Raw genomic sequence first — 57,671 nt, 5'->3', positions numbered from 1 at the left:
GGAAGGAATTTGCCGTTTGACCGGTCGCGGTCAGATTGACAAAGCACCTGTCTCATCGCGAAAGCGCGATGCCCAATTCCGGTTTTCGAAATCGCTCATCTTTTTTGTTCCGGGTTCAATTGCCTCAGTCACCGCCGTATCGAGGTTCAGGGCAGACAACACCGTCTTCAAAGCGTCCCGTGGGTCCATGGAGAGCATCTCATAGGTCAGGCGTATCGGCGCGATGCCGTTTTGCTCAAACCATTGGTTCCAGGAAAGATCGTGTTCCGCCAGTTCTTCGACGTACTTGGCAATTTCGTCCCGATCGTAGACCAAGCTCCTGGCCGGGCCGGTTCGCTCCAGTTCCTTCCCGTCGGAGGCAACATGCCACAAGCCCGTCTGCATCGCCTTGACGCGCGAGACCGCCTGCAACACTTTGTCGGCTCTGGACAGATGAATGTAGAGCATCTGTCCGAATGCGGTTTCGAAGCGAGCCCGGTCGTTTTCGAGATCTGGGAAAAGGCCTTCGAGCCGCATCGCCAGCGACGGGACGCTTTCCCACATGAGCCGTAGACCGAAGATGTCGGATTCACCTTTGCCCTGTTTGACCACGGCATCTAGATAGCTACGATCATAGACCGATTCCCCTGCGTCTTCCGTCACAGGAACGTTCAGGCGTTCACCCCATCGCAGTATCGACTGTTGGCGAAAGTACGAGGCAGGTCGACCCGCGATACCAGCACTTCCCAAGAGATCGCAGAGCAAAGTGCTGCCGCTTCTCGGTGTCCCGCATATGACGTAAGACTTGACTGGCGGCATGCCCACTGGCCCGTTATCGCGATAAAGGGTTCGACCTATCGGCGTTCGGTGATAGGCGTGTGACAGACCGCGGACAATACCGATTCAGAGCCGTGCCACCCGCTCCGTCAGCAGGTCGAAGAATCCCTGTGCGTCGATGTCCTTCAGCACCAGCGCATTCGGTGCTTTCTTGGTCACCCGCCACCAGTCGATCACGGTCATGCCGAGCGTCAGTTCGGAGTTCAGCTCGACCTCGACATTGCAGTCACGTCCGGCGAAAAGCTCCGGCTTGATGAGGTAGGCGACCGTCGTCGGGTCGTGTAGCGGCCCACCGTCGGAGCCGTATTTCTCGATATCGAAGCGCTCGAAGAAATCCAGCATTTCGGCAAGTGCCACGGCCGGTCGTGTGCCGAGTGCGCGGATCTTCTCGACGCGGGCTTTCAGCGTCAGCACCTTGTGGGTCAGGTCGAGAGTGATCAGCACCAGCTTGATGCCCGACTTGACGACGATGTCGGCGGCTTCCGGGTCGACATAAATGTTGAACTCGGCTGCCGGCGTAATGTTGCCGACTTCGAAATAGGCGCCGCCCATGGCCACGATTTCCTGGATGCGGCCGGCAATATCGGGCGCCTTGATCAGCGCTGCCGCAATGTTGGTGAGCGGCCCCAGTGTGCAGAGCGTCACGGTGCCGACCGGCTCGCGGCGCAGCGTCTCGATGATGAAGTCGACGCCGTTCTGCTCCTGCAGCGGCATCGTCGGTTCAAAGAGTTCGGGGCCATTGAGGCCGGTTTCGCCATGCACGTGCTCGGCCGAGATCGGCTTGCGCTTCAACGGGCGCTCCGAACCGGCATAGACCTTGACGTCGGGACGGTTGGCGAATTCACAAACGATCCGCGCATTCTTGGACGTCCGGGCGAGCGACACATTGCCGGCAACGGTCGTAATCCCGAGCACCTCGATCTCCTCTGGTGAGCCGAGCGCCAGCATGATGGCGGCTGCATCGTCCTGTCCGGGGTCGGTATCGATGATGATTTTACGCGGATTTCCCATATGCACGAATCCCTATCTCCTTGTTTGCGCGCGACTATGGTCCGACAAATCTGGCGATGCAAGTGTCTTGCAAGTGCAGGATTAACACACCATATGTTGTCTGTCGGGCGCTTCATGAAGGCCCGGAAATTGTCGCTTGCAGCCAAGGACATGGAATGAGATGACGAGAGTGACCCCCTTTGCGAGCCCCCTGCTTCTGGGCTTCGATGCTATGGAAAAGACGCTTGAGCGCCTTGCCAAGAGCAACGATGGCTACCCACCCTACAATATCGAGAGACTGAAAGCTGACCCTGAACAAGGCGAACCCGAGCGCTTGCGGATCACGCTGGCGGTTGCCGGTTTTGCCGATGAAGACCTTGATGTCACCACGGAAGAAAACCAGCTCCTTATTCGCGGGCGCCAGAGCGATCAGGGCGAGAAGGAGTATCTTCACCGTGGCATTGCCTCACGCCAGTTCCAACGCTGCTTCATGCTTGCGGACGGAATGATGGTCATCGGTGCAGTCCTGAAAAACGGACTCCTGTCGGTGGACCTCGTTCGGCCGGAGCCGGCGAGAATGGTGCGAAAAATTAACATCTCTGTTTCAGAATGACATTGAGGGGCATACCCCTCGCGTCTTCCGGAACCAGTAGGAGGCAAGACATGGCTACCAGAGCTACCCTGGACAGACTGACCAAGAACGAGTTTGCCCATCTCGGCGCAGGCAAACTCGGCTATATCAGAAAAATGCGGTCGGAAGACGTTTCGCGCGTGTTCCCCGAAGCACCGGACCTCAATCCGGGCCTCGACCTGTGGGCGCTGTTCGGCGCCGATGGCACGCCGATCCTGTTGACCGACAATCGTTCGTCGACCTTCTACAAGGCCGCCGAAGACGAGTTGACGACAGTCAGCCTGCACTAACGCAGGTCTAAGGACCAAGCGGTTCTCCTGCCGATCTTGTCGGCAGGCCGGTTGCAGGCATATGACTGTGCCCATCGGGCATCGCGCGGATAGTAGACACGGTCCTATCTGCGCCGGAACTGCATAATCAACGGCCCAGCTTGAATTTCGCGTCGCTCTATTAGGCGTCTAGCTCTTTCTGAACGTCAGATACGCCGACGACCGGCCCTCTCTCCGCGCCTTGGCTTCGTAGCGTGTGCTCGGCCAGTCCTTGTAGGGCGTCAGCCAGTCCGCGGCATTGCTGGCCAGCCATTCAAAGCCGCCGTGGCGGCTGACATGCTGCAGCGTCCAGTTGACATAGGTGTCGATGTCGGAGGCAAAGCAGAACAATCCGCCCGGCTTCAGCACGCGGTGAAAGCGCTTGAGATTGACATCCGAGACGAACCTGCGCTTCCAGTGGCGCGTCTTCGGCCATGGATCGGGGTAGAGCAGGTCGATCTGGTCGATCGAGCCTTCCGGTAGCCAGTCCAGCACCACGGTGGCGTCATCATCATGCAGGCGGATATTCTTGAGGTCGCGGGCCTCGACCTGGCTCAACAGCTTCGCCATCGAGTTGACGAAGGGTTCGACGCCGATGAAGCCGCAGTCGGGCTCGTTGACGGCGCGATGCACGAGGTGCTCGCCGCCGCCAAAACCGATTTCCAGGCGGATCTTGCTGATCGGAATGCTGTAAAGCAAAGCCAGATCGCCGGGTGCTGGACTGTTCAGGTCCAGGCGAAGTGCGGCCAGCTCTTCCTCGAACAGCCGCACCTGGTTTGTGCGCAAGGGCTTACCCTTGCGCCGGCCGAAGAACGCTTCCGTCGAGCGCGCCTTGCGCTCGTGGTTGTCGTCTTCCGGTGTCACGAAGCGATGGCTTCCTTAAGCGGCTTGACGAGATCAAGCTTTTCCCACGAGAACGAGCCGTCGCGGCCTGCCTTGCGGCCGAAATGGCCATAGGACGAGGTCTTTGCATAGATCGGCTTGTTGAGGTTGAGGTGCCGGCGGATGCCCGACGGCGACAGGTCGATCACCTTGCGGATTGCGGCTTCCACCTGGTCCTCGGTTACCTTCTTGCCGGTGCCGTGCAGGTCGACATAGACCGACAGCGGCTGGGCAACGCCGATGGCGTAGGAGAGCTGGATCGTGCAGCTATCGGCAAGGCCGGCAGCCACGACATTCTTGGCGAGGTAGCGGGCAACGTAGGCTGCCGAACGGTCGACCTTGGTCGTGTCCTTGCCGGAGAACGCACCGCCGCCATGCGGAGCCGCGCCGCCGTAGGTGTCGACGATAATCTTGCGGCCGGTCAGGCCAGCATCGCCGTCCGGGCCGCCGATGACGAACTTGCCCGTGGGGTTGATGTACCAGTTGGCATCCCTAGCGATCGGCAGCGTGCCGAGCGCTTCGCGGATGTAAGGCTCGACAACTTGACGGACCTTGGCCGAATCCCAGCCGGCATCGAGATGCTGGGTGGAAAGCACGATCGAGGTCGCTTCCGCGGGCTTGCCGTCGTTGTAGCGAACGGTGACCTGGCTCTTGGCGTCCGGGCCGAGCTTGCCGGCGTCGCCTTCACCCTTGCGGCGCGCTTCGGAAAGCAGCTGCAGGATGCGGTGCGAGTAGTAGATCGGCGCCGGCATCAGGTCCGGCGTCTCGATGCAGGCATAACCGAACATGATGCCCTGGTCGCCCGCACCTTCTTCGCCCTGCTGATCCGACGAGTTGTCGACGCCCTGGGCGATGTCGGCGGATTGTGCATGCAGCAGCACGTCGATCTTGACCTTTTTCCAATGGAAGCGGTCCTGCTCGTAGCCGATGTCCTTGATGGCCTTGCGCGCTGCGGCCTTGAACTTCGCCGGGTTGACCGCGGGATCGCCATAGGCGTCCTTGACGATCTTGCCGTCCTTGTCCTTCTTCATCAGGCTGTCCGGGACGCGCACTTCACCGGCAATAACGACTCGGTTGGTGGTTGCCAGCGTCTCGCAGGCAATGCGCACGGTCCAGGGATCGACGCCGGTTTTCAGGGCTTCGCGGTAAACGAGATCGACGATTTCGTCGGAAATACGGTCGCAAACCTTGTCCGGGTGACCTTCGGAGACGGATTCGCTGGTGAAGAGATAGGAAGAGCGCATTCGGGATTTTCCCTCAATGAAAAATAACGACGCATCTGTAGTCAGTTCACGGTCGAAAAACAAGCGCACAAGGACATAAATATATCTTTATGTGACTGCTTTGCCATATCAGCTCAAGTCTTGGGCAAGCCTGAAAATCAGTCGCTTTGGCGCGTCCGATTGCGAGTTGTGCCGCATGGCTCCAGACACTTGAATTGATAACGACGCCTCTCGGCCCAACATCGGCCATCTTGCGTTCATAGCGGATATCGGACGCAAGGGGAGAGATATTGGAATGGATTTGCAAACGAGGAAAACCGCTTTATCGAAATCGATCAACATCCTTGCGCTTGCCGCGCTGGTAAGCTCGCTGGCTTTTTCGCCGGCCTCGGCCAGGGACGAGACGGTAGAATGCACCGTGATACTCGACGCGGCGACGGACAAGCCCGTGTATCGCGAAGGCACCTGCGACCAGCGGTTCACGCCAATGTCATCGTTTAAGTTGCCGCTCGCGCTGATGGGCTACGATAGCGGAGTTCTTGCCGACGAGCATGCGCCGCTCTGGCCCTACAAGGCGGAATTCAAAGGTCGCAAACGTGAGCAAAAGTCCGTCGACCCGACAATCTGGGAAACGGATTCGATTGTCTGGTATTCGCAGGAAGTCACGCGTCGCTTGGGCGAGGGGAAGTTCGCCGATTATGTTTCGAAATTCGACTATGGCAACAAGGATGTCTCGGGAGCGCCTGGCAATCAGGGTCTGACCCATGCCTGGCTGATGAAATCGCTGAAAATCTCACCGGACGAGCAGGCCAAATTTGTTTCGCGCATGCTTGCGGGCAAACTACCCGTCAGCGCCAAGGCGCTCGAAATGACACAGAAGATCATTCCGATGTTCCAAAGTGGCGACGGCTGGGTGGTTCATGGCAAGACAGGCAGCGGCTGGATGAGGAACAGCAAGGGTGAGATCGACCGGAATCGCCCAATCGGCTGGTTCGTTGGCTGGGCCGAAAAGGATGGTCGGCAGCTTGTTTTCGCACGGATGAAGATATCACCGAAAGCGGTCAAATCACCATTCGGGCCGATGCTGCGCGCAGCCTTCGTGAAGGATCTGCCTGGTCTGATAAAGGGAAATTGAGGAACTGGGCGAGATCTGCCATCCGCTTGGAAGGTAACCGCCCGACTGATGCGCCTGCCTCACGGGGCAGGGCCTCTGTTCCGGTTGTGGCCTCGTGGCGCCCCGGCACTTTGAGGGCCACAACGGGAAACAGACGAGGTACTATTCCGCTTCGGCTTCAGCAGCCAGAGCTTTGACGAGATCGACGAGCTTGCGGCGGACCTTCTGGTCGTTGATCTTCACGAAGGCGCGGTTAAGCTGCAGACCTTCAGAAGACGACAGGAAATCAACAACATAGTTCGACGAGGAGGCTTCCGCCATGCCAGAAGGCGTATTGGCGGGATTGCCGTCAGGTGCATCCTCAAAGAAGAACGATACTGGTACGTTGAGTATGCCGGAGATAGCCTGCAGACGGCTTGCGCCGACCCGGTTTGTTCCCTTTTCATATTTCTGGATCTGCTGGAAGGTAATCCCGAGGGCTTCGCCCAGCTTTTCCTGGCTCATTCCGAGCATGGTACGACGGAGGCGAATGCGGCTTCCGACGTGAATATCGATAGGGTTTGGCTTTTTCTTGTTTTCGATCATTTTTTTATCCTGACGAGAGTATGGCGTCTTTTCTCTCCGGAAAAGGTGTTTGCGCTAACGCTGCGTTGCAAATCCTCATCGCGGACATTCCGCCATTGCGGGGACATACCCGCTGAAAGTACTATGCCTTTATAGGGGTTTTTGGTCAATTCCGTTTGAAAATAAAACTCAAGCGCGTGATCGCTGCAATCAAAAATATAATTAATTCAAGCAACCCGAAGTTTACGCACTTCGCCATTGTTGTCAGCATTGGAGTTTGTTTAGACGGCAGAATTGTGTCCACGTAACCTTTCGCTCCAAAATCGAGTCCGGAAAGTACATTTCCTCGGGAATCGATGACCGCCGAAATTCCGGTATTCGAATTGCGAATGACCGGCAATCCGGTCTCGATAGCCCGGAGCCGTGCCTGGAAGAAATGCTGCCAGGGGCCGGGCGTATAGCCGAACCAGCCATCGTTGGTCAGGTTGACGATCGCATCCGCGCCGGGGGCGACCTCCGCCACCTCGTCGGGAAAGACAATTTCGTAGCAAATCAGCGGCAAAAGCTTCAGCCCATCCGGCAAGGTCAGCATCTGGTGGCTGCGTGCGGCGCTGAATCCCCCAGGCATTGCGGCGACCGCCACCAGGCCCGTCTTGTCGAGAAACGACTCGAAGGGAAGATATTCGCCGAAGGGCACGAGATGCACCTTGTCGGCGGCACCGATGATCTGCCCCTGCGAGTCGATGACATAGACCGAGTTGTAATAGCGAGGCGGCTGATCGGTGCCATCGTTTTCGGTGCGCACGGCGCCGGCGATCAGGATCTGCCCATCTTCCAGCGTGTCGGCGATCTGCACCAGCGCGTCGGGATTTTGCGTCAGGATGAAGGGGATCGAGGTTTCCGGCCATATCACGTAATCCGGCCGCTTGGCGCCATCCTTGGTGGGTGCCTTTGTCAGCGCCAGATGTTCGTCGAATATCCGTCCGCGTTCCTTGTCGTCGATTTTGGCGGCCTGGTCGATCACCGGCTGCACCAGGCGGACAGTGCGTGTACTGTCGGCGGGCGCCTTTGCGACATTGAGCTGGTAATAGCCGAAGCCGAGATGGGCCACGAGCAGCAGCGCGGCAAGCGCGATCGCCGGCTTCGCACCCCGTCCCGTTGCGATCAGTGCCGGCGATGCGAAGATCAGCACGGCCGCCACATTCATCGCATCTGATCCGGCAACCGAAACCGATTGCATCATCAACGGAAACGGCATGATCGCCTGGCCGATCGCGTTCCATGGGAATCCGGTGAAGACGAAGCTGCGCAGCCACTCGGCAAGCCCGAATGCCCCGGCAAGCGCCAGCAGCCGCACAAAACCGTCCGTCCAGAACAGCCGGGCAAGTGCGGTGGCCAGCCCATAGAACAAGGCGAGATAGGCGGGCAGCCCCACGACAGCTAGCGGCAGGGCCCAGGCAAATTCATCCGCCTCGACCAGCAGTGCATTGCCGATCCACCAGAGGCCTGCAACGAAATAGCCAAGCCCGAACGCCCAGCCGATCAGGAAGGCCGGAAACAGCCGGACGATCAAATTGCGGTCGGGATTGCCGGCGGCACCGTCGAGAAGCCAGACGAGCAGCGGAAAAGAGATAAAACAGACCAGGAAAATGCTGGCCGGAGGTAGCGCCAATGCGGCAAAGGCGCCGGCAATCAGGGCGATGAAGAAGCGTTTCGCCCCTGAACTGAGCGTGACGAAAGCTGCAAGCCGCTCCATGCACAAATCCCATAATGCCGAATCACCCGTGGCGTGCAGTTTTGCAGCAATTTTTAATGACTGTCGCGAAAGGACCGCAAGAATCCTCTTTCTTCGCGCAAGAAAAACGGTGGTCATGCCGTGAGATTAGCCGAAATCATGGCGGATAGAGGTGGCGGGGGGTTAATTAAACATATCGGATGGTTAAGGATAATTCGAAGACAGTGTCGGTGATAAACGTTCGCGAAACGCTTGCGCGTTATGCATGCCGCTGAAATTTTGATGTGGTGCAATGCAGCAAATTGTGCAATGCAATGGCAAAAACCATTCCGATGAAGGTGGACCGGTGGTCCCCGAAACTTTGTGGAGAGAATGAACGATGGCTAGCAATTTGATTGTGCCGGTGATCCTGGCGGGCGGCAAGGGAACAAGGCTTTGGCCGATGTCGCGCTCGCAGCGCCCCAAGCAGTTCCTGGCGCTGACCGGCGATCTCAGCCTTTTCCAGATGACGTTGAAGCGACTCGACGATCCCAGCCGGTATGACAAGCCGATTGTCGTGACCAATGCCGAATACCGTTTTCTTGTCGCCGAGCAGGCTCAGGAGGCCGGCATCGAGCTCGCTGCCGTCGTGCTCGAGCCAGTTGCCCGCAACACGGCTGCGGCGATTGCCGCCGCCGCGCTGATCGCTGCCAAGGGTGGCTCGCGGTTGGTTCATATCCTTGCGTCTGATCATAACATCAAGCTCGACCAGGCCTATCTCACCGCCATCGATACCGCGGCAGCCGCTGCCAAGGCTGGCCGGCTGGTCACATTCGGCATCACGCCGACGTCACCGGCCACAGGCTTCGGCTATGTCGAAGCCGGTCCGGAAGAGAAGACCGGCGCGCATACCGTCAAGCGTTTCGTGGAAAAGCCGAACGAGGACAAGGCGCGCGAAATGATCGCCAGCGGCAATTTCTATTGGAACTCGGGCATGTTCATGTTCGATTCCGCCGTGTTCCTGTCCGAATGCAAGTCGCTGGCATCTGATGTCTACAAGGCCGCCGACGCTTCGGTGAAGGTGGCGCGTGCCGACCTCGATTTCATCCGCCTTGGCGAGAACGAATTTGCTGCCTCGCCGGACATTTCGGTCGACTACGCAATCTTCGAGAAGACCAGGCTTGCCTCCGTCGTGCCGTCGCCGATTCAATGGTCCGATCTCGGCGCTTGGGATGCGGTCTGGAAGGAAAGCCCGGCGGATGCCGATGGCAACGTCACCCGTGGCCCGGTCAATCTCTACAATTCGAAGAATTCGTTTGTGCTGTCCGAAGGCGCGCACATTGCCGTCAACGGGGTCGAGGATGCCGTGGTCATCGCCTCTGAAGATGCCGTCTATGTCGGCCGCCTGTCGGATGCCCAGGATGTGGGCCGCGTCGTCAAGGAGCTGATGAAGAGCCCGAAGACCGCCAAGCTGACGGAAGAACACCGCACCAGCTACCGTCCTTGGGGTGGGTACTCCTCGATCCTGCAGGGCGAGCGCTTCCAGGTGAAGCGGCTGTTCGTCAAGCCGGGCAAGCAACTGTCGCTGCAGAAGCATCATCATCGTTCCGAGCATTGGATCGTCGTGCGCGGTACGGCTGAGGTGCAGATCGGCGACACCGTGCAGATGCTGCGCGAAAACCAGTCCGTCTATATCCCGCAGGGCGACGTCCACCGCCTGACCAATCCGGGCAAGATCTTGCTCGAACTGATCGAGGTGCAAACCGGCTCCTATCTCGGCGAAGACGATATCATTCGGCTTGAGGATACGTTTGGAAGAAGTTAAGCTGCCTAGGAGCATGACGCGCGATTGGCTTGCGCAGTGGCAAGACGGGGTTACGAGACGTGGCAGAGGTCGAGGTGGTATTCTCGTCAGGCAGGATCAAGGCCGAATACCATCTTGTGCCCGACGCAACCTCGGTCGTTGTCTTCTGGCACAATCTGGTTCCGCGACGTGATGGCTTCCTGGAAAGGACCGATCGCAATGATCGGTTCTTTCGCAATCTGGGCATGAGTGCCGTTTGTGTTTATCCCAAGAAGAATGACTGGTATTTGAACGACAGTCTCGACGAACTGGTGAAAACTGTCGCAGTTATTCTTAAGTCATACGATGAGATCATAAACTACGGCTTCAGCATGGGAGGGTATGCTGCAATACTCACATCCGCTGCTTTGGCAGTGGACCGCGTTGTTGCGATCTCCCCCCAATTCTCGGTCGATTCGGAGAAGGTGCCGTTTGAGCACCGATGGCGGCGATACCTGCCGGACGTTGATTTCCAATTCGATCGCTTGCCGGCAGGCGTTCAAGGTATGAAAAATAGTGTCCTGGTGGTTGATCCGACGCACAGGCTCGACCGGATGCACACGGATCAAATTCTGCAAAAGTTCCCAGACTGGCAAGTGATCTACCTTCCGCTCGGAGAGCATCCCGCAACAATGTGTTTGGCAGACACCGGTAGGATCGGCGATTTTTGCGGCGCTTTGTTGCGAGGCGGCTTTAACGCGGCCGAGTTGATTGCGACTCATAGAGCCTCGCGCAGCGCATCCTTTACTTACTGGCAAACTTTCGCACGTCGCGCAGCCGCAAGGCATCCTAAATGGGCACGTCGCGCGATTGAAAAGGCTCTTGAGCTTCCGCCTCGTACGCCGGACGCACTTTTCAGCCTCGGCAACTTCGCGGCTGAAAATCGTATACCAGGCGGCGTTAGAATAATGAGACAGGCCAACAACCTGCATCCGTCGCCGCCGAAATTCTGGCGGCGAAGAATCCAGGAGCTCGTGAATGGAAAGACTGAGGAGTGATCGTGCTCGCCATTCCTCGGGGTTCGATTTCGCATGCGCTCAGCCGCTTTGCGTCGCACCTGTTGGTGTTGGCAAACGGAGGCTTGGTCAAGCGCAACATATATCCGTCATCTCTCTGTCACTTGCGTGATGAATATTCCGCTAGACCAAGTGCGCCGGATAGCTCACAACACTGTAAACTGGCCGCCGTAAATATGCCTTCGTGGCATGAGAGTTAGGGCGATAAACATTGATCGAAGGCAGATCAGCATGAAATTCGTGTCATGGAAGCGTGCAGGTCTCGGAACCGCCTTGTTGGTATTGGCATGCGGCGCCTATTTTGGCGCTATCCAGCTTACCGGCAATTTTGCCGAGGTTATTCCTGGACAGTTCTATCGTTCGGCTCAGCCATCGCCATCAGATATTGCCAATTATGCCAAGCGCTACGGCATCAAGACGATCGTCAATCTGCGTGGCCCCAACAAGGCTTCCTGGTACGCCGACGAAGTCGCCGCTGCCAGCAAGGCCAATATCAAGCTGATTAACTTCAGAATGTCCGCCAGCAAGGCTTTGACGATCGAACAGACCACCAAGCTGATCGCGTTGCTAAAGGATGCTCCAAAACCCATCCTTATCCACTGCAAGTCCGGCTCCGATCGCACAGGCCTGGTCTCGGTGATCTACCTGCAGCAGATCGCCGGCGTCGATGAGGAGACGGCGGAAGGCCAGCTGTCGATTCGCTTCGGCCATATCGGCATTCCGCTTCTGTCGTCGACCTATGCGATGGATCAGACCTGGGAAGACCTGGAGAAGCATTTCGGCCTGCCGGGCTGATCTCGCGTCTCGCTTCAGCTAGCTTCCGCGCCTTTGGCGTTCTTTGGAATATAGGGGCCTCCTGTCTCACCCCAGCCCCATTTCGGCATCGGAGCATTTTCAAACACCTTGGCTCCCGGCTGGGAATTGATGACGGCAAGTCGCGTTCCCCATTCGAGATAACTCACCAGCGCCGAGGCGAATTCTGGATCCGCCGGCAGGCCGAGATCGGTGTAGGTATCGAGCAGCAGGTTGATCCATCGCCTGCGCATCGGCTCGGTCAGGTGCTTGCCGAGATGATGGCGCACCATTTCCGGATGGCCGCCCCGTTGCTCCGAGTAGAGCGGTGGCCCACCAAGCACCTCAGCAAGAAACATTGCGACATGCTCGGGATGGCCCTTGTCCATTCCCGCAAACACCGGGCCGAGCAGCTCGTCCAGCGGAACGCGGCGATAAAACTCATCGGTGAGCTTGTTGAGCGCGGCAATGCCGCCGATCCAGTCATAAAGTGTTGGTACAATCATCCTGCTCTCCCTTGCCGAATTGAATATGTGCAGCGGTCACAGCCTGTACAAGGGACTTGCATCTGTTCGGCAATGCAAGAACACACGCTCCTTCCCGATAAAATGAGAAGAATATTCGCATTTGCCTAATTCCGGCGCAGTTTTCTACGCAACCCTCCATGCACTTGTTTGTTAATGATGGGGTCATCCGCCAATCAGCAAGCTGGAGAAACAAATGAACTGGTTGAAAATCGTCGCAGGTGCCGTCGTCGTTCAGGCCGCCGTGCTGCTGTCCGCCCATGCCGGCGAAAACCTCACCGCTATTAAATCCGCCGGCGTGCTGAAAATCGGCACCGAAGGCACCTATCCTCCTTTCACCTTTCATGATCCGGCGGGCAAGCTGGTCGGCTTCGATGTCGAGATCGGCGAGGCGGTTGCCGCCAAGCTCGGCGTCAAGCCTGAATTCCTGGAAGGCAAGTGGGACGGCCTGATCGCCGGGCTCGACGCCAACCGTTATGACACGGTCATCAACCAGGTCGGCATCACCGATGCCCGCAAGCAGAAATACGATTTCTCCGAACCCTATATCGCCTCCAAGGCCGTGCTGATCGCTCGCGCCGACGATGACAGCATCAAGACCTTTGCCGACCTGAAGGGCAAGAAATCCGCCCAGTCGCTCACATCAAACTTCGGCAAGCTGGCCCAAGACGCCGGCGCAGAACTCGTCGGTACCGATGGCTTCGACCAGTCGATCCAGCTGGTGCTCACCGGCCGTGCTGATGCGACGATCAACGACAGCCTGTCCTTCCTCGACTTCAAGAAGCACAAGCCTGACGCCAATGTGAAGATCGCCGCCGAACAGGCCAATGCCGACTATTCCGGCATCATCATCCGCAAGGGCGAGCCTGAGCTTCTGGCCGAGATCAACAAGGCGCTCGAAGCCATCAAGGCCGACGGCACCTACCAGAATATCTCCGACAAGTATTTCGGCCAGGACGTGTCGAAGTAATTTAGGACCCCGCCCCAAACCCCTCCCCACAAGGGGAGGGGCTTAACCTGCCGAACCGTCCCCCTCCATTTTCAGCACTGCCATGTCTGGCAAGGATCGTTCGGGCACCTCGAGCGCTGCGGATTGGCCCCTGCCCCTTGTGGGGAGGGGTAGGGGAGGGTTATCTCTAGAGATCGAACGCCCCTCTTTTCGAAAGAACGCCCTTGCCGCCTTGGCTTCAACTGATGCTGGATTCGCTTGCGCCACTGCTGTGGGCCGGCCTGATCTTCACCATTCCGCTGACATTGCTGTCCTTCGTGCTGGGGCTTTCCCTCGGCTTGCTCACCGCGGTCACGCGGCTGTTTGCTGCCAAACCGCTGGTCATGATCGCCCGCTTCTACGTCTGGATCATTCGCGGCACGCCGCTCCTGGTGCAGCTCTTCGTGATCTTCTACGGGCTGCCGAGCCTCGGCATCCTGCTGGACGCCTTTCCGGCAGCGCTGATCGGCTTTACGCTCAATGTCGGCGCCTACACGTCGGAAATCATCCGCGCCGCCATCCAGTCTGTGCCGCGCGGCCAATGGGAAGCCGGATATTCCATCGGCATGAGCTGGTCGCAGGTCATGCGCCGCACGATCCTGCCGCAGGCGACGCGCGTCGCCATCCCGCCGCTGTCCAATACCTTCATCTCGCTGGTCAAGGACACGTCGCTGGCCGCCGCGATCACAGTCCCTGAACTTTTCCAGACCGCGCAGCGCATCGTCGCCACCAGCTACGAGCCGCTGATTCTCTACATCGAGGCGGCGATCCTCTATCTGGCCATGAGTTCGGTTCTGTCGGCGCTGCAGGTGCGGCTGGAAGCCCGCTTTGCGCGCTATGGCGGATATCTGGAGGCCCGGACATGATCGAGCTGACCCATATCGAAAAGCGCTTCGGCGACAATCACGTCCTCAGGGATATCAGCCTGACGCTGGCCGAAGGCACGGTCACCGGCCTCGTCGGCCCGTCCGGCGGCGGCAAGAGCACGCTGCTTCGCTGCGTCAACCTGCTGGAGATCCCGACTTCGGGCACGATCCGCATCGGCGAGGCCAGCCTCGAATTTTCGCCCGGCCGCAAGATCGGCTGGCCTGCCATTCAGCGGCTGCGCCGCCAGACCGGCATGGTGTTCCAGAATTTCCAGCTCTTTCCGCACCAGACCGCCATCGGCAATGTCATGGAAGGTCTGGTCACCGTATTGAAGCAGCCGGAGAAGGTGGCGCGTGTGCGCGCGCTCGAACTGCTGGACAAGGTTGGCATGGCCCACAAGGCCGATGCGTGGCCCTCGACCCTGTCGGGCGGCCAGCAGCAGCGCGTTGCCATCGCCCGGGCTCTGGCACCTTCTCCGCGCGTCCTGCTTTGTGACGAGCCGACCTCGGCGCTCGATCCGGAACTGGCCGAAGAGGTGGTGGAAGTGCTTTCCCGGCTTGCCCGTGAGGGCACGACGATGATCATGGCAACCCACGACCTCAGGCTCGCCTCCCGCGTTGCCGACAAGGTGATCTTCCTCGACGGCGGCGTCATCGTCGAAAGCGGCGCGCCGAAGCAGATCTTCTCAGCCCCCGAGCGCGAGCGCACCAAGAAATTCATCGCCTCGCTGAGCGCTACGCATAGTTACGATATTTGAGAGATTAGTAGCTTTGGACCCGCACCGTCGCCATACCAGTGGCGCCGGGACTCGGCAGTGAGCCCTTTTAAGAAATCCGTCGCACCGATCCCGTTGAAGACCCGGCTGACCTGCCACCTGTCGGCTTCGCCAGCCTCATTTCGAGGCGCATTCATAGAGAACCTTACCGCTCGATGCATCCATGCCTGCCAAGCTGACATCGTAGCCCCAGAGCCGGCGTATATGCGCGAGGGTGGCGTCGCGCGTGCTTTCTTCGAGCAGGGTGCCGTTCCTGATTGTGTGCCTTAGCCGCAACTGCCGATCCCCCAGCAGATCGACATCGACCACCTGTATGTCCGGCTTGTTGGCGCCGAGATCATAGCTCCGCGCAAGTGCGGCACGCACGGCCGAATAGCCGCGCTCGTTGTGAATGGACGCGACTTCGCAGAACTTGTCGGTCGCGTGGTCGGACAGCTGAAACAGGCGGAACCTGCGGATCACTTCGGGGCTCAGATATTGCAGGATGAAGGATTCATCGCGATGGTTCGCCCAGGCGTCGATGAGCGTGCCTCGCCAATCGCCGTTGCCTGCGATGTCAGGAAACCATTCCCGATCCTCCTCTGTCGGCTCCTTGCAGATACGTTCGATGTCCTGCATCATTGCAAAACCCAGCGCGTAGGGATTCATGCCCGAGAACCGCGGGTCGTCGAAACCCGGCTGAAAGACCACGTTGGCCTGGCTTGCCAGCAGTTCCAGCATGGCGCCTTCGCTGATCTTGCCCTGGTCGAAGAGCCTGTTGATGATCGTGTAATGGACAAACGTCGCGCATCCCTCGTTCATCACCTGGGTCTGGCGCTGCGGATAGAAATACTGCGCAATCACGCGGACGATTCTCAATATTTCCCGCTGCCAGGGCTCAAGGATGAGGCTGTTCTTCTCAAGGAAGTAGAGCAGGTTTTCTTCGGGGAGATTTAGAGGCCCTTTGCGCTCGGACGCTGCGCGCTCCGCTTCCTCTCTGTTGGAACCGGCTGCAGATGGCAGCGTTCGCCACAGATCGCTGTAATTCTGCTCCTCATATTCCAGCCGTTCGCGGGCCCGCTCCCTTACCTTTTCCGATGAAAGCCGCGGCGGACGGCGATAGTGAAAGACACCGTGATCCATTAAGGCGTGCGCCGAGTCGAGGATTCCCTCCACGGCATTGAGGCCGTGCCGCTCCTCGCACTTGGCAATGTATTTCTTGGCGAAGTCCATATAGCCCAGGATAGAGCCGGCATCCGTCCACTGGCGAAAAAGGTAGTTGTTCTTGAAGAAATGATTGTGGCCGAATGCGGCATGCGCGACAACAAGCGTCTGCATCGGCATGGTATTTTCTTCCATGAGATAGGTGATGCAGGGATTGGAATTGATCACCAGCTCATAGGCCAGTCCGCGATAGCCCTTGCGATAGAGCTGGCTTTCGAACAGGAAACGCTTGCCGAACGACCAATGCTGATACATGAGCGGCATGCCGACGGAGGAATAAGCGTCGAGCATCTGCTCCGAGGAAATGATCTCGATCTGGTTCGGGTAGACATTCAGCCCTATCTCGTCGAGCGCAACCCTTTCGATGGCATCATAGGCGCGCGAAAGCGTCGCAAAACTCCACTCGGAACCATCAAACAGCAGGTTTGATCCCGCACCATTCGCCATTTTGCTCATCCCTTCACTTGCGCGCTTGCATGGGCAGGTGCCGGGCAAAGAGCTTATGAAAGACGGGGTAGATGTCGGCGGGCTTTGAAATGCGCATCATCTGGAAATTCGGTATCGCCCCATCAACTGTTCGGTAGGCGCGCCAGAGCGAGGTGCCGTTGTCCGTTGTTCCGAATATCTCGCTTTCGCGCTCGTCTATGATCTCGACATAGGCATAGTACTGGCACAGGCGCATGAGCGATTCACGAAGAAGCTCGGCGCAGCGCTCCGAATCGCCGTTCGCATTGTCGCCATCCGAGGCCTGGGCCGCATAGATGTTCCATATATTCGAGGGATAGCGATCCGCAATAACGCGCTGCATCTCCTCGAGCGCGGTCGAGACAACCGTGCCGCCGCTTTGCTTGCTGAAGAAGAATGTCTCCTCATCGACTTCCCGCGCTTCGTCGGTGTGGCGAATGAAGACGATGTCGATCCGGTCATAACGGCGCTTGAGGAAGAGGTGCAGCAAAACGAAGAAGCGCTTGGCGAGGTCCTTCTCGCGCTCGCCCATCGAGGCCGACACGTCCATCAGACAGAACATCACCGCGCTCGCATTCGGCACAGGCTGGCGTTCAAAGCGGTTGAAGCGAACGTCGACTGGGTCGACATAGGCGATGCGCCGCCGCCGCCGTTCCAGCAACTCCAGTTCCTCGCGCAAGCTCAAGAGCCTGCTGCGCTGCGGCTGGGAAAGCTTTTGTTCCTTTTCCAGTTCGGCAATCTGGTCGGCGATCGCCTGAAGTTCCCTTTGGCTCGGACGGCGCAAGGCGACGCGCCGACCAAAGCTGTTGCTCATGGTTCGTCCGACGTTGATGTTGGTGGGCGTGCCCGCAGTGGTGAAGCCGACGCGGCGCGGCTTGTAGGTCACGGTCTCCCGGAGGTTCAGCTTTACCATGTCGGGAAGTTCGAGATCTTCGAAGAAAAGATCGAGCACCTCATCGCGAGACAGCACAAAGATGAAGTCGTCATCGCTGCCACCTTGCCCGGGGCGGCCACGACCGCCGCCGCCGGCACCCTTTTCCGGTTTCGGAAGCCGGTCTCCTGGCGAGAACGCCTCGTTGCCGGGCAACACATATTGCCGATCGCCGCTGCTGGTCGAAGGCCGGAAGCTGGGCTCGTCAGCGCCGCGTTTCGGCATGGGCACGCCGTGGGCTGCGTCCACATCGGAAATTCTGTCCGACTTGACCTGATCCCGTATGGCGCGCTTGACCTCTTCATGGACCCGCTTCAGAAACCGTTGCCTGTTGTTGAGGCTCTTGTCCTTCGGATTAAGCCGACGATCGATGAAATTCGGCATATGCCAATCTCCGCTTGGGCGTCGTTAGCCGGCTTTATCCACGCGCATGTACCAATCCACAAGCCGCCGGACCTGGCGCACCGTATATCCGCGCTCCGTCATGCGCTGGACGAATTCGGCATGCTGCTTCTCGGTGGAGCTATCCTTTTTGGAGCCGAAGCTGATGACCGGCAGCAGGTCCTCGACCTGGCCGAACATGCGCTTCTCGATAACTTCTCTCAATTTTTCATAGCTCGTCCATGCGGGGTTCCGCCCGTTGTTCCTGGCCCGAGCGCGCAGGGTGAACTTCACCACCTCGTTGCGGAAATCCTTTGGATTGGCGATGCCGGCGGGTTTCTCTATCTGCGACAGCTCGCTGTCGAGAATCTCGCGATTGAGGATCTGGCCTGTATCGGAATCCTTGAAATCCTGATCTTCGAGCCAGGCATCGGCATAGGCAATATAGCGGTCGAACAGGTTCTGGCCATATTCGCTGTAAGATTCGAGATAGGCCTTCTGGATCTCGTGACCGATAAACTCGGCATAGCGGCTTGCAAGTTCCGATTTGATGAAATCGAGGTAACTTGCTTCGATCTCCTTGGGAAACTGCTCGCGCCGGATCGCCTGCTCGAGGATGTACATCAGATGTACCGGATCGGCCGCGACCTCCTTGGTGTCGTAGTTGAAGGTTTCCGAGAGGACCTTGAAGGCAAAGCGCGTGCTGACGCCCGTCATGCCCTCGTCGACACCTGCAGCATCACGATATTCCTGCAGGGATTTCGCCTTCGGGTCGGTATCCTTCAGGTTCTCACCGTCATACACCCGCATTTTTGTGTAGAGCGGCGAATTCTCATGCGGCGTGAGGCGCGTCGCGACAGTGAACCGGCTGAGATTCTCCAGCACTTCCGGTGCGCAAGCGCTCTTGGACAATTCACTCTCGCGCAGCAGCTTCTCATAGATCAGCCGTTCCTCCGTGACCCGCAGGCAGTAAGGAACCTTGACCACCAGAATTCGGTCAAGAAAGGCCTCGTTGTTCTTGTTGTGTTTGAACTGCAGCCATTCCGACTCGTTGGAATGGGCAAGCACAATGCCCTGATACGGGAAGCCGCCGAAATTCTCCGTGCCGTTATAGCTGCCTTCCTGCGTCGCGGTCAGCAGGGGATGCAAGACCTTGATGGGCGCCTTGAACATCTCAACGAATTCGAGAAGTCCCTGCGTGGTCCTGTTGAGGCCGCCGCTATAGGAATAAGCGTCTGGATCGGCCTGGCTGTAATTTTCGAGTTGCCGGATGTCGACCTTGCCGACCAGCGCCGAGACGTCCTGATTGTTCTCGTCGCCCGGTTCGGTCTTGGCGATGGCGATCTGGCGCAGCCGTGAGGGCATGAGCTTGACGACGCTGAATTTCGAAATGTCGCCGTTAATCTCGTCCAGCCGCTTCGCCGCCCAGGGCGAGATCAATCCGGTAAGCCGTCTCCTCGCAATGCCATATTTGTCTTCGAGCAGGTCGGCCATTCGATCTGGATTGAAAAGGCCAAGCGGCGATTCAAAGATGGGACTCACCTTGCCATCGATGGCAAGAGTGTAGATCGGTTGCTGTTCCATCAGTTTCTTCAGGCGTTCGGCGAGCGAGGATTTGCCACCCCCCACTGGGCCTAGCAGATAGAGAATCTGCTTGCGCTCCTCGAGCCCCTGGGCGGCATATCGGAAATAGCCGACGATCCGCTCGATCGTGTCTTCCATTCCGTAAAAGTCGGCGAAGGTGGGATAGATCTTGATGGTCCGGTTGGCGAAAATCCGCCCGAGACGCTCGTCGGCGCTGGTGTCTATCAGCTTGGGATCGCCGATGGCCTCGACCATCCGCTCCTGCGCCGTCGCATACATTCGTTTGTCCTCGCGGCACGCGAGGAGATATTCCTGTAAACTTAGCTCCTCTTGCGCCCCACTGGTATAAGTTTTTGAAAAGAGGTCAAAAACGTCACTGTTGCTCACTTGCATGGAACTCTCCCGCGGCCAGTGGGAGTCGCGATCGTTCCCTGTTGGCCGCTTTCTAGTAAACGACGCTCAGGGACAAATCGTTCCGTCGCTCTTTGCGCTATTTCCTGATGCTCAGAACTGCCCAGGGCCGCATTGTTGAACGTCTACAGTGTAGGCGGATTCGCAATTATAACCAGCGCCGAAATCAAAATGATGCGGTTTCCAACATGATTATAAATGCGTTTGATTTTGCCGCTCTCTCACGATGTTTACCCCTTGGCCCCGCCGCCGTTCCGGCCCCAATCCGAGTTGCTCGTATTTCGGCCGGTTGATCGCATCCAGAATGTAGCCATCATGTTCTCATTGATTTGCTTTTCCTCCCAGGGATCGTCCAGATGAACACGCATTCCCCTTCGATCGAGATGCTGCCGGTGACGGCACTTCACCTCTGTTCCGGCAATGCCCGCATCCACTCCAAACGGCAGGTGACCCAGATCATGGACAGCATTCGGCGCTTTGGCTGCTCGTTAGTGACGATGGCGAGATCGTCGTGGGCCGCGGACGGGTCATGGCGACCGTCCCGAACACTACCGGTAGCATGCTCGCCGTCTAGCGGCCATCGTCAATGGTGTGAAACACCCAGCCGCCGCAGCCTAGCGCCATATTCCGCCGGATTAACGAAGTAAAAACAATATCTTTCTTTACTAATTCTCTGTATATGAGAAGGACAGGTTCGCAGTTCCTCCATCATGGAATTTGTCATGCGTTCGCCTCGTTCCGCGACCAGCTTTCCGTTGTCGCACATCGCCCTGTACAGCATCACGCTTACATGTGCTGTTGCCTGGATTATGCTCGCAGTCTTCAGAACTTTCATCGTCGCGCCGGACGCGGCAGCACAATCGCTGTGGCTTGCGCTCTTCTCGGCGATTGGCGCAAGCTACAAAGATCTCCTGTTTGTGCTGGTGCTCGGAGTGGTGTTTATTGCGCTCGCCGCCCTTGCGCGAAGGCGCCGCATACTCGTCTGCGTCATCTGGTGCGTGTTTCTGCTCTTTATTGCAACGGCGGTGGCCTGGGGCTTTGCAAATATGCAACTCACCAAAATGCTTGGCGAGCCGTTCACTTATCAATGGCTTCTGTATGCGGATTTCCTTCAGAATTCGGACGCCCAAGCAGCGATGAATAACGCCGTGAATTTGCGGGATGCCGCGTTCCTATGCGGCTCGGTCGTGTTCGTTCTTGTTGGCGGGCATCTCCTGGGATGGATCGCGTATAGATTGTTGCGCGATGTGCGGATAAGCATCTTGACGCCAGTGATTGCGGTGATGGTTGGTGTCCTCGTGCTGGCCACGCGCCACGACGCGGTTGCTTTGCAACTGCCGGCAGCCAAGACTGACAACGCTGTTGTCTATTTCGTTTCGTCCGTGCTCGAGGACATGCGCCCCGTGCTCTTCACCATGTCTGCGAAAACGGGAACAGAGGACTTCGGCACGTCGGCTGAGCGCGCCTCGTCGCCATCCAGCTTTGCAGCGTCGGCAACCCATCCGATCAAGAATGTATTGATCTTTGTGATGGAATCGACACCGTGGGAATATGTGCAGCCCTTTGGCGGCAAGTATCCTGTGACGCCTAACCTCCAGCGATATGCTCCTTCCGCGCAGCTCTTCACGAACGTCTATTCTCACGCACCCGCGACCAACTATTCGCTTTTTTCGCTTTTCACGTCGCTGTACCCGGATATTTCTTACAACAGCATGTCGGCTACCCATCCGAACGTGCCCTTCAAGACAATTGCCAGCGAACTGGTGCAGAAGGGCTTTCGCACAAGTTTCTTCTGGAGCGCTGACCTGCGTTTCCAGTCGTTTGACCGGTTCATAAAGAACAAGGGGTTCGAGGTGACCAAGGATTATCGCGACATCGCTTGCGACCGCCCCACCTACAAGCTCTCTACCGAAAAATGGCAGAACATGGATAATGGGCATGACGTCTGCACCGCGCACGCATTCGGCGACTGGATTGCCGACAGCTCGGACAAGCCGTTTCTCGGCGTCATGATGACCGCGATGAGCCATTATCCTTATGTTACGAATCCCAAACGAGAGCACTATGTCGACGACGAGAAACTAAACGACTACCTCAACGCGCTGAAGATCGGCGATGAGGCCTTCGGCATCGTCATGGATAGGCTCGCCTCCACCGGAAAACTGGATTCGACCTTGGTGGTTGTTCTCGGCGATCATGGCGAGGCGTTCGGACAGCATGGTAGCTACGTGCATGCGAGCGCGCTCTATGAAGAGAACCTGCACATCCCGCTCATGCTGATCAACGGCAAACTGTTCAACGGTGCGAGGTCCGCCACGCTCGGCGGGGTGATCGATGTCGCGCCGACTGTGCTCGACGTTCTGGGATTCCAGGAGCCAAAGGAATGGCAGGGAAGAAGTCTCTACAGCATGGTCAGGCCTGAAAGGACCTACTTCTTCAGTCCTTGGAACGGGTACCAGTTCGGATATCGGCAGGGCAATCTGAAGGTGCTCTATAACGCGACGACGAACAAAACCGAGATGTACGACCTGTCGCGGGATCCACGCGAGCGACAAAACCAGATCGTGGACGGTGCGGATGTAAACGACCGGCTGGATCCAATCGCTGCCTGGGTGCAGTTCCAGCACAAATTGATTGCAAACGCGGTTGCGGCTGCAGAGCCTCTCACGGGGCGCTGCGCGCTTAACAACGTCACTTTCGATGCCGCCGGCACGAGCTTCAAGGGGGCGCCGAAGCTGGACGTGCGGGTCGATGACGAGCCCGTCGGTTCGGTCGAGGTGACTGCGGGCGTTCAGAGCCGGGCGTCGACAAAAGAACAGATTATCGAGGAACTGAATGCTGCCTCCAGGAGCACGGCGCCATTCTCAGTAGCGTTTGCGGACATACCGAAGGCCGAGGCCATAGAGCTGCGCTTCAGCAACGATTTGTGGTCCGCGGACGCCAATGGCGGTGATCGCAATGTCTTCGTGACCAACGTCGCCGTAAACGGCAACTACCTGCCTATGGAACGTTATAAGGTCGTCAAGGAGAGTGCCGGGGTTGTCACGCAGAATGGTGCTGCCCTCTACCAGAACGGTTCGATTGTTATCCGAGGCCCGTTCGTCGATGCGTGCAAATGATATCGTCGCCATCAGGACCGGGCTCGATCGGGCGACTTTGGACACACCTAACTAGATATCGCATGATCGGCAACAAATCTGCCGCTCCCGGCGCTCGTCGTTGCGCCGGGATATCTCGTTGAGAGTGACCCTCAATTGGACGACATCTCCTTCGCCACGCGCCAGTTCGGGCGTCCCAGGCCGAACGGCCATGCATGCACATCCCGGTCGTTGAAGTAGACCACTTCCTTGAGATCGGGGAACTTGGAGTCCTTTGCGGTCACGGTTTTGATCCATGGCGCTACGTATTTGGTGTCGCCGTCATAGCCGAGTTCAGCGACCCAAATGGGTTTCTTGAAATGCTTGACACGATCGTAGCCAGGCTGAAGCGTTTCGGCGAAGGTCTTGGGTGCGCCGTAAACGATCGCATCATATTGCTGCAAGCCGAAGACAGAGAGACCGACGAGGTCGACATAATCATCGCCGGGATAATATTTGTCGAGGCCTTCAAGACCCTTGGGCGACCACATCACCTGGATGTTCGGTCTGTCCTCGCGGAACCGGTCGATCACCCTCTTGTAAGCCTTGATGTAGTCCCGTGGTGGCCAGTTCGACCAGGAGAAGCGGCCGGACTTGTCTTCCATTTCCTGACCCCAGCGGATGATGACGGGGCTTTTCAACGTCTTGACGATGTCAGAGATTGCCTTGACGTTGCCATCATATTCACCCGCCAGCACTTTGCGACGAAGCTGATCGGAGGTCAGCCGCCAGTCCTCGTTCCACGACCAGGGTTCGATGGTGATGAGCAGCTTTCGGCCTCGCTGCAGGGCATATTCGTCCGCGATCCGAAGCGAGTCGAGATCGACGTCCTCCCACGGCAGGAACAGCCCCTCTGTAGCGAGATCGGCCTGCGTGCTGAAATCGCCATGCGGATCGTACGCGCCGAATTTCGTTTCATTGGGATGAATAATCGGCCGTTTGTCGCTCGTAGTGGGCGATTTGGTCGTGTCTTCGGCATAGGCCGGCCATGTTGCCGCCCCCGCCAGCATCGATCCTAAAGGAACGAGAAGGAGAGTGCTTCCCGCCAACGCTCTTACAAGTCTGTGTTTCATGATAGACCTCCTTGGCCATCCGAACTACTTCGTGGATGCCTTGAACTGTTTGATGCTCGGTGAGACTGTGTCGGCTGCGACGAGCTTGTGGAATTCGTCATCAGGCTTGGGTTTAAATGTCCTGAGAATGAACCATTTTCCTTTCGGTTCTCGGCGCTGGTATATGGTTCCGCGATCGCGAACGAGCCGGAAGCAACTCTTGGCGCGCGACTTTCCGTCCTTTGTCTCCCACGTAGCCACCATGCAGAGGCGCCCTTGGTCGTTAACCTCCCAACGACCTTCTGCGATCGCAGGAACACCACCTTCTTCCGAGTAAGCGATGAACTTGCGGTTCTTCGCGATGAACCGCCCGCCGCCGGCATCCCATTTCCAGGTCTTGTCGGAGTAGATTGCCCGTACCTCGTTCGCTGTCAGCGGGACTGTATTCTTCGGAAGCGGTTGCGCATATGCGCTTGCGAGCCAAGAACCTGTCACCAGGGCCGCGATCGAAAGGATGATCGCACTCTTTTGTTTCATCTTATTCATTGCCGAACTCCTCTCTTGAAATGGCATTGTTGGGTTTCGCAAAGTGCGAGATCGATAGATCACGCAAGCCGTTGTGGACGTTGGGACCGCTGAGCGAATTGGCTCTATTGCTCAGGCGGATGGCTTGGCCCTTACCTCTATCGAAGCCCATGCCATGTGATCTTGAAGCGCGTGATCTTGACATGCGATCCTCCTTGGCCCGCACCGGCGACGGCAAAGCGCGTTTCCGTGAATGAGACGACCCGCTGACCGTAGGCGACAGCTTCGAGTCCTGGCACGCCGCGTGAATAAACAGCGCCGCTGGTCACCGAGACGCATATCGCGAGCGTCGCGGCGGTCGCAAAACCCGACCGCGACGTGGTCAGCAAGGAAAGACCATTTTCGCGGGCGTGTCCGATGATGATGACCGCGAGCACAGCGGCGTAGACCGTCGCGTTGACGATCGCGAACAAGTAATAGCCCTTGGCTGAACCGGGATTCTCGACGAGCAGGGCGGTTGCGGCCGAAGAACCCGACAACAGGATGTAGGGGGCCAGCAGCCGCAGCGGCGGAAACGCTGTTACTTTGCCGCCTTTGGGCGTGATGCGAAAATCAACGAAGGAACCGGTGATCTGGTCACGCGCAGCATAGAAGGATCCGGCCAGCGACCAAGGCCAGCGCGCAAGCAGGAAGACGGCCGCTTCCCAGCCCAGAATTTTTGCATTGTGCGGCCGAAAGGTCCCTGTCGAGCGCCAGTAGAATGCCAATGCGACCAGCACCACCGAAAGCGGCAGGAAATGTGCCAGAAAGTCCGGATACACGACGTTAATAAAATTATGCCCCGTTGTCAGCGCAACGATTGGCAGGAGAAACATGGCCGCCATGAACGACGAGAACAGCGGATACCAGAGTTGCGAGAAAATGAACTGGAACTGCAGCTTGCCGGGCAACTTGGGGACATAGATTTTCGAGAAGCGAAGCAGAATCGTTACTAGACTACGCGACCATTGGAACTCCTGAATGGCCAGGTCGGCGAAAGTGCGCGGACCTTCCCCATGCGCAATCGCTGCGACCGCGTGGACGCCTCGCCAGCCCCCTGCATTCATCAAGAGCGTTGTCGAATGATCCTCAGCCAGTTCGGGACCCAGACCGCCGATCTCTTTGAGCGCTGCCGTCCGGACTGCGTAGTGAGATCCAATACACAGGGGGGCCCAGCCATTGTTGTAACCGATCTGCAGACACCCATGCATGCTGGCTTCGGCTTGCAGGCGGCCCCGCGCTGACCAACTTTGTCCGGCATTGGAGTCGCAGAGGCTGGGCGCCGAGACATAGCCGACTGCAGGATCCGCGAAGGGGCGCATGATTTCGCGAAGATACGTCTTCTCGGGCGCGTGATCCGCGTCGAACTGCGCCACAAAGTCATATCGCGCATAGCCATAAAAATCGTAAAAATAGGCCAGATTGCCTTCCTTGCAGCGCGTTCGCCGCGGCCATACCTTGCGATGGTAGTCTTCGACCCCCTGGCGCGTGGAAATGAATACGCCGTGGCGCTCACACCAGGTGATCGTTTCGGCGTCCGGGGCCTCGTCGGCGAGCCAGACGTCGTAGTCGTAATCGACTTGGTTGAGCATCGCATTCAACGTGTTGCGGACGATCTCGAAAGGCTCGGAAGGCGCTTTCGTAACCACCATGGCGATGCGGCCCGGAACACGTTGATACTTGATTGGTCGTGTTTGTTTGCTGCCGGCGAAGAGATAGATGAAGTAGGCTGGAAGCAGGGTTACCCACGCCATGATCAAGGTGAGGACGCAAAAAGATGCGATGGAGATCATATGGCCCGGGCGGAACCACCATTCCCAAAACCAAGCAAGCGCGGCCAGCCAGGTAGTGACGCCCGCCAGATAGACGAAACGACGCTGACCGGAAAAAAGGGGGGAGAGCAATCGCCGCTGGCTGCGCATCCCGGCGGGGGCCGGGGCGCGCTCTGATCGTGCCAGATTCAGCTCATGAGACTGCATCGTGTTCGACCTCCAACCCGAAGGTGGGAGCTGCGGTGCGAATGATCGTCCGGATGTCCGAATAACGCGGCACGAAGCGAAGCTCCAACTTTGCCAAGCTGCCATCGGCCAGGAGTGCAGGCGGATCGCCTTCGCGGCGTGCTTCGACCCGTACCGGCACGCGAGTATGGGTGAGCCGCTCGATCGTGTCGATGATCTCCCTGACGGAGGTGCCGTGCCCTGACCCGAGATTTGCGGCAAGGTTCTTGCCGCCATTCACGAGATGGAGCACGGCGCGCACATGGGCCCTGGCAAGGTCGGTGACGTGGATGTAATCGCGAATGCAGGTTCCGTCTGGCGTGTCGTAGTCGTCGCCGAAAATGGTCAACCTTGCGATTTTGCCGGCTGCTGCCAAAAGAGCACGCGGTATGAGGTGCGTCTCCGGGTTGTGCCGCTCGCGCAACTCTCCGTCGATATCCGCACCTGCGGCATTGAAATAGCGCAACGCGACGTAACGCATGCCAAAAGCAGCCGCATAGTCCTTCAGCATCATCTCGCCCATCAGCTTCGTGCGCCCATAGGGATTGATCGGAACCTGCGGGCTCACTTCGGAAATCGGCAGTTTCGCAGGGATTCCGTAAGTCGCACAGCTGCTTGAGAAAACGACCTTCCGAAGTCTTGCTTCAACGCATGTGTCGAGCAGGGTGCTGATGCCATTGACATTGTTATTGTAGTATTTGCTCGGATCGGCAACGGACTCGCCGACATAGGCGGAGGCCGCGAAATGGATGACGCATACGGGCTGCCAAAGCTTGAGGGCGTGCTTCAAGCGGTCGCGGTCCCGAACGTCGCCGCGGATCAACGGCCCCCATTTCACATTGTCTTCATGTCCGGTCGCAAGATTGTCGTAAGCGATCGGCGTAAAGCCGGCTTTGCTGAGGAGCTTGCATGTATGGCTTCCGATGTAGCCGGCTCCACCAGTGACGAGAACGTTGTCCATCGCCTATCTCCCTCACTTGCCGGAAGCGGACAACCGCAAGACGCGGTCGAAATAGGCTATCGTTGCGGTGAGGCCATCCTCTATGTCGAAATAGGGCCGCCAGCCCAGCAACTCGGCAGCGCGACGGATGTCCGGGCGACGCTGTTTCGGGTCGTCGATTGCGGCGTCGCGATGGATGATCCTCGACTTCGAATTTGTCAGCCGGATGATTCGTTCGGCCAGATCGATCATCGTCAGTTCCGTCGGATTGCCGAGATTGATCGGCCCCGTGACGTCATCGCCTGTGGAAAAAAGGCTCATGAATCCGCTGATAAGATCGTCTACATAGCAAAATGAACGGGTTTGCATACCCGATCCATAAACAGTCATTGGTGCATTCTGCAGCGCCTGGACGATGAAGTTGGAAACCACTCGCCCGTCGTCGGGGCGCATGCGCGGCCCGTAGGTATTGAAAATCCGGGCGACTTTGATCTTGACGCCATACTGACGCGCATAGTCGAAGAACAGTGTTTCGGCGCCACGCTTGCCTTCGTCGTAGCAGGCGCGCGGCCCGGTGGTGCTGACATTGCCCAGATAATCTTCATGTTGCGGCGACACGAGTGGATCACCGTAAACCTCCGAAGTCGACGCCTGCACGATTATTGCATTGCGGCGGCGTGCCAACTCCAGCAAGTTTCTTGATCCGACGATGTTTGTGAGGAAAGTGCCAATGGGATCAGCCTGATAGGCCGGTGGTGACGCCGGACACGCGAAATTGAAAATCGCGTCGACCTTCAGATTGAGCGGCGTACGAATGTCGTGCCGCCGGAACGCAAAATGTGGAAACTCCAGCAGATGTTTGATGTTTTCGAAGCGGCCCGTGGATAGATTATCCACACAGACGACTTCATACTGCGCTGCCAGCAGTCTCTCGCACAAATGCGAGCCTAGAAATCCAGCGCCGCCTGCAACAAGTACTTTATTTATTCTTTGATTATTAATACTTGGAAAATTTATAACGTTTCCAGTAAAGTTGCTTACTGTACTGCTTCCCTTTTTCATGCTTCAACCTCCTGCACAGACCACTAGAAACCGAATGCCGAATGCAATTCTTGCTGAAATTCATAGACGCAACACTTTCTAGTCCGCAAACTCTTGATTGCGTGCGGAGATAGGGGCGATTACGTTCAAATTTATCAGGAAAAATGTCAGATCGGGAACACGATCCGATGAAGTAAATATGGTTACCTATACATTAACTGCACTATGCACTTAAACAAGACAGGAGTCAAAGAAGTTTTAGGTTCTGCTAAAATGTTGAAAAACAAGCGTTTCTGTGTCTCGTTCTGACACATTGGGGTGCCTGAGCGCCCGAATATGAAACAATTATGACACTTTCTACTTCTGATCCATAAGTAATACTTTACGTTAAGTTGCAGCGCGAACTGCGCTCGGATCGCTGTGCCTTCTGGAAATCATCAATCACAAGGCGTGTCCGATAAGGCGGGTTGCGTATATGCGCTTTTCCTGTTTATACGAGGTCCGTCGTGCGGGCTGGCTTCAGGGTGGCCGTTCGACAATAGAATTGGATTTGCGTTGGTTACTGATCTCTTGAATGACGATCTTCTAATGCAGGCGTTTGTTAAGGATCTAGCGACATACTCGGTTCCACGATGGAGCCAGGTTGACGTATGATCATTGAAGGGGCACGGAATGAATTCCACTAACATCAAACCGGACGCAGACGTTGTGTCCGGAGTTCGACATGTTCGCCGCGTGTCTTTCGCGATAGCTGTCGGATTGACTGCATTTCTCGCTTCTTGCTCGCACGATCTGGTCGGAGCTGACGAAGTTTCGCTGGCGCCGAGCGTGCCACAGAAGAAAGCTGTCATCCGCAACACGGCGATGAACGAGCCCGCTACGCAAAACACCAAAGCCGCCTCGGCGAAGAGCCAAGTGTATGAGGTGCGCCTGAAGACGGTCACCGAGGTAGCCGCATATGGCCGCGGACCGTATATCTGTTCTCCGAGTGGCTTCGGGCGCACATCTCACTGCGTACCGCGCACCGATTTCAAATGATTGCTGAATGATGGCAGCCAGTTGGGCTGGGAGCCCGATTGAGCGATCGCGCCATGAGCGCCGGTCTGACATTGCGCCGGGGTGCCAGCGTCAGAGCGTGAGGTCCGCGAAGGTTTCGCCGACTTTGGTCAATCTGCCCTCGTCGTCGATAAGCTCCGTGTTGATCTCCCAGCCGGGGCCGCCGGAATAAGCACCGAACCAGGCGTGCCGTTTGACGAAGCCGAGATCGTCCATCATCTCGGCGGCGTTCTCGGCAAATGCCGCGACTTGTCGAGGCGAGAAATGATCCGGATCGCCCCATTCGACCAGAGCCCATTCGGTCACCCATACCGGCTTATGATATTCGTCCCGCACGTCCTGCAGGAAATGCTTGAAGGCGCTGATACTGGGATCGTCGCTATAGTAGTGGACGGCGACGAAATCGACGTCATAGCCTTTTGCGTCTGCGCGATCCATGAAACGTCCCAACCAGGAATCTTCTCCGAGGGTTCCCGACGTCATTGTCGCTGGTGACCCAAGAAGTTTGTCGGTGGACATCAGCTTTGGCCAGAGCCTAAGCGCTTGGGTCACGGTCATGTCGGATTGTTCGCTGTTGTCGGGTTCGTTGAAGCCGAGCAGATAATTGGACGGGGCGCTCGCCGCGTAGTCAAGGTTCGTTGCTGTGACATCCCCTTTGCCCCAGATCATGGGTACAAAGCCATGCGTGCTTGTCTGGGGGCCGTTAGGGTTCCAAAGGGGACGTACCTGCCAATTGTAGTACCAGCCGAAATCAAATCGGTCGAGGTCGTCCAACGCAGTACCCTGAGCGTCGATATCCCAGGTGCCGATCCCGATCTTGCCGGGGTGATCTATTATCGCGTCAGAAGCGGCGGCGTGGCCGACATGCGGGCTAGCGATCGCGAATTTTGCGCCGCCGTACGCAGCGCTGCGAGCAATCGCGTCATCCACATATCCGGAGTTCTCGCTCGCAAAGCGATTGGCAGTGCTCTCGCCTGAATAACCTGTCGGATGGCTGCTAGCACTGATGAACAGGAAATCGTCAACAACGAGATGGGGTCGAATCTTGTTGCTGCCTTCATGATCGTGTGGTGAGTCAAATGGGTGAATCACAGGATAGTGCGACACATCTCAGTTCCCGTTCAACGCAGAGACCATTCCTAGTCTCAATTGCACAAGCCTTTCGGGTGTCCAAGCCTTTCGGGCGGCTGTCGAGCAGTCTGCCAGGGAAGGGTTGAAATCAGGAGAATCTGTTGTTTAGAATTTTAGATAACGTGCAAATACGGAGATTTTGCGCTGTGTGGGCGCTCCTACGACTGGGCTTTGCTCCCGCCGTTTAATTGGACCCAAGCAAGCGACGTGCAGGTTAGAGACCGAAACTCAGGTTGGTTCAGCGTCGGCTACTGCCGCCGCGCTTGGCCCGATCCTATGTCGAGGATGGGGCCCTTCATGCGCGAGGCCGTCGCACATCTCGATAGCAGCTATCGGGTCGATAGGCATATCGAGGCGATCGAGGCAATCAGACCGAAGGACGCTGCTGCACTCAGGCTCAGGAACCAGCGAGCCATTCTGCTGTTGTCATCACCCTTGCAAAGCCGGCAGCCAGTGTCGCGGCCGTTCCAGCCTTGATTACATCCTGCGTTGCCGTTTCGGATAGATCGGGGCAGCCTGTCGCATCGACCGGGAAGTCGACGAAGAAGTCGAGATCGTGACCGTGCCGTGCCGTAGCCTCACAGCAGAAATTCGTCATGAAGCCGGTGACGACGATCCGGTCGATAGACCTTTCCCGCAGCATGCGGTCCAGGCCTGTGCCTACGAAGCAAGAATAGCGCTGCTTGCTGATCGCCAAGGCGCCCGTTGGCATCTCGAGCCGGGGATCGTCCTCGACCTCCTCGGTGCCCATGACGAAGCCGAGTTCGCCGGCCTCGCCGCTGAAATCGAACATGCGGCCGGCGTCTGACCCGTCCGGGCGATGCACATGACGAACGTGAACTATCAGATCGCCGGCGGCCTCTGCGGCTGAAACGATTGCATTGATATTGGCGATCGCCTCGCCATTTCCGGTGCAATGCAAGGGCGAATCCGGGTCGGTGTAGACTTTCTGGACGTCGATCACGAGAACTGCGCGTGCCATGCTTTTTTCCTCTCCTAGTAGCCTGAGGCCATTCCGTCCTTGCGAGGATCCGAGGCCCCCGTTAGCGTACCCATTTCCCAGTCGATCCAGACGGCCTGTCCGCCCCCGAAAGGTTCAGGCGCTTCCTCCACCTTGTGTCCGAGCGACTGCAATTCCCTTGCAGTGGCGTCGGGAAGGCCTCTTTCTGCCTTGATCCCCCCCTCCGTGTGGAAGACGCGGGGACTATCGAGTGCGGCCTGCACATCCATGCCGAAATCCAGGACGTTGGTCAGGAAGTGAACATGACCCATCGGCTGGTAGTCACCGCCCATCACGCCGAAGGGCATGACGGCGCGGCCATCCCTGGTCAGCATGCCGGGCATGATCGTGTGCATTGGCCGCTTGCCGGGCGCCAGCGCATTGGGGTGGTTCGGGTCCATGCGGAAGCTCGAACCCCTGTTTTGCAGGACAACGCCCGTTGAAGGACAGGTGATTCCGCTGCCGAACGAGTGGTAGGTCGAATTGATGAAGCTGATGGCGTTGCGATCCTCGTCCACTACCGAGATATAGACCGTGTCCGACCGCTTGAGATCGACTTCCGGAAGGTCAGTCATCGCCCTGTCCATGCTGATTTTCTGCCGCAAGCAGGCCGCATGGCCCTTTGACAGAAGGGATTCGATCACGGGGCTTGAACGATCGAGTTCGCCTAGACGATTGTCCCGTTCCCTGTAGGCGAGCCGCGCCGCCTCAACCTCTAGATGGAAGCGCCGGGAGCCATGTGGCTCGAACGACGACAAATCGTCCTGTGCGAGAATATTCAACGCCAGGAGCGCGGTCAGGCCCTGGTTGTTCGGCGGCATCTGGTGCACGCGATAGCCACGATAATCGACGGAAACCGGGCTGACGTAATCACAACGCGTCGCGGCAAAATCATCGACGGAATGCAAACCGCCAAGTTCCTGCAACCGCGCTACGATGGCCTCGGCCGCCGGCCCTTCGTAAAAGCCTTCCCGACCCAATTCAGCCACCCGCCGCAAGGTCGCGGCCAGCGCCGGCTGGACATGTATCTCGCCGGCCTCCAGCGCGCGGCCATCGCGCAGAAAAATGGCCGCCGAATGGACATCCTGTTCCAGCAAGGCCTTGGCGTCCTGCCAGTCGAAGGCCACGCGGTCATGCACCACATAGCCCTTTTCGGCATAGTGAATAGCCGGGGCGAGCGCCTCGCCCAGCGTTTTCCTGCCATGGTCCCGGATCAGCCGGTCCCAGGCGTCAATCGCGCCCGGAATGGAGACGGAATGGGGCCCATAAGTCGGAACTTCCCCCATCCCCATGGCCCGAAAGCGATCGATCGAGGCAGCGGCCGGCGCGCGCCCGGAGCCATTGAGCGCAACCACGCTGTCGGTGCCGTCCGGGCAATAAAGCACGAAGCAATCACCGCCTATGCCAGTCGATTGCGGCTCGACAACCGCTTGCACCGCGCTTGCGCAAACGGCCGCATCCACGGCGTTGCCGCCCGCGCGCAACATCTCGAGAGCTGCCTGGGTAGAGAGCGGATGGGACGTCGCGGCCATTGCGCCGGTTGTTCGAACGGGCGAACGCCCGGGTAGCTGGAAGTCACGCATGTCTGCTAGAGCCTGTGTACAATTGAGTTTTCGGGCGCCCCGGCGGGAGAAAGGACCTCCACCGGGGCACGCACATTACTTCATGAGATCAGTCCAGATGCGGGTATAGAGCTCGTCCACCTCGGCGGGGCAGACTTCCTGCCAGCCACCGGCAGCAATGTATTCCGCCGGAATATTCAGCTCTGGTGCGGCCTTGATGTCGTCACGCATGAACGCGTTCGAACCCTTGATGCCGTTGGCATAGGTTGCGAAGTTCGAAATCAGGGCGGCGTTTTCGGGCGCCATAATGAAGTTCAGGAACTTCTTGGCATTTTCCGGATGCGGCGCGTCGGCGAGGATTGCCGCACTGTCCATGAACAGCGAGTAGCCTTCCTTGGGGAAGCCAAGCTTGATATCTGCGTTGACCTGCCGCGCCCGGAAAGCAGCGCCGTTGTAGTAGAGCTGGGCCAGTGTATCGCGGCTGTCCATCTTCTCGATGCCGTAGTCCATCGAGACCCAGGACTTCTTGGCTTCGAGCAGCTTGTCTCGGACCTTCTTCAGAAGCACCTTGTCGCCCGTGCACCAAGTGCCGCCCATGTAGCGGATGGCCGCGTAGAGGACGTCGTTCTTCTCCGGCACGACGTTGATCTTGCCCTTCAGTTCCTCCGGCGGGTCGAGCCAGATTGCGCTGGTATTGACATCGCCCTTGTAGACGGAGGTGGCAACGACCGGGCCGGTCATCCCCCACTGCCACGGCACCGAGTAGTGACGGCCCGGATCCCAGCTGACATTGACCCAGCGCTCATCCATATTCTTGAAATTCGGCATCTGGTCGGGCCGGGATTCGAGCAGAAGTCCCTCCTTGATCCAGATCGGCACGAAATTGGCCGAAGGCACCACGATGTCAAAGCCCGAGCCGCCCGCCCTGACCTTGGCCAGCGCGGTGTCGTTGGAGTCGTAGTCGGTCACGGTGACCTTGATGCCGGTTTCCTTCTTGAATTTTTCCAGAAGTTCCGGGCTGGTATAATTGCCCCAGTTGTAGAGGCTCAGTTCTTCCTCCGCGAGAGCCGCTGAACTTGCTACCGCAAGCAGCATCGCCGATGTCAGGGTCGTCAATATGGATCGCATGCTTGTTACTCCTCTGTAGGTTGTTTATTTTTTGCGGTTGATCAGATGCACGGCCGTCACCAGGAGGATCGACGGTATCAAGAGCATGGTGGCGGCGGCATTGACTTCGGGGGTCATGTCACGACGGATCTGACCCAGCATGTAGGTCGGCAGGGTTTCCTGTCCGCCGGACTTCACCAGGTCGGTGATGACAACGTCATCCAACGATACGACAAAAGCCAGCATGAAACCCGCCACGATGCCGGGGGCCAGCCTGGGAAGCGTGACATAGACAAAGCTTTTCCACGGATCCGCATAGAGATCGGCTGCCGCGGTTTCGAGGGTCAGATCCATGCCTTCCAGCCGCGCGCGGATGGGCAGATAGGCAAAGGGGATGCAGAAGGCCGTGTGCGCCAGAACCAGATAGCCGGTTCCTGAATAGCCGGTGGCCGACTTGACGGCCGCGAACACGATCAGAAGCGAGATGGCCGTGACGATTTCTGGAACGATCAGAGGCTGGTTGATCAGGGCATAGGATATCATCTGCCCGCGATAGGCGCCGGTCCGGGTCATGGCGATAGCGGCCATGGTCGCCATGACCGTCGCCAAAGTGCCGGCCACAGCGCCAAGAAACAAGGAAAAGAGGGCGGCATTGATGATCAGGTCGTTATGCCACGCCTTGACGAACCAATTGAACGAGAAGCCGCCCCAGACGCCAAGCGAGGACGTCGCGTTGAAGGCGAAGACCACGAGGATGAGGATCGGCAGATAGAGCGCGACGATCGCCAATCGCGCAATGATGCCAAACCCTGGCTGCGCCTTCAGATCGAATGCGTGCTGGCTAGTGGCCATGGGCATTCTCCTTCGCCGAGCTTCCGCGGATGTAGAAGATGAGCGCTACTGTCACGATCAGCAGCAGGCAGATCGACAATGCTGCGCCGAGCGGCCAGTTCCGACCCTGACCGAACTGCAGTTCGATCAGGTTGCCCATCATCATGTTCTTCCCCCCGCCCAGGACGCGCGGCGTCACATAGGCGCCGATTGCGGGGATGAAGACCAGGATCGATCCGGCAATCAGGCCCGGCTTGCAGGAGGGAATGACGATATGCCAAAGCACCTTCAACCGGGTTGCGTAAAGATCATATCCGGCCTCGACCAGATTGAAATCCATCCGCTCAAGGCTCGAATAGATCGGTAGCACCATCAGCGGCAGGTAGACGTAGACGAGCCCCATCAGAACGGCGCCGTCCGTGAAGAGCATCTGGACGGGCTTGTCTATCATCCCGGCCCAGATGAGGAGATTGTTGATCGGCCCCTGATTGGAAAGAAGACCCATGATCGCGAAGGTCCGGATCAGAAGATTGGTCCAGAAAGGGATCGTGATCAGCAGCATCCATTGCGACCGGATGTGTTCGGGCCGGGTCGCGATATAATACGCGGTGGGGAAGCCGATGAGCAGCGTGGCGACCGTCGTTACCAGCGCCAACTCGATGGAACGCCAGAAAATGATCAGGTTGGCATCGGCCAACATAAGCGTGTCGTCAAACGGATCCCGCTCGACAAAGACGTTCATCCAGCCATCGAGGCTGAACTGGCCGAGCATGACGCCCCCAAAGGAGCCCTTTGCCATCACCGAAAAGATGAACATCACGGCAAGCGGGCCGACGGAAGCCAGTATGATGGTCAGCAGGGCCGGCGCCTTGAGCAGCCAGCGGCGCTGGGTTTCGGCGGCCCGGCGCGCGGTTGCCATTTCAGCGATGCTGGACATGTTCGCCTCCCAGAATCCGGGCGCTACCGCGATGAATTCGCAGCCATATCTGCGTGCCGTGCGCCCTTATTTTCTCCAGTTCCGGACTGTTGGGCACGCGCGCCGTGAAGGCGACGCCATCCGTCAGCCTGACCTGGAGACGGGTGTCGGTCCCAACGAAGACTTCGCCTTCGATGACAGCGGGAATGGCTTCTGGTGCAGCTGAGTCGAGCAAATCGACATGTTCCGGACGGACCAGAACCTGAACCGGGCCGGCATCCGGGATTGCCGCGCTGCTGTAAGCAGTGATGACCGTTCCGGCAATGTCGATGCGGTATCCATCCGTTCCCGCCGAGCCGGCGAGCCGGCCTTGCAGAATATTGGATTCGCCGATGAAGTCGGCCACGAACCTGTCGACCGGCGCATTGTAGATTTCCTTCGGGCGGCCGACCTGGAGCACGCGCCCACGATTCATCACGGCGATACGGTCCGACATGGCCAGGGCTTCCTCCTGGTCGTGCGTCACGAAGATGAAGGTGATGCCGGTTTCGGTCTGGAGCCGCTTCAGCTCGACCTGCATCTCCTTTCTCAGCTTGTAGTCCAGCGCGGACAGAGGCTCGTCGAGCAGAAGCACCTGCGGCTGCGGCGCAAGAGCGCGAGCGAGCGCCACGCGCTGCTGCTGGCCCCCTGAGATCTCGCTGGTTCGCCGGCCGGCCAGCGACTCCATGCGCACCAGTTTCAGCATCTCGGCAACGCGCGCTGCAATCCGGGGCTTGGCCCATCCCAGCATCTTCAGACCGAAGCCGATGTTTTCGGCGACCGACATGTGGGTGAACAGCGCATAATTCTGAAAGACCGTGTTGATGGGCCGTTTGAACGGCGGAAGAGGCGCAATATCCTTTCCGTGAAGCAGGATCTGGCCTTCGGTGGGAAAGCTGAATCCGGCGATTAGGCGGAGGAGTGTGGTCTTCCCGCATCCGGAAGGGCCCAGCAGCGTGAAAAACTCGTTTTCGGCAATGTCGATCGACACATCCTCAAGCGCGAGAAAGGCTGCGGCGCCGAAACCATAGGTCTTTTGAAGTCCGATTGCCTGGACAGCCAGGCGGCGGTCCGTGGATTGTTCATGTGCGGGTTGCGGGAATGCCAGCATGTCAGGCCTCGAAGGTCACGCGACCGCCGCAGACGGTCAGCACGGGTGAGAGGCTGTTGATCTCCACGGGTGAAACGGCCTCGATATCGCCGGATAGGAGGACAAAATCGGCGAAGTAGCCGGGCTTGAGTTGGCCCTTACGGTCCTCTGCGTGTTCGGCATAAGCGCCCTCGACGGTATAGGCCTCGATCGCCTCACCCAGGGAGAAGCTCTGGTCGGGCAGGCCCGGCGCCCAGGGCTTGCGGTTCACGGCGGCGTGGATGCCCGCCAAAACATCTATCCGCGCGACCGGCCAATCCGAAGCGAAGACCACATGGGCTCCCGCCTGCTTCAAGGTCCGCCAGGCATAGGCAAGTGGCAAGCGCTCCGGCCCGATGCGGGTCTTGCCCGGCTCAAGTGAGAAATCCATCACCCCGGGAGGATGGGGCGGCTGCATGGACGCGATGGCGCCAAGTTCGGCAAAACGCGGGATGTCGCCGGGCAGTATCACTTCGACATGCTCGACCCGATGGCGCGCGTCCCGCCGGCCGTTGGCCTTGAGGGCGGCTTCATAACCATTCAGGACCGCGTGGACCGCGCCATCGCCGATCGAGTGAACGGCGATCTGCAATCCGCGCCGGTCCGCCTCGATTGCCATCTCGGTGAACTGTTCCTGCGAAAAGAGCGGTTCGCCGGTAAAATCGGGTCGGTCGGCATAGCCGTCGGCGAGAAAGGCCGTGTAGCCTTCGATGACGCCGTCATAGAAAGCCTTGACGAAGCCGGAACTCAGCCAGTCTCCGCGATAGTCTTCATGCATGCGGGTCGCCTTTTCCAGCATGTCGACTGTCATAAAGTTCTTGAAATGGAAGGGAACTTTGACCCGGCAGATCAGGTCGCCCTGTTTCTGGATCTCCTTGAGCAGTTCCAGTGTGTAAAGATTGCCGTCCATATTATGGATCGACGTGATCCCGTGCCTGGCACACCAGGCCAGGCCGGCACTTATGGACGCCCGGTCTAGCGCCCGTTCCTCTGGCGTTGGCAGTTCGGGCGGCTCGCCTCCCGTGGAGAGCCCCAGCGACGAACGGAAGGTGCCGGCATAGACATCGACCGGTCCGAAGGCCTCGACTTCGCGCAGTTCGCCGGTGGCGAGACCGTCCGGACCCATGACCACCTCGTTGCCGGGGCCTAGGACTTTTCCGTGCAGAAGCCCGACTTCCTTGAGCAATATGGTGTTGACCCACATCGTATGATGGTCGAACGCCACGAAGGCCAGCGGCCGGTCGTCAACGATACTGTCCAGGAAATGCCGGTCGATCGGCTTGCCGTCGAGCATGTCATAGTCGGTGCTCTGGCAGAAAAGAACCTTGACCTCAGGGCGGGCGGCGGCGTGCGCGCGCACCTTTTCGCGGACCGAGGCCTCTCCCTTCATGCCCGACAGCGACAGGTCATTGAGGGTGGCGCCACCGCCGAAAACGTGCATGTGCGCTTCGATGAAGCCGGGTAGCAGACTTCGACCGGCAGCGTCGATCCTCCGCGTGGAGGCGCCGGCAAGCGCCTGAATTTCGGCTGCATCACCGATAGCCAGGATCCGCCCGTCTGCCACCGCCATTGCGGAGGCCGCGGGCCTATCCGGATCCATGGTCAGAATCCGGGCGTTGGTGACGATCATGTCCGCGTGCATTCAATTCCCCTTAGCATTATCCCGATCAAATCGACGCTTTTGTCGACATCTTACGGATACTTTTTTGTATACATAATGCACTTGCGGTTGGACGTGTCAACCGGTATGACCGCGTTGCAGCCCACAGAAATTTCGGAGTTCCGATGAACGAAGTTGCCCGCGGCCATTTGCGGCAGTCGACCTATGAAGCGATAAAGGCAATGATCGTGACGGGTCAGTTGACGCCCGGCCAACGGCTTACGGAACTTGAGCTTGTCGAACAGCTTCAGGTCAGCCGGACACCGGTGCGAGAGGCGCTCAACCGGCTGCAAAGAGATGGTTTGGTGATCGAGCGTCCCCGTACGGGCTTTGCCGTGGTGCCATTCGACGAGACGATGCTCCGGAACGTGTTCGACATCCGGGCGGAGCTTGACGACTACGCCACCCGCCTGGCGATCCCGCGCATCACGCCTGAGGAAGTGGACGTCCTCCGCCGCTTGGTTGCGGATTGCGAAAGCCTTGCGCAGACTGATCCGTCCCACCGCGGGCGCCTGGACGAAATGCAGACCGGCCTTGAAATCCATCGGGCTATTGCGCGGTTCAGCGGTAATGCCATGCTTGCGGAAATGCTGAACGGGCTCCTGGAAAAATGCCAGGTCTACGTGTGGATGGAATTGACGCAGCTAAATGATTGGAAGGAGGCTCGCGATGAACATCACATCATCGTCGAGGCGATCGCGGCCGGCGACACGGAAACCGCTTGCCGCGAAACCCGCCGTCACATTCAGCAGTCTCGAGACGGCATACTGGATCTCATGCTTCGGCAGCGCGATCTTCGCGACCTCTATAAATTTCGAAACGGAGATAGCTAGGCGTTTGAGTCCGCAAGTGGAGCCTTCGCTGTCGCATTGAATTCTGGGCTTAGAAGAGCATGAAGCTATCTGCGGTCAGGGTCGGCGCTCCGTCCAGGGTGGCGATCAGGCGGTTGCCGCCGGATGCATTGCCGTTGCTGTCGAAGAACAGTTCGCCCGTGTCAGTGCGGTAAATGAAGCGGTCGGACGCGTGGTCGGCCAGGCCGGTGAGGTTTGCGACAAAGCGAGTGGTATCCATGTCCCCGGCAGCAAGCGCGGCTGGGTCCAAGTCTCCCAGGCCGGCGCCGAACACCAGGCTCGATATTGCCAGTTGGTCTCCGGAGAAGTCGATTATGATGTCCCTATCGGCGAAATTCTTGCCGAGTACAAACGTGTCAAATCCAGCGCCGCCGGTCAGGATATCGATGCCTTTTCCACCGATCAGCCTGTCGTTTCCGTCGCCGCCAGAAATTTTGTCCGTGCCCGCGCCGCCATCGAGTATATTGTCAGCGGCGTTGCCCGTCAGATTGTCATTGAAGCCCGAGCCGGCGACATTATTGAAATTGCTGATCTTGTCGCCATCCGCATCGCCCAAGCTGACCACGTTGGTCTCGATGTTGACCCTGACTGCCTTGCTGGAATGCAGGTAGGATACGGTATTGTTGCCTTGTCCACCGTTCATGACATCGGCGCCGGCGCCGCCCTCGATCACATTATCGACGGCGTTGCCGGTAAGCTTGTCGATGTGGCTGGAGCCGATGATATTCTCGAATCCCGCGATCGCGTCGCCCTTGGCAAATCCGCCCTTGGTAATGGCGCCGACCAGCATGACCGTAACGCCGGCGTTGGAATCCGAGTAGGACAGGGTGTCTTCGCCCGCGCCGCCCTTCAGCACGTCCTTGCCCTTGCCGCCGAGGATTAAATCGTCTCCCTCGCCGCCGTCGATGCGATCGTCGCCATCATTGCCCTTCAGGGTGTCATCGCCTGAATCCCCGGCGAGCCTGTCGTTTCCGTCGCCGCCCTGGATCAGGTCGTTGCCGCTGGCGCCGGCCAGCTTGTCGCTACCTGTCTTGCCGGAAATCGTGTCGAAACCCAATCCACCCGCGAAGACATCATTCTTCGCGGTGCCGCCGAAATTCTTGGCCTTGAAGCCTGAATAGTAGGAGTCGGAGATATCGCCGAGTGTCTGCGAAAATGACTCATTGCCTGCGAAACCCACGAGGCGGTTGACGATCTCGCCGGTCTTCGCATCGACCACTATGTAGGTCGGGAAGGCTCGCACATCGATCCCACGGGTAAAGTTGATCAATGTTTCGACATCGCCATTGGTGGTCAGGACGGGCTCATCGAGGCCAAACTTGGTGCGCCAGGCGTCGGCATTATGCGTATAGGCAAGCTGGTTGGTCTGGTTCTCGACAATCACCTCGGCAAACTGGAAATCTGAGCCCATCCTGGCCTCTAGATCCGCCAAGGTCTTGGCGTAGTTAAAGCACGGCCCGCACCACATTGCGCAGATCGACAAGACCATCAGGCCCCGCGCTTGACCATGCAACGAGAAATCTTCGCCATCGGAATCGGTGAAGGTAAGATCCGGAATGATCTCGCCGATCTCATTATAGGCACCCACCGGAGTGACATCGGCGGATGTGGGGAAGTTGCGATCAACGAGGTCCACAGCGGTGCCGGTGGAAGCCAACGCGGTTTCCAGATCTGCGGCGATGATGTGCTGCTGCAGCAAGCTGGCTGTACCGACCGGCGTAGTTCCTTGCTCCGTGGAATTTACGACAGCGACATCATCGACACCGGGCGCTCTGTGCAGAGCCTTGACGCTGATTGTCGCCGAGGACAAACCTGTCTCTGCCTGGTAGGAGGCGACAAGGTCCAATCTGCCTTGCTCTCCCGCTCCCGTCCCAGTGTCGTTGACATGCAGCACGCGGATGCCATTGGCGAGGCCATGCAGTTTCCCTGCAAATCCGTCGAGAGAGATGAAGACGATATCCAGAGCATGTCCCGCCGCCTGTGCTGCAGCCAGCAGACCGTTTGCCTGCGAGATCTGGGCCAAGGTTTCGAGCGTCAGATGTCCGCCTTGGTTTGTCGGCTTTTGGAGGGCGAAGACAATCGTTTCATTGTCACCATGAAAGAGGGAGTTGTCGGCAATCTGGACATTATCGGTTCCCGCCAGATGAAGCGCGCTAAGCGCTGCGAATAGACCAATATTGTCACCTTGTTTGAACTCGACGGCGCCGATATCCACCGTGCCACCGCTGATGCGAGGGTCGCCGCGACCGTCAAGTGGCAGGTCCTCCGAGGTGTTATCATCGCCGTCGATATCCAGGCTGTCGGCCGGCAGTGCATCGTTGTCGCCGCCATCGATCAGGATGCTGTTTGGGTCGATGATGGCGATAGTGCGTACGGTTCCACCATTGTCCGCCAGATCCGTGTCCAGCCCCAAGTCGGTCACGCCGACCTGGCTCATGACGTTGTTGGTTATGGTGACCTGCGAACCGAAAACGCTGTTGGTCGCGCTGCCTATCACGCCCAGGACATCGTTGGCGTCAAAATCGAGACTGGATAGGTTTCCGGCAACGACACTATTGGTGATATTGAAGGTGGAGCCGGAGCTGTAAATGCCTCCGCCGGAGCCCCCGTCCGATCCGTCGGCGTCGGCGAGATTGTTGGTGATCGTGCTGTTGATTAGCGACACGGTCGATGTCCATGCGCTGATGCCGCCGCCCACTCCATTGGCATCGTTGTAGAAGAATGTACTGTTGATGATCGTGGCGGTGGAGCTGGTGATGAAAGCGCCGGCGCCTTCCAGATTCGTCGAGTTATGATCGACGAGCGAATTGACCATGGTCAAATCGGTCGCACAGACCCGCAATCCGCCGCCATGGGAATCCGCATGGCTGTTCTCGATCGAGGTGTCGATGATGGTCAGCGTGCCCGCATCGAAAGCGTATACCGCACCGCCTTGGCCAGAGGTAAAGCCTGCGGTGATAGTCAGGCTCTTGAGCGAAACGTCGGTTGATCCGCCGGTGATGTTGAGGATGCGGCTGCTATGGTTGCCTGACAGGGTGATATCGGCGCGGTTGTCGCCGTCCATGTCGCCGTCGATTGTCAGATCTTCCGTGATGGCGAGTTCGCCAGCGGTCAGTGTCACCGCCTGGCCTGAAAGGCTGGCATCGAATTTGATGATGTCGGCGTCGCTATTGGCATTGGCGAGCGCGATGGCTTCGCGCAACGAAAGTACGCCGTCATTCGCATCAACAGTATCGGCAGATGTAGTGACTACCAATGAAGCCATGATCAATTCCTTCTGAAAGGCATTGGAGTAGTCAGGACAGTGGTGTGACCATCAAAGGGTCAAATGAACCAAAGCCCGAGCAATATATCAAATGTGCTGCGTCTAAATGCAACTTGAACGGGATAGTAGCGACAATTCCGCAAGACGTAAGGTGGCTGGAAATTCATGAAACCCGGATGGGTTGCTGTCGGGATACTCAGGTTCTGCCTGCAGGATTCTGGAAATGTTTTTGGCGCGAACTGTCCTTGTGAGCATATCGGAACGTACAACACTCCGCGCATGGCATGGCGATTCAGGATGCGACGCTCCCACGCCCCTCACCAATCGCGCGCCGGCGGCGATCATGCGCGGCTGTTTGCCCTGCGGATATGAGTTCGGGGCTAGTTTCCAGGATATTTCGGTCACGAGCTTGCGACGCAGGGCCGTGGTGTAGTCGCTCGATTGCTTCGGTACAATTACGAAGGCCTGGTCGCCGCCGATGACTTCCTCCGCGAAATAGGAGCCCAGCGAGCGGTCGTGGTTCTGGAACTCCTTGGACGGAACCGCGATCGCGTTGATCGTGTAGCCCTTGTCAATCGCCCTCGCCCTGGCTTGCTGAACGGGCATGCCGTCATTGTTCTCGCCATTGCCGGATATGTCGATGACCATTCGGTCGGCGTGGCCCGGAAACCTGTCGAGAAGCAAGCTTCCCACGCCGATGGCCGAGGAAATGGATGTTCCGCCCCTGATCCTGCGACTGAAACCCCTGTCACCCCTGCTTCTGATGATGCCAGCGGCTGCTTCCGCATCTTTGGGTCCGCAAATCCTCGTCCAGGGCAGGATGGGCCTTATACTCTGCGGACTTGCCCACTCGAAATAGCTGATTGCGATGCAGCCGCGGGGGCCGCTTGAAAGAGCCTTGATGATCTCGGGCGACGTCAAGGCGGCGGCATGACCATTCCGCTGCAGGTCCGCGGTGGCGGGGTCGATCGAAGACGAGAAATCGACAGCGAAGACCACGGCGACATCGACTTCGAGCCCTTGTGCCTGTTCAGTTCCGGAGGCGCGCGCCTCAAATCCCACCGCCGACACGACAACGATCGCCACCGCCAGTTTCGTGAATGACCAAATGCCCATGAACCCCTCTTGCCGTTTTCCCGCGGGACGAGTGCCGCGGGTGACCTGGCATCGCCGCCTTTACGACCGGATCCTTGTCGAGGAACCGATTGCATGAGACCCCCTTTTGGGGGTTGTGCGGGCAAATGACTGCTGTCGATGCAACCGAGCCAGACCATGGACAGGCCGGATTTTGCAGCGTAGGTTGCAGTGCGGATCATTAATCTGCCAAGCAACGCGGGGGGTAAGGCGGTGGCGATTGACGTCGATCGGCTGCAGCGTGCATCCATGAACCTATCTGAGGTGATCGCCGATCCGGCGGGCTGGGCCGGGATTCTGGAAGACCTGGCGATATCGTTTGGTGCCATGGGCGCAGGCCTGATCCCGCAGTCCGGCTCCGAAGGGGCGATTGCGACCGCCAGTCTCAGGGATTGCCTCCAGACCTATGTTAGCGAGAGCTGGGCAGAACAGGATAGCGAAAGCCATCGACGCGCGCGGGCGATCAACATGCGGGGCGAGGTGGCGCTCGATAGCGACCTGATCGACCGCGGCGACCGCTACGTGCCGTTCTTCGATGATTTCCTGCCCCGCTTCGACGCGAAGGGCTGGGCGGGCATCGGCCTTCGCACCGGCCCCGACTTCTGGTCGCTGACATTGCACCGGTCCGTCAGCCAAGGGGCATTCGAAGAGGCAGAGAGGGCCGTTCTCCAGCAGTTTTCCGTGAGACTTAACGAAGTCGGCAGCCTCGCGCATCTGGCAGGGCGCGTGACGCTATCCACAGTCGCCAAGTCGTTCGACCAGATCGGCAAATCGGTGGTCGCGATCGACCAGACAGGGCGGTTCATTCACGCCAATGCCACGGCACAGCGGCTGTTGGGCACCTCCATCCATGTCGCCGGCGGCCGGCTGGTGCTTCGTGACCGGCATGCAGCAGCCGAATACGAAAGGGTGATCAACCGCCTGGAGCGGCTACGCGAGGGCAAGACCTTACGCGCGGCCCCGATCATCGTCCGGCGGGAGAACGCTACCCCGCTCGTGATCAGGGTCCTGCCCGTCGACGGCGCGGCGAAGACGCCGTTCGTTTGCACTCGAGCTCTACTGGTTATCAGCGAGGTGTCATGGCCGGGCAGGACCGAGTGGCAGGTTTTCGGCCGCGCCTTCGGCCTTACCCCCGCGGAAGCGCGGCTTGCAGAACTTCTCGCGAGCGGCAACTCTCTCGAATACGCTGGTGATGCTCTCGGCATCACCCGGGAGACCGCCCGAAGCAGGATCAAGGCCATCTTCCAGAAGACTGACACGCATCGCCAGGGCCAACTGGTAGCGCTGCTTGCCTCGTTGACGTAAACAGGGAGACGGGAGGCAAAGCGGCTATTTTCAACAGGTGGAAATCTAGCGAGGGGCCTTGGCTCCCACGCCGAACAGCAGCAGATCGGCTTTGGTCCACAAAAGGTAACAGCCGAGCAGGGTCAGGGGCATGGCGAGCGTCACGAAGGATCCGCCCGACCAGACCTGCGGCAAAGCCGAGCCGAGCGCGAAGGTGGTCACCAGTATTGCCGGCAACCGGCTGGCCAGCACCGCAGTGCGGAACGGATCGGGCCAGGCGGCCGGCCATACTGGAACCGGCCTGCCCGGCCTGTGGAACGTGCTGCCGAATTTACCCAGCGCATGCAGCAGGCCGGACGTCGCCGCAAGCAGCGTATCGCCGAGCAGCAACAGGGCGATGCCGAGCCCGATTGCGCCTACGCCTGACAGGAAGTCGCCCAGGCGGTTGAGGGCGGGATCGGGAGCGGTCGGCTTTGCCCAAGCCCGGTGGTAGGCCTCGCCGCCACAGAGGAAGACCAGAGTAGTCAAGGTCAGAGCAACAGCGCCATGGCTACCAGCGAAATAATCCATCACAGCCGTGGTGACGGCGCTTCCCTCATGGACGCCGACCGGCGCGGTGGCAATCTGGATTGTAAGACCTACGATGAGGCCGAGCGCGTTGCCGCTGTTGTAGTAGCCGCCGGGTCCCGTCATGCGGGCGCGAAGCGCCGACACCAATTGTGCGAGCGGAAGATAAATTGCCCGCGCGGTCATCGCAGCGACCTCCCGGCAAGTCCGGCCGCCATCGACACGGCGACTGCTGCCAAGCCGATTGACTGATGGAGTGGATGCCCCCTCGAGGATGCGCTGGAACTAGCGGAGCATACAGAGATTTGAGCGAGTGCAGCCCCGCATCCAGCGGGGCCGCAGCTACTGGGAAAAATGTTTCCGGTTTTAGCAGCTTGATCGAGCGGCTATGCGCCCTCATGTCGGCCGTGGGGCCCGCGCTGGCGTCTTCCCGAAAGCAGACGTCGATCAAGCTAGGCTTAAACGGCATCAGATGACGGCGGCTGGCATTAGGCGACGGCTGCTGAATTGGAATTTACTTGCCAAGGGACACGGATCATCGTGCCCCACGGGTTTGAAGCGACGACATTGCGAGCGCAACTTCAGTTGCCGCGTACCAAGGCCACTGCCGCCTTTCCATCATCCCCAGTTCTTGGGACTATGGCAGCCACGCCAGCGCCGCATTTTCGTGACAGGGAACGCGCTGCCGGGCGCTGGGGACCACCACCCGCCACATTCCTTCCAGAGATCGAGGCACCGTTTAGGATTTGTTGACCATATTTCTTCATGCTTTGCCCGTTCGGCTGAGTTGCAGGAGTCATCGCTCCGCACTCCGTCGGCAGCGTAACGACCTGCGGACAGTGTTTTCACGGCCGCGTCGAGTAACGAGTATCGGGTAACTTTAGTCATGGCGTCTCAGAATAAGTCCGCGCATTCCGCGTCGAAATCCCGCCGGGGTCGTTCCCTCAGTATCGCTGTGAGCGCCTTGCTTTCCTGCAGCGTTATCGCCGGATCCGCTTGGGGCATCGCTTCGACGCTCAGTGTAATGCACGAGGCGGCTCGCACATTGTCCGAAAACATGAGCCTCGCCACTCCTCTCCGTCTCAAGGTAGTGGTAGCTGACGACCGCCGCCGCGAGCACGCACCGAGAGCCACCAAATCTTCGCGCCTTTCGAAACTCTCCGAAACCGAGATCCGGCGGAGGCAGCTTACTGTCGCGGCAATCCGGATGGCGCACCAGCGCAGCCTTGCCGCCCAACTCGCCTTTGCGGAAAGAAGCAAGAAGGCTGAGAAAGCAAAGATGGTAGCCGCGTTTGCGCGTGCTAAAAGTTCGGTGGAACGGGAAGAGAGGATCAGCGGCAAGCCATCTTTGGCAACTGCACTCGTGGAAGATGTTCCTGCCCGCGACCTCCAGCCCTTCGGGCTTGTGCTGGCGAAGCCCGAAACAGAAGAAGACGTGGCGCTCCCCAGCCAGATTCCGCTGCCTGAAGCCAGACCCTTGATTGAGAAGGTCGTTATTGAGCAAAAGCCAGCCGACGAAAAACCTGTCGCGGGCAGAAACCTCGACAAAAAGGACAACAAGGAAGACGTCGCCTATGCAAAGCCCGAGCGCTCGTTGTTCGGCGATCTGTTCAAGAGCAAGACCAACTCCACCGCCTTGCCGGGAAGGGGCACGAAGGTCGCGATCTATGACGTTTCCAGCGCGACCGTCTACCTGCCCGACGGAACCAAGCTGCGCGCCCATTCAGGCATAGGCAGAATGCGCGACAATCCGGAATACGAGCACGTTACAATGAGAGGCCCGACGCCTGCCGGTATCTATCGCCTGTCGATGCGCGAGAAGCGTTTTTACGGCGTGGAGGCAATTCGGATGACGTCAATCGACGGGCGCGACCCGAAGAACCGGACCGGTCTCCTGACGCATACCAATTTGTTGCGCGGTCAGAAGGGCTCGCACGGCTGTGTCGCCTTCCAGAACTATCAGCCATTCCTCAGAGCCTTCAAACGCGGTCAGATTACGATGTTGGTCGTGGTGCCAGAGCTACCGTCATCACGTACGCAACTCGCGGCGCTCTATCGCAAGGCTGGCGCCTGATCGGTCTCTAGGCACGGCCTCTACTCTCGCGAAGGCAGCTCTGCGCCCCCATGTCGGCTATAGCGGTAGGCTTTCCCCCTCACCGAAAGCCGACATTGCGGTGAGGAGTCGGTAAGTCGCGGTTCGACCAAGATCAGACACGTGACGAGGGTCGGGTGTTAGTGCAAATGCGATTTCAGATCGTGTCCCGTAGCGTGGTGTAGCTTTTGACAACCACGGTGTCTTCCGGTCTGGGCCGGAGGGAATATCAACGTGCCACGGCAGGCAAGTTGATGAGTGGATCATCGCTCATTTGGGCGATGGTTTCCAGTGTCATGTATCTTGATCGCTGGACGGCCCATTCGTCGTTCTGCTCCAGCAATAGCGCACCGACGAGACGGACGATGGCGTCGTCGTTGGGGAAAATACCGACGACCTCGGTTCGTCGCTTGATTTCGCCATTGAGGCGCTCGATGGGATTGGTCGAATGCAGCTTGGCCCAATGCTGCTTTGGAAAGGTCATGTAGGCCAGCACATCGTTCTCGGCATCGTCCATGAGCGCGGCAAGCTTTGGCACTTTCGGCCTGATCTGGTCGGCGACGCTGCGCCATTGCGTGCTGGCGGCCTCCGGCGTCTCCTGAGCGAACGCCGTGGCGATGAAGGCGGATACGACGCGCCGCCCGCTCTTTCCGGCATGGGCCAGGGCATTGCGCATGAAGTGCACCCGGCAACGCTGCCAGGTCGCGTTGAGCACCTTGCCGACGGCGGTCTTGATGCTTTCATGGGCATCCGAGACGACCAGCTTCACACCCCTCAAACCCCGGCGGGTCAGCTTGCGCAGGAACTCTGTCCAGATCGGCTCGGCCTCGGATGTGCCGATCTCCAGCCCAAGCACTTCACGGCGTCCATCGGTGTTGACGCCGACGGCGATAATCACGGCGACAGAAACGATGCGACCGCCGCGCCGGACCTTGAGATAGGTGGCGTCGATCCAGATGTAGGGCCATTCGCCTTCGATGGGTCGATCGAGGAAAGCCTTGACCCTGACATCGATTTCCTCGCAAAGCCGTGACACCTGGCTTTTGGAGATGCCACCCATGCCCATGGCTTTGACCAAGTCATCGACCGAGCGCGTCGAGATACCCTGGATATAGGCTTCCTGGATAACCGCCGTCAGAGCTTTCTCGGCCATTCGGCGCGGCTCCAGGAAGCTCGGGAAATAGCTGCCCGTCCGCAGCTTGGGAATGCGAAGCTCCACCGTTCCAGCCCGTGTTTCCCAATCACGGTCGCGATAGCCATTGCGCTGGGCGAGCCTGAGTGGCGTCTTCTCTCCATGCGCAGCACCCGTCGTATGGCCGACCTCCAACTCCATCAGGCGTTGGGCCGTGAAGCCTATCATCTCGCGCAACAAATCGCTGTCGGCGCTCTTCTCAACAAGCAAACGCAGGTTCATCATCTCGTCGGTCATCGGTGGTGTCCTTCAGGTTGGCTCTAAGCAACCCGACCCTACCGGAATTCACCGATGGCTATGAAACCCAGCTACACCACGCGCGGGGACACGATCCGATTTCATTCAGCTTGTGGTTGCGAATCTGCCGAGGCGAAAGCGGCCTTGCTGCTGAGTTGAGACGCGATAGCAGGCGACTGCGCGGTTCAACCGCTGCTTCTCCAATGTTCAAACTGCAAACCACCGTGTGCAGGTTGCTCACGGAACGAGGACAGGCAAGTCGTATCGCGAAAAGAAAGCCACCATCTACAGCAGTCCAAGCAATCACGCTTTGGTTTCATAATCGCGCTGGATAGGATTTCGATTTCCATCTCTCTAGCGTGAGGTTCCAGGGCTGGCGCTGCCAGAAGGCCGTCTACGCCACAGGCAGCCGCGTCTTTGCCCCACGCGGCTTCGATGGTTTGGTGATTTTCGAGTGATGACAACTCACCTTCAGCTAAGCGCGAGCCAAATATGGCCCGACTCCTCGCGCCAGGGGATGAGCTCAAGCGGCGCGCGGTTTTTCGAAATGTCCCCTAGCATTGGCATCTGTGGGGACACTCCGTCGTCATTGAGCGCCTCACACCAGCCGACGATTTCACCGGACGTCAGATCGAAGCAGCTCTCATGCCAGCGGCATTTGATGGTGCCTTCGTCACCAATGCGGCTGGCAGGCGGAGTCGGCCCAGCGACCGCGGCCTCGAAAAATGGTAACTTCAGATGCGGGCAGGCATTATTGAAAGCGAAGATCTGTTCGCCTTTCCTCACGACCACCGCATAAAGGCTTGGGAAGCCCAGCACCTTCGGCTCACCCTCGACAAGAGAATCAACAGGTATGGCCTTGTGCCAAGTTTTGCCGCCGAGGTGTACTGTATCGCGTGCGGAGACAGCGTTCAACGCACGTTCTGCCTCCGGGCGGAGGTTCACGATTTCATACAGTGTAATGCGATCTGAAGTGCCGGGGAGCCGCACACGGACGAAATCGGTCATCTCGACATCGTCTTTTACGCGATTGTACAGCGCCTCGGAGACCAGGAGCCGAGTGCCGGCTTCCTTGTTGGCAGCCTCAACGCGGCTTGCTACATTAACGGTGTCGCCAATCGCAGTAAGGCGCTCGTTACCGGGTGAGCCGATCGAACCGATGACCGCTTCACCCAAATGCAAGCCGATACGGATGTCGAACTCTATCCCGTACATCGACGCAAAGAAGGGTTTCATCCGGTCGACAGCGGCAAGCGTCTGCAGTGCTGCGTTGACCGAGCGGATCGGCGCGTCGAGCTGGCCGTCGACGCCAAATATCGCCATCAGTCCATCACCGACGAACTTGTCGATATAGCCGTTGTTCCGTTCGATCAGCTCGCCGACCTGCGCGAAATACCGGTTAAGGAGATACATAACGTCATAAGGTGTCAGCGTCTCCGAGAAATGGGTGAAGCCAGCGACGTCGGAGAAAAAGAGAACAACGGATTTCAGCTCGCCGGACTTTGTGGCAGCGGCCCGCTGCAATTGGTTTGCAATCAGGAGATCCGTCTCGTCGAGCACGAGGCGACGGAAAACGACATCGCCGGTTGGGCGTAGCTGGCAGGCCAGGCGGATCTCTTCGGTCAGATGCAGTCGGCCGGTTAGATCGCGCTCCAGTTCGCCCTGCGCTGGACAAGCTTCGACGCCATTCAGGATCCAAATACGGCAAGTGGAGCATTTTGCCTTGCCGCCGCACGCATGAGTGATTGGGAGATGCGCGCGCCGCGCAGCCTCAAGGATCGACTCGCCGGTGGCGCAATCGATTGCGATGTTGTCCGGCAGAGAACGAAGAGTGGGCATGACCTGAACGACCCCACTGATTGGTCCGGGGGTAAATCCTGGACCTCACTCGCCCTATGATGGCGCCGCAAAGGTCTAGCCCGCACCTGGAAGCGACCTGGATAGGCTTGGCAGATATGGCTTTCGATAGCGCGCCGCGTGCCGATCCTCATCACTATGTGCATCATATATGGGGCCTATGGTTTCGGCAAGGTCCTCCAGTGAAATGCCTCAGAAGCTCCGCGTTGACGCAGCCTGAGCGAACGACGGCATATGATCTGGAGTGCCGAGAGGCGTCGCGTCCTCCTACAAAGAGCTTGATTGTGTTGCGGCGCGCCGAGGATGTATATGCAGGCAAGATCGATGTGGTGGTCGTCTATAAGATCGACCGTCTCACGCGATCTCTCACAGACCTTGCCAAGCTGGTTGAAGTGTTCGACGCGCAGTTGGTGAGCCCACAGCATAACCGCTAACCCACGGAAATGTCGCGTCTCTTTGGAACGATAAAATACTGGTGGTTCATCGGGGGAAAATTTGGTGGTGTGGGCAGTCCAGCGAGTACCGGTCTCGCAATGAAATTTTTAGGTGCAGGTAGGAAACAGGGAATTCCCGCGAAGAAGCCGCCAGGCGAGCAGAAATTCTAGAAATAGCCTCGATATTACAGTAGCTTAAACTCGGACTGCGGTGGCGAGAAGCAGCGAGTTTGGCGGTTGAAAACAGCAAGTCCGCCGACAAAAACAGGGAATTTCATTGCCGTTAACTGGGATTGGATTGTCGTTTGGCGGGACTGAATTGTCATAAAGCGAGATAAGATTGCCGTAAAATAGGCGCTGAGTGTCTCTGCATGGAATGACGTTGCCGCTACGCGCAGTCGCATTGCGCCTACGCGAATGTGAATTGTCATTTTCCGGCATGGGATTGCGCTTAAACGCGGACGGGGATTAAGCCGACACGGCCCCCGGACTTAGCCGAGCCGATCGCAAGGCGAGGGATCAGTCTTCCTCGTCCTTCACTTCATTGCATTGCGGATAGCGAGGCAGATATCGTTCCGTCGGCGTTTTCCAGGAAAGGATGAAGTCCAGCGGGTTCTGCGTCCCGAGGAGCGATCGAGCCTCGTTAAGGCGTTCGAGAACGTCCTCTCGTTGATGGATGTCGAGACCGGTAGCACGATCCTCGACGCCCTTTAGAAACTGCTCGACACTCATCACCTCAGACCAGCGCTGGATGATTTGCGCGAGATCATCGCGGCTCTCCTTAATGGATTGCTCGATCCGCCGAGCATCTTCCTGTCGCCGGTAGCGCTCCTGTTCAGCTAACCATTTTTGATGGGCAATCTCCGCCTGCCGGTCGGCTTCCTCAAGCTTGGCAACGAGGTCGGTGGCTGCCGTTTCGATCGCTTTGACGATCGACGGCAGGATCTTGTCGAGAGGCGTCTTCGGCGTCTCCTGCCACTCCTGAGACCACGAGACCTTGTGATAGGGGCAATAGGCCACGAGCTTTAGCCGCCCCGATGGCGCTTCCTTGGTCGTGGTCCACGTGTGGTTTGAGTCATAACGAGAACGCCGCGGAGGAATGTAATCCGCCTCCCGGATGTACTTGCCGTTGCCGATATAGCGCATCAGCATTTGCTCGGACATCTCGACGAGCGTCAGCCCAATTGGCACGGTTCCGATATAGGCGAGGGTAGGGCGATAGGGTGACCAAAGGCCGGAGCTATAGTACTCGTGGCGCTTGGCAGGAATTTCCCGCTCTTCCACGGCCGATCTCGAGAAGCGCTCATTTGGGGGTGCGATTAAAACGCGATGCCCCGCAGCCTCCAATGTCTTGTAGAGCGTATTGGCAAAACCCAGGCTTTTCTCCAGGCAGGCTTTAGATGTGATGACGTCAAGGAGTAGCGTCTTGTAGGGTTTGAGATAGGCACCATCCTCGACCGTCCGACTCTTATCGAAATGTTCTCTGGCGCCGCGAAGGAGGGGGTGTACCGCCTCCTTGGATATCCGGACCTTCTTTGGCTGCGGAGTGGGTGTGGGGCTGTACATAGGTTTGGGCAAACGGGGCAGTTCGCCACCTCGCACCCAGGACGGCAGATCGCCCGGCCGCGCATTCGGCAACGGCTCCTGAGGTGGCGCGTTTCCCACTTCGCGCTTGGCCCAGTAGCCTTGCGCCGGTCGTGGCACATTCAATGCTGTGCAGACCCGCGCCATATAGCTGCTCGAGACTTCGAACTGTTCGGCGACCCTCAGCATGGGCTTAGACCAGACCAGTTGGTATAGCTCCTCACGCGTAATCACGCCTGCCTCTCTCATCTTTTTGCGACGACATGTCGCACGCGGGGCACCTATTTCGTAAGGGAGCGCACCGCCGGCAGTGCGCTCCTGTCCTCAGCTTTCCGATGGCACTCCGGCGCCCCGACTGAGGATCTTTTTTGGCTGCAAGCATTGCGGCCTGCAGAAACAACTGAAGCACTTCTCCCGATATGGCGGCACCTCAGTGCCGACCTTAAAGACGTGGATCGACCGCTCAGTTAGCTTGCGACGCACATTAGCTCTGGCGCCCAGTAGTTCAAGTTTAGTCGAGCGATTCCTTACCGAATTGAGTGGGCGGACCACCGGAGGTCCGCCCTGGGCTGCAGCCTACGGAGGGCCTACCGGCGGCCACGTCTGCAGCTCCCTAGCCATCAAGGGGGTACGCCACTCTCCCCGTAACGGTGTCACTGCTGCCAGGGCAGGATCACCCAACCGGACCGGCGATTTCCCGGTTGTCATGCTGGCCAGGTGTGGTGTTAGAGGGTGTCGCGGGAGATTTCAACTCTCATAAAGGGAATAATGGAAATAATTCTCGCGATGAGAGTATTCGATTTAGCCGCGTCTGAACGCGGTCCTGTGAACAGCGTCGCTTGTCCCTCGAACGCAATGCTACCCCATCTGCCGTGTGATTCAGCGTTGAAGTTTGACCCCTTTCGGCGCGGAAAAATGACCCCGGTCTAAGCAGATTAACATACTGTTCAATTTGTGTTTTCTTCGGTGTGGCCGGGGTCAACGTTCGACGCCTATGCCGGGGTCAATCGCCACGCCGAAACACAATCGACGCACCCAGCGGGGTGAATACGCTATTTACTGCTGCAAATCACGAACATTCCGCGCCACATACTATACTGTACTGCGTGAAATCGCACCGCGTGTCAAAAATAATTCAATTAAATCAGTCGTATATATTTTCCCGGTGTGCTCCGTATACTCCGGTACTTACCGTATTCCCATGTCCTCCCCGTGTTCCTGGGGTTACGAAGGGGGGAGGACAGCCTCGCCGCGATGAAAATAGTTTAAGATTTTATCCCTTCAGAACCTCCGCTTCTGCCTGCCGAGCCCTCCAAGTCGCGACCAGGAAGGTCGCCATGGTGCCGGACAGATTCACCGCAAGTTCGGCGTGGCGGGGCATTGGCTTGGCCTTCTTCGGCCCGGGACTGTGAGCATCCCCGAGCTTGCTTCTGAGTGAACCCAGCAGCTCTACGATCTGTTGGCAGCTTCCGAGCAGCTGTTTAAAGGTCTGTTCGGTGTGGTCATCCGGCGCAAGCCGGAGCACCTTGGCCAGTTTGCGGTAAAGCACCGGCAGGTCATCCTTATCCTGATAGGTTTCACCGGCTTCATGCAGGATCCACTTACACACGTCCTCGAGCAGTGTTCGGGCCAAGGTAATGGCGCCTCGGGGGTCGTCGATGCGTCGCTCTACGGCCGCAACCCATCGGCTGTGTACGTCGTTCGGGTCGAAATCCTTGAGGGCTTCGGAAATACCGTGATCGGCCGGGCTGCCCATGGCGGCTGCTTGCACTTCATAAATCGGCGTTCCTGAAAGTTTCCCCACGACCGCGAGGCGGTAGCCATCATGCTGCAGATGATTATTCAACTGCGCAACCAAGGCTGTTTGCCCTTCCTGGGATTGGGCAACAGGGCCACTCACTTCCTTCAGGAACATAAACAGCCGCTCCATGGAGCAGGTAAGAAAGCCGAGCTTCGCAAGCAGCTCTGGTTGGCTCCAGTCATCGTTTCTGATGGTATGCTGCAAGATCTCGTCCAAAATCGAGCCGTACCCGGAATAGCCGGCTGGCATCGCTTCGACGGGCCAGACCTTCTTCAAAAATTCGATATCTTCAATCTCCGTGGCAAACGGTCGGCCTTCAAACACCGCCATGAGCCTGCGCCGGGTCAGCTCTGTTACGGTCGGCTTTTTCAGCTCATCAATCTTCGCCACGACCTCCGAGAGACCATAGCTCTCGGCTTCTTCGAGCAGATCCCGCGCCATCCGGAGCAGAGGGAGAATATGAACCGCTGACAACCTGTTTTGGGCATACTTGTATTTGCTGCGGAACGCTTCTTCGTCCGTGCCATCCGCCAACCCCAGACGTTTGCATACCCCCGGCACCTCGTAGGATTTGTACCCCGAAATGGTCGCAGCCATCTGGTGCCGGAGTTCCTGGGTGAGGGCAGGGGGAATTGCGGACATAAGATACCTTAAATCAAAATCCGCTCGACTTCATCTAGACTCACCTCATCGCTGCGGCGGTCGTAGAGCTGGGTTGTCCTGGTCGAGCTGTGATTGGCCATGTGCGCGGCTTTTTCGAGCGTGCCGCCATTCTTCAGATACGCCGTGATGCCGGTGGCGCGGAACGTATGGCAACACATCGCCGTATCAATCCCGGCCGCTGCGGCCCGCCTCTGGATCATGTCATAGACATTGGCCTGGGGGAGGTTGGTTTCCGTCAAAACACCCGTGCCCCGGCCGATCGTCCGGAACAACGGACTGCGGGGATGGTCGCGCAGGCCTCCGGCAGCGAGATAGGCGTCCAGGTATTCCTCAAGGCTATGATGGCAGGGCATTTCATGCTGTTTGCCCCCCTTCTCGTGCAACCGCACCCATAGGCGGCGATTCTGCACGAACACGTCCCGTACTTCCATGCCAATTGCCGCACCAACCCGGGCGAAGGAATAGGTCATCAGCCCAATCAACGCGCGGTCACGCTTCCCGGCCATGGTGTCGCTCGGAATGCTGTCGAGCAGTTGGCGGGCCTCCTGTGGGGTCAACGCGGGCGTTTTCCCCTTCTTGGTGGAGTAGGATGGCCCGCGCACCGAATGGGCCGGGTTGGTGGGCATCGCCTGGCCCGTCACCATCCAATCAAACAGATGCCGGATGGCAGCCAGGCGCAGCTTGACGGTCGGCACTGCATGGCTCCGGCCCAGTTCCTCAATCCATGCCGCCACATGCATGGGCTGGATGGCGGGAAGGGTGGTGACGCCGCGATCGGCGCACCAGGTCAGAAAATCCCCGGCCGCGCGGGCGTAGGCCTTACGAGTGTTAGGATTGCGGATTTGCACGGTGAAGAACTCAAAGAACCTCGTGCGGTCGTGCTCATTAGAGGAAAGAAATACCTCAACGTGAGCTGGCACAAACAGAATGAGGTCGTTCATATGGGCAGTTCTTTCCCTGAGGCCACCACATTGCCATCCAGATCAAACTTCTCCCACCCTTCATCTGTTGGAACACCCAAATAGGTCGTATGCGCCCAACTCCTGTAGCGCGCTACCAGATTTCCTGCTCCATCGTACTCCTGGTGTGTCCAGCTTTCGCGTTGCCCGCCGCCATGACTGTGAAATTGCGTTTCCAGTCGATGTTCTGGAGGCACACTAAAAATACTCTCGAACTTTGCCATCATGACTCCTCGGAGGACTTACGCAAAATTCCAGCTTCGATCGCAGCTTGTTCTAATTGCTTACCAAGCTCTAAGACTTTGCGTAGAGCTTGGTAGTGATTTGCTTCAATCTCACGATCAAGCTCACTATTGCCGACCCCGTATACCTCCCTATTGATGGCACGTTGTGCCATCTGGTCTGCGATACGCTGCAAACTTGCCGCTGCCCTACCGCTTTTTTCCAAGAGGTCATCTATTTCCGTCATCGCACACTTCCCCTTCTCAAAATCGAGCCGCTTGGAACACCCTTAAATCCCATGCGCTCCAGTCCAGCTGTAATCTCAGCTCTCGAACCCTCTGTCGG

General features: G+C 58.3%; 48 protein-coding genes and 1 pseudogene (1 of these 49 running past the window's edge). 15 read left to right on the top strand and 34 right to left on the bottom strand.

Annotated features, from left to right (window positions below; all coding sequences use genetic code 11):
- Nucleotides 1–30: 30 nt before the first annotated feature.
- Nucleotides 31–798 (bottom strand): Stf0 family sulfotransferase, encoded by a 768-nt coding sequence (locus ACXHRN_RS20845; RefSeq protein ID WP_488638213.1) that lies wholly within the window; start codon nucleotides 796–798, stop codon nucleotides 31–33.
- 84 nt (nucleotides 799–882) lie between these two features.
- Nucleotides 883–1,827, bottom strand: a complete 945-nt coding sequence (locus tag ACXHRN_RS20840) for a nucleoside hydrolase (protein WP_488638212.1) — start codon at nucleotides 1,825–1,827, stop codon at nucleotides 883–885.
- A 160-nt stretch (nucleotides 1,828–1,987) separates the two neighbouring features.
- Here ACXHRN_RS20840 and ACXHRN_RS20835 point away from each other — a divergent pair, with 160 nt between their 5' ends.
- Together ACXHRN_RS20835 and ACXHRN_RS20830 are read left to right on the top strand one after the other, a co-directional pair.
- Nucleotides 1,988–2,419, top strand: a complete 432-nt coding sequence (locus ACXHRN_RS20835) for an Hsp20 family protein (RefSeq protein WP_488638211.1) — start codon at nucleotides 1,988–1,990, stop codon at nucleotides 2,417–2,419.
- 50 nt (nucleotides 2,420–2,469) lie between these two features.
- Entirely contained in the window at nucleotides 2,470–2,727 is a 258-nt protein-coding gene (locus ACXHRN_RS20830) for a BQ00720 family protein (RefSeq protein WP_488638210.1), read from the top strand.
- Between the two features lie 168 nt (nucleotides 2,728–2,895).
- Here ACXHRN_RS20830 and trmB read toward each other — a convergent pair whose 3' ends face one another.
- Together trmB and metK are read right to left on the bottom strand one after the other, a co-directional pair.
- A complete protein-coding gene (gene trmB / locus ACXHRN_RS20825; protein WP_488638209.1) occupies nucleotides 2,896–3,609 on the bottom strand; it encodes a tRNA (guanosine(46)-N7)-methyltransferase TrmB in 714 nt (237 codons plus the stop codon).
- Nucleotides 3,606–4,871: a methionine adenosyltransferase gene (metK, locus tag ACXHRN_RS20820; protein WP_488638208.1), complete on the bottom strand. Its 1,266-nt coding sequence runs from the start codon at nucleotides 4,869–4,871 to the stop codon at nucleotides 3,606–3,608. Before metK ends, trmB begins: the two co-directional genes overlap by 4 nt.
- A 274-nt stretch (nucleotides 4,872–5,145) precedes the next feature.
- Here metK and blaOXA point away from each other — a divergent pair, with 274 nt between their 5' ends.
- Nucleotides 5,146–5,985 (top strand): class D beta-lactamase, encoded by an 840-nt coding sequence (gene blaOXA / locus ACXHRN_RS20815; RefSeq protein WP_488638207.1) that lies wholly within the window; start codon nucleotides 5,146–5,148, stop codon nucleotides 5,983–5,985.
- Nucleotides 5,986–6,126: 141 nt separating this feature from the next.
- Here the strand turns inward: blaOXA and ACXHRN_RS20810 are convergent, their stop codons facing one another.
- The gene (locus tag ACXHRN_RS20810) at nucleotides 6,127–6,549 is read right to left on the bottom strand and encodes a helix-turn-helix domain-containing protein (RefSeq protein WP_488638206.1); all 423 of its coding nucleotides are present in this window, start codon (nucleotides 6,547–6,549) and stop codon (nucleotides 6,127–6,129) included.
- 145 nt (nucleotides 6,550–6,694) lie between these two features.
- Nucleotides 6,695–8,284, bottom strand: coding sequence for an apolipoprotein N-acyltransferase (gene lnt / locus ACXHRN_RS20805; RefSeq protein ID WP_488638205.1), 1,590 nt, complete (start codon nucleotides 8,282–8,284; stop codon nucleotides 6,695–6,697).
- 358 nt (nucleotides 8,285–8,642) lie between these two features.
- Between lnt and ACXHRN_RS20800 the strand changes: the two genes are divergently transcribed.
- The 3 genes from ACXHRN_RS20800 to ACXHRN_RS20790 all read left to right on the top strand — a co-directional run bounded on the left by ACXHRN_RS20800 (nucleotide 8,643) and on the right by ACXHRN_RS20790 (nucleotide 11,896).
- Nucleotides 8,643–10,067 carry a mannose-1-phosphate guanylyltransferase/mannose-6-phosphate isomerase gene (locus ACXHRN_RS20800; RefSeq protein WP_488638204.1) on the top strand — a complete coding sequence of 475 codons (1,425 nt, stop codon included), beginning with the start codon at nucleotides 8,643–8,645 and terminating at the stop codon, nucleotides 10,065–10,067.
- A 59-nt stretch (nucleotides 10,068–10,126) separates the two neighbouring features.
- Nucleotides 10,127–11,083, top strand: a complete 957-nt coding sequence (locus tag ACXHRN_RS20795; protein ID WP_488638203.1) for a tetratricopeptide repeat protein — start codon at nucleotides 10,127–10,129, stop codon at nucleotides 11,081–11,083.
- Nucleotides 11,084–11,332: 249 nt separating this feature from the next.
- The gene (locus ACXHRN_RS20790; protein WP_488638202.1) at nucleotides 11,333–11,896 is read left to right on the top strand and encodes a dual specificity protein phosphatase family protein; all 564 of its coding nucleotides are present in this window, start codon (nucleotides 11,333–11,335) and stop codon (nucleotides 11,894–11,896) included.
- Between the two features lie 14 nt (nucleotides 11,897–11,910).
- On the opposite strand, the gene ACXHRN_RS20785 is transcribed toward ACXHRN_RS20790, so the two are convergent.
- Nucleotides 11,911–12,399 carry a group II truncated hemoglobin gene (locus ACXHRN_RS20785; RefSeq protein WP_488638201.1) on the bottom strand — a complete coding sequence of 163 codons (489 nt, stop codon included), beginning with the start codon at nucleotides 12,397–12,399 and terminating at the stop codon, nucleotides 11,911–11,913.
- A 214-nt stretch (nucleotides 12,400–12,613) separates the two neighbouring features.
- On the opposite strand from ACXHRN_RS20785, the gene ACXHRN_RS20780 reads away from it, so the two are divergent.
- The 3 genes from ACXHRN_RS20780 to ACXHRN_RS20770 all read left to right on the top strand — a co-directional run bounded on the left by ACXHRN_RS20780 (nucleotide 12,614) and on the right by ACXHRN_RS20770 (nucleotide 15,029).
- Entirely contained in the window at nucleotides 12,614–13,387 is a 774-nt protein-coding gene (locus ACXHRN_RS20780; protein ID WP_488638200.1) for an amino acid ABC transporter substrate-binding protein, read from the top strand.
- Between the two features lie 203 nt (nucleotides 13,388–13,590).
- Nucleotides 13,591–14,271: an amino acid ABC transporter permease gene (locus ACXHRN_RS20775; RefSeq protein ID WP_488638199.1), complete on the top strand. Its 681-nt coding sequence runs from the start codon at nucleotides 13,591–13,593 to the stop codon at nucleotides 14,269–14,271.
- Nucleotides 14,268–15,029, top strand: coding sequence for an amino acid ABC transporter ATP-binding protein (locus ACXHRN_RS20770; RefSeq protein WP_488638198.1), 762 nt, complete (start codon nucleotides 14,268–14,270; stop codon nucleotides 15,027–15,029). The genes ACXHRN_RS20775 and ACXHRN_RS20770 overlap by 4 nt, the downstream gene beginning before the upstream one ends.
- A gap of 135 nt (nucleotides 15,030–15,164) precedes the next feature.
- On the opposite strand, the gene ACXHRN_RS20765 is transcribed toward ACXHRN_RS20770, so the two are convergent.
- From ACXHRN_RS20765 to ACXHRN_RS20755, 3 genes are read right to left on the bottom strand one after another with little or no spacing between them, the layout of a single operon-like run.
- Complete coding sequence (locus tag ACXHRN_RS20765; RefSeq protein ID WP_488638197.1) at nucleotides 15,165–16,697, bottom strand: SpoVR family protein; 1,533 nt, start codon at nucleotides 16,695–16,697, stop codon at nucleotides 15,165–15,167.
- A 13-nt stretch (nucleotides 16,698–16,710) separates the two neighbouring features.
- Nucleotides 16,711–18,030, bottom strand: a complete 1,320-nt coding sequence (locus ACXHRN_RS20760) for a YeaH/YhbH family protein (RefSeq protein WP_488638196.1) — start codon at nucleotides 18,028–18,030, stop codon at nucleotides 16,711–16,713.
- 24 nt (nucleotides 18,031–18,054) lie between these two features.
- Complete coding sequence (locus tag ACXHRN_RS20755; RefSeq protein ID WP_488638195.1) at nucleotides 18,055–20,004, bottom strand: PrkA family serine protein kinase; 1,950 nt, start codon at nucleotides 20,002–20,004, stop codon at nucleotides 18,055–18,057.
- Nucleotides 20,005–20,732: 728 nt separating this feature from the next.
- Between ACXHRN_RS20755 and ACXHRN_RS20750 the strand changes: the two genes are divergently transcribed.
- On the top strand, nucleotides 20,733–23,141 hold the full coding sequence (locus tag ACXHRN_RS20750) for a sulfatase-like hydrolase/transferase (protein WP_488638194.1): 2,409 nt from the start codon (nucleotides 20,733–20,735) through the stop codon (nucleotides 23,139–23,141).
- Between the two features lie 131 nt (nucleotides 23,142–23,272).
- On the opposite strand, the gene ACXHRN_RS20745 is transcribed toward ACXHRN_RS20750, so the two are convergent.
- From ACXHRN_RS20745 to ACXHRN_RS20725, 5 genes are all read right to left on the bottom strand, one after another.
- A complete protein-coding gene (locus ACXHRN_RS20745; protein ID WP_488638193.1) occupies nucleotides 23,273–24,232 on the bottom strand; it encodes a glycoside hydrolase family 26 protein in 960 nt (319 codons plus the stop codon).
- A 24-nt stretch (nucleotides 24,233–24,256) separates the two neighbouring features.
- A complete protein-coding gene (locus tag ACXHRN_RS20740) occupies nucleotides 24,257–24,757 on the bottom strand; it encodes a DUF995 domain-containing protein (protein ID WP_488638192.1) in 501 nt (166 codons plus the stop codon).
- Nucleotides 24,758–24,894: 137 nt separating this feature from the next.
- On the bottom strand, nucleotides 24,895–26,697 hold the full coding sequence (locus ACXHRN_RS20735) for a glycosyltransferase (RefSeq protein ID WP_488641963.1): 1,803 nt from the start codon (nucleotides 26,695–26,697) through the stop codon (nucleotides 24,895–24,897).
- Nucleotides 26,698–26,740: 43 nt separating this feature from the next.
- The gene (gene galE, locus ACXHRN_RS20730; RefSeq protein ID WP_488638191.1) at nucleotides 26,741–27,733 is read right to left on the bottom strand and encodes a UDP-glucose 4-epimerase GalE; all 993 of its coding nucleotides are present in this window, start codon (nucleotides 27,731–27,733) and stop codon (nucleotides 26,741–26,743) included.
- A gap of 12 nt (nucleotides 27,734–27,745) precedes the next feature.
- Nucleotides 27,746–28,774 carry a UDP-glucuronic acid decarboxylase family protein gene (locus tag ACXHRN_RS20725; RefSeq protein WP_488638190.1) on the bottom strand — a complete coding sequence of 343 codons (1,029 nt, stop codon included), beginning with the start codon at nucleotides 28,772–28,774 and terminating at the stop codon, nucleotides 27,746–27,748.
- 651 nt (nucleotides 28,775–29,425) lie between these two features.
- Between ACXHRN_RS20725 and ACXHRN_RS20720 the strand changes: the two genes are divergently transcribed.
- Complete coding sequence (locus ACXHRN_RS20720) at nucleotides 29,426–29,791, top strand: hypothetical protein (RefSeq protein ID WP_488638189.1); 366 nt, start codon at nucleotides 29,426–29,428, stop codon at nucleotides 29,789–29,791.
- 90 nt (nucleotides 29,792–29,881) lie between these two features.
- Here the strand turns inward: ACXHRN_RS20720 and ACXHRN_RS20715 are convergent, their stop codons facing one another.
- From ACXHRN_RS20715 to ACXHRN_RS20680, 8 genes are all read right to left on the bottom strand, one after another.
- Entirely contained in the window at nucleotides 29,882–30,916 is a 1,035-nt protein-coding gene (locus ACXHRN_RS20715) for a glycosyl hydrolase (RefSeq protein ID WP_488638188.1), read from the bottom strand.
- A 421-nt stretch (nucleotides 30,917–31,337) separates the two neighbouring features.
- Nucleotides 31,338–31,922 (bottom strand): cysteine hydrolase family protein, encoded by a 585-nt coding sequence (locus ACXHRN_RS20710; RefSeq protein WP_488638187.1) that lies wholly within the window; start codon nucleotides 31,920–31,922, stop codon nucleotides 31,338–31,340.
- Between the two features lie 14 nt (nucleotides 31,923–31,936).
- Nucleotides 31,937–33,523 carry a gamma-glutamyltransferase gene (gene ggt, locus ACXHRN_RS20705; RefSeq protein WP_488638186.1) on the bottom strand — a complete coding sequence of 529 codons (1,587 nt, stop codon included), beginning with the start codon at nucleotides 33,521–33,523 and terminating at the stop codon, nucleotides 31,937–31,939.
- Nucleotides 33,524–33,598: 75 nt separating this feature from the next.
- Nucleotides 33,599–34,630, bottom strand: a complete 1,032-nt coding sequence (locus tag ACXHRN_RS20700) for an extracellular solute-binding protein (RefSeq protein WP_488638185.1) — start codon at nucleotides 34,628–34,630, stop codon at nucleotides 33,599–33,601.
- A 24-nt stretch (nucleotides 34,631–34,654) separates the two neighbouring features.
- Nucleotides 34,655–35,461, bottom strand: a complete 807-nt coding sequence (locus tag ACXHRN_RS20695) for an ABC transporter permease (RefSeq protein WP_488638184.1) — start codon at nucleotides 35,459–35,461, stop codon at nucleotides 34,655–34,657.
- Nucleotides 35,451–36,377, bottom strand: coding sequence for an ABC transporter permease (locus tag ACXHRN_RS20690; RefSeq protein ID WP_488638183.1), 927 nt, complete (start codon nucleotides 36,375–36,377; stop codon nucleotides 35,451–35,453). Before ACXHRN_RS20690 ends, ACXHRN_RS20695 begins: the two co-directional genes overlap by 11 nt.
- The gene (locus ACXHRN_RS20685; protein ID WP_488638182.1) at nucleotides 36,361–37,506 is read right to left on the bottom strand and encodes an ABC transporter ATP-binding protein; all 1,146 of its coding nucleotides are present in this window, start codon (nucleotides 37,504–37,506) and stop codon (nucleotides 36,361–36,363) included. The genes ACXHRN_RS20690 and ACXHRN_RS20685 overlap by 17 nt, the downstream gene beginning before the upstream one ends.
- A gap of 1 nt (nucleotide 37,507) precedes the next feature.
- Nucleotides 37,508–39,166 (bottom strand): amidohydrolase, encoded by a 1,659-nt coding sequence (locus tag ACXHRN_RS20680; protein ID WP_488638181.1) that lies wholly within the window; start codon nucleotides 39,164–39,166, stop codon nucleotides 37,508–37,510.
- 143 nt (nucleotides 39,167–39,309) lie between these two features.
- Here ACXHRN_RS20680 and ACXHRN_RS20675 point away from each other — a divergent pair, with 143 nt between their 5' ends.
- The gene (locus ACXHRN_RS20675) at nucleotides 39,310–40,017 is read left to right on the top strand and encodes a GntR family transcriptional regulator (protein ID WP_488638180.1); all 708 of its coding nucleotides are present in this window, start codon (nucleotides 39,310–39,312) and stop codon (nucleotides 40,015–40,017) included.
- 49 nt (nucleotides 40,018–40,066) lie between these two features.
- Here ACXHRN_RS20675 and ACXHRN_RS20670 read toward each other — a convergent pair whose 3' ends face one another.
- Nucleotides 40,067–43,300, bottom strand: a complete 3,234-nt coding sequence (locus ACXHRN_RS20670; RefSeq protein WP_488638179.1) for a choice-of-anchor Q domain-containing protein — start codon at nucleotides 43,298–43,300, stop codon at nucleotides 40,067–40,069.
- Nucleotides 43,301–43,402: 102 nt separating this feature from the next.
- Nucleotides 43,403–44,416 (bottom strand): DUF1194 domain-containing protein, encoded by a 1,014-nt coding sequence (locus tag ACXHRN_RS20665; RefSeq protein WP_488638178.1) that lies wholly within the window; start codon nucleotides 44,414–44,416, stop codon nucleotides 43,403–43,405.
- Nucleotides 44,417–44,647: 231 nt separating this feature from the next.
- Between ACXHRN_RS20665 and ACXHRN_RS20660 the strand changes: the two genes are divergently transcribed.
- The gene (locus tag ACXHRN_RS20660) at nucleotides 44,648–45,739 is read left to right on the top strand and encodes a hypothetical protein (protein ID WP_488638177.1); all 1,092 of its coding nucleotides are present in this window, start codon (nucleotides 44,648–44,650) and stop codon (nucleotides 45,737–45,739) included.
- 45 nt (nucleotides 45,740–45,784) lie between these two features.
- Here ACXHRN_RS20660 and ACXHRN_RS20655 read toward each other — a convergent pair whose 3' ends face one another.
- Entirely contained in the window at nucleotides 45,785–46,471 is a 687-nt protein-coding gene (locus tag ACXHRN_RS20655; RefSeq protein WP_488638176.1) for a hypothetical protein, read from the bottom strand.
- Between the two features lie 859 nt (nucleotides 46,472–47,330).
- Here ACXHRN_RS20655 and ACXHRN_RS20650 point away from each other — a divergent pair.
- Nucleotides 47,331–48,359 carry a DUF2778 domain-containing protein gene (locus ACXHRN_RS20650; RefSeq protein WP_488638175.1) on the top strand — a complete coding sequence of 343 codons (1,029 nt, stop codon included), beginning with the start codon at nucleotides 47,331–47,333 and terminating at the stop codon, nucleotides 48,357–48,359.
- 247 nt (nucleotides 48,360–48,606) lie between these two features.
- On the opposite strand, the gene ACXHRN_RS20645 is transcribed toward ACXHRN_RS20650, so the two are convergent.
- Together ACXHRN_RS20645 and ACXHRN_RS20640 are read right to left on the bottom strand one after the other, a co-directional pair.
- Nucleotides 48,607–49,806, bottom strand: a complete 1,200-nt coding sequence (locus ACXHRN_RS20645) for an IS256 family transposase (RefSeq protein ID WP_488638174.1) — start codon at nucleotides 49,804–49,806, stop codon at nucleotides 48,607–48,609.
- Nucleotides 49,807–50,277: 471 nt separating this feature from the next.
- Nucleotides 50,278–51,645 (bottom strand): adenylate/guanylate cyclase domain-containing protein, encoded by a 1,368-nt coding sequence (locus tag ACXHRN_RS20640; RefSeq protein WP_488638173.1) that lies wholly within the window; start codon nucleotides 51,643–51,645, stop codon nucleotides 50,278–50,280.
- 278 nt (nucleotides 51,646–51,923) lie between these two features.
- Here ACXHRN_RS20640 and ACXHRN_RS20635 point away from each other — a divergent pair.
- A pseudogene (locus ACXHRN_RS20635) lies at nucleotides 51,924–52,079 on the top strand (recombinase family protein); the annotation flags it as partial.
- A gap of 537 nt (nucleotides 52,080–52,616) precedes the next feature.
- Here ACXHRN_RS20635 and ACXHRN_RS20630 read toward each other — a convergent pair.
- The 6 genes from ACXHRN_RS20630 to ACXHRN_RS20605 form a co-directional block, all read right to left on the bottom strand.
- A complete protein-coding gene (locus ACXHRN_RS20630; protein WP_488638172.1) occupies nucleotides 52,617–53,915 on the bottom strand; it encodes a hypothetical protein in 1,299 nt (432 codons plus the stop codon).
- A 1,039-nt stretch (nucleotides 53,916–54,954) separates the two neighbouring features.
- Nucleotides 54,955–56,079 carry an abortive infection family protein gene (locus ACXHRN_RS20625; RefSeq protein ID WP_488638171.1) on the bottom strand — a complete coding sequence of 375 codons (1,125 nt, stop codon included), beginning with the start codon at nucleotides 56,077–56,079 and terminating at the stop codon, nucleotides 54,955–54,957.
- Between the two features lie 53 nt (nucleotides 56,080–56,132).
- Nucleotides 56,133–57,086 (bottom strand): tyrosine-type recombinase/integrase, encoded by a 954-nt coding sequence (locus ACXHRN_RS20620; protein ID WP_488638170.1) that lies wholly within the window; start codon nucleotides 57,084–57,086, stop codon nucleotides 56,133–56,135.
- A complete protein-coding gene (locus ACXHRN_RS20615) occupies nucleotides 57,083–57,331 on the bottom strand; it encodes a hypothetical protein (protein ID WP_488638169.1) in 249 nt (82 codons plus the stop codon). Before ACXHRN_RS20615 ends, ACXHRN_RS20620 begins: the two co-directional genes overlap by 4 nt.
- Entirely contained in the window at nucleotides 57,328–57,573 is a 246-nt protein-coding gene (locus tag ACXHRN_RS20610) for a hypothetical protein (protein ID WP_488638168.1), read from the bottom strand. Before ACXHRN_RS20610 ends, ACXHRN_RS20615 begins: the two co-directional genes overlap by 4 nt.
- A protein-coding gene (locus ACXHRN_RS20605) for a hypothetical protein (protein WP_488638167.1) crosses the window boundary here: on the bottom strand, nucleotides 57,570–57,671 show its 3' portion. It continues 135 nt past the right edge of the window; only the last 102 of its 237 coding nucleotides appear in the window; its start codon lies beyond the right edge, outside the window — the gene reads right to left on this strand; its stop codon occupies nucleotides 57,570–57,572. Before ACXHRN_RS20605 ends, ACXHRN_RS20610 begins: the two co-directional genes overlap by 4 nt.

The organism is Shinella sp. OV683 (assembly GCF_057787725.1).
The sequence above is the reverse complement of the archived record's forward strand: the minus strand, read 5'-3'. Positions and strand labels throughout refer to the sequence as shown.

Bases quoted from the DNA above. Each gene is read 5' to 3' on its own strand.
- galE (WP_488638191.1), bottom strand. From the start codon at position 27,733: ATGGACAACGTTCTCGTCACTGGTGGAGCCGGCTACATCGGAAGCCAT.
- ACXHRN_RS20690 (WP_488638183.1), bottom strand. From the start codon at position 36,377: ATGTCCAGCATCGCTGAAATGGCAACCGCGCGCCGGGCCGCCGAAACC.
- ACXHRN_RS20740 (WP_488638192.1), bottom strand. From the start codon at position 24,757: ATGAATAAGATGAAACAAAAGAGTGCGATCATCCTTTCGATCGCGGCC.
- ACXHRN_RS20665 (WP_488638178.1), bottom strand. From the start codon at position 44,416: ATGGGCATTTGGTCATTCACGAAACTGGCGGTGGCGATCGTTGTCGTG.
- ACXHRN_RS20655 (WP_488638176.1), bottom strand. From the start codon at position 46,471: ATGACCGCGCGGGCAATTTATCTTCCGCTCGCACAATTGGTGTCGGCG.
- ACXHRN_RS20840 (WP_488638212.1), bottom strand. From the start codon at position 1,827: ATGGGAAATCCGCGTAAAATCATCATCGATACCGACCCCGGACAGGAC.
- ACXHRN_RS20640 (WP_488638173.1), bottom strand. From the start codon at position 51,645: ATGCCCACTCTTCGTTCTCTGCCGGACAACATCGCAATCGATTGCGCC.
- ACXHRN_RS20625 (WP_488638171.1), bottom strand. From the start codon at position 56,079: ATGGCTGCGACCATTTCGGGGTACAAATCCTACGAGGTGCCGGGGGTA.
- ggt (WP_488638186.1), bottom strand. From the start codon at position 33,523: ATGCGTGACTTCCAGCTACCCGGGCGTTCGCCCGTTCGAACAACCGGC.
- lnt (WP_488638205.1), bottom strand. From the start codon at position 8,284: ATGGAGCGGCTTGCAGCTTTCGTCACGCTCAGTTCAGGGGCGAAACGC.
- ACXHRN_RS20680 (WP_488638181.1), bottom strand. From the start codon at position 39,166: ATGCACGCGGACATGATCGTCACCAACGCCCGGATTCTGACCATGGAT.
- ACXHRN_RS20615 (WP_488638169.1), bottom strand. From the start codon at position 57,331: ATGATGGCAAAGTTCGAGAGTATTTTTAGTGTGCCTCCAGAACATCGA.
- ACXHRN_RS20760 (WP_488638196.1), bottom strand. From the start codon at position 18,030: ATGCCGAATTTCATCGATCGTCGGCTTAATCCGAAGGACAAGAGCCTC.
- ACXHRN_RS20835 (WP_488638211.1), top strand. From the start codon at position 1,988: ATGACGAGAGTGACCCCCTTTGCGAGCCCCCTGCTTCTGGGCTTCGAT.
- ACXHRN_RS20610 (WP_488638168.1), bottom strand. From the start codon at position 57,573: ATGACGGAAATAGATGACCTCTTGGAAAAAAGCGGTAGGGCAGCGGCA.
- ACXHRN_RS20670 (WP_488638179.1), bottom strand. From the start codon at position 43,300: ATGGCTTCATTGGTAGTCACTACATCTGCCGATACTGTTGATGCGAAT.
- ACXHRN_RS20755 (WP_488638195.1), bottom strand. From the start codon at position 20,004: ATGCAAGTGAGCAACAGTGACGTTTTTGACCTCTTTTCAAAAACTTAT.
- ACXHRN_RS20725 (WP_488638190.1), bottom strand. From the start codon at position 28,774: ATGAAAAAGGGAAGCAGTACAGTAAGCAACTTTACTGGAAACGTTATA.
- ACXHRN_RS20845 (WP_488638213.1), bottom strand. From the start codon at position 798: ATGCCGCCAGTCAAGTCTTACGTCATATGCGGGACACCGAGAAGCGGC.
- ACXHRN_RS20830 (WP_488638210.1), top strand. From the start codon at position 2,470: ATGGCTACCAGAGCTACCCTGGACAGACTGACCAAGAACGAGTTTGCC.
- ACXHRN_RS20720 (WP_488638189.1), top strand. From the start codon at position 29,426: ATGAATTCCACTAACATCAAACCGGACGCAGACGTTGTGTCCGGAGTT.
- ACXHRN_RS20750 (WP_488638194.1), top strand. From the start codon at position 20,733: ATGGAATTTGTCATGCGTTCGCCTCGTTCCGCGACCAGCTTTCCGTTG.
- ACXHRN_RS20745 (WP_488638193.1), bottom strand. From the start codon at position 24,232: ATGAAACACAGACTTGTAAGAGCGTTGGCGGGAAGCACTCTCCTTCTC.
- ACXHRN_RS20785 (WP_488638201.1), bottom strand. From the start codon at position 12,399: ATGATTGTACCAACACTTTATGACTGGATCGGCGGCATTGCCGCGCTC.
- ACXHRN_RS20700 (WP_488638185.1), bottom strand. From the start codon at position 34,630: ATGCGATCCATATTGACGACCCTGACATCGGCGATGCTGCTTGCGGTA.
- ACXHRN_RS20770 (WP_488638198.1), top strand. From the start codon at position 14,268: ATGATCGAGCTGACCCATATCGAAAAGCGCTTCGGCGACAATCACGTC.
- ACXHRN_RS20765 (WP_488638197.1), bottom strand. From the start codon at position 16,697: ATGGCGAATGGTGCGGGATCAAACCTGCTGTTTGATGGTTCCGAGTGG.
- ACXHRN_RS20695 (WP_488638184.1), bottom strand. From the start codon at position 35,461: ATGGCCACTAGCCAGCACGCATTCGATCTGAAGGCGCAGCCAGGGTTT.
- ACXHRN_RS20620 (WP_488638170.1), bottom strand. From the start codon at position 57,086: ATGAACGACCTCATTCTGTTTGTGCCAGCTCACGTTGAGGTATTTCTT.
- ACXHRN_RS20780 (WP_488638200.1), top strand. From the start codon at position 12,614: ATGAACTGGTTGAAAATCGTCGCAGGTGCCGTCGTCGTTCAGGCCGCC.
- ACXHRN_RS20735 (WP_488641963.1), bottom strand. From the start codon at position 26,697: ATGCGCAGCCAGCGGCGATTGCTCTCCCCCCTTTTTTCCGGTCAGCGT.
- ACXHRN_RS20790 (WP_488638202.1), top strand. From the start codon at position 11,333: ATGAAATTCGTGTCATGGAAGCGTGCAGGTCTCGGAACCGCCTTGTTG.
- ACXHRN_RS20685 (WP_488638182.1), bottom strand. From the start codon at position 37,506: ATGCTGGCATTCCCGCAACCCGCACATGAACAATCCACGGACCGCCGC.
- metK (WP_488638208.1), bottom strand. From the start codon at position 4,871: ATGCGCTCTTCCTATCTCTTCACCAGCGAATCCGTCTCCGAAGGTCAC.
- ACXHRN_RS20800 (WP_488638204.1), top strand. From the start codon at position 8,643: ATGGCTAGCAATTTGATTGTGCCGGTGATCCTGGCGGGCGGCAAGGGA.
- ACXHRN_RS20710 (WP_488638187.1), bottom strand. From the start codon at position 31,922: ATGGCACGCGCAGTTCTCGTGATCGACGTCCAGAAAGTCTACACCGAC.
- ACXHRN_RS20645 (WP_488638174.1), bottom strand. From the start codon at position 49,806: ATGACCGACGAGATGATGAACCTGCGTTTGCTTGTTGAGAAGAGCGCC.
- ACXHRN_RS20810 (WP_488638206.1), bottom strand. From the start codon at position 6,549: ATGATCGAAAACAAGAAAAAGCCAAACCCTATCGATATTCACGTCGGA.
- ACXHRN_RS20675 (WP_488638180.1), top strand. From the start codon at position 39,310: ATGAACGAAGTTGCCCGCGGCCATTTGCGGCAGTCGACCTATGAAGCG.
- blaOXA (WP_488638207.1), top strand. From the start codon at position 5,146: ATGGATTTGCAAACGAGGAAAACCGCTTTATCGAAATCGATCAACATC.